The following is a 55,386-nucleotide window of genomic DNA, read 5'->3' on the forward strand; positions in this document are numbered from 1 at the left end:
CCGGGCGCCGCGAGGCCCGGACGCCCGCCGGACGGCCCGGCTCGCCGGCTGAGCCCGCCCCGCCAGGGCGCCCGCCGCCGGCCCATCCGCCCCGCCCCGGGCGCCTCGGTCGGCCCGGACGCCGCCGGGCCGGGACGCCGCTAGGCCCGGGCGCCGCCAGGCCCGGACGCCCGCCGGACGGCCCGGCTCGCCGGCTGAACCCGCCCCCCGCCACCCGACCCACCCGCCCCGCCCGGGGCACCGCCGATCGCCCGGGCGCCTCGGTCGGCCCGGGCGCCGCCGGGCTCGGGCGCCCGCTGGTCGGCTCGGCTCGCCGGCTGAGCCCGCCCCGCCAGGGGGCCCGCCGGCCGGCCCGTCCGCCCCGCCCCGGGCGCCGCCTGGCCCGGGCGCCTCGGGCGCCTCGGGCGGCCCGGACGCCGCCGGGCCCGGGCGCCCGCCGGTCGGCTCGGCTCGCCGGCTGACCACACCCCGCCAGGGCGCCCGCCACCCGACCCACCCGCCCCGCCCAGGGCACCGCCGATCGCCCGGGCGCCTCGGTCGGCCCGGACGCCGCCGGGCCCGGGCGTCTCCGTCGGCCCGGGCGCCTCGGTCGGCCCGGGCGCCGCCAGGCCCGGACGCCCGCCGGACGGCCCGGCTCGCCGGCTGAGCCCGCTTCGCCAGGGCGCCCGCCGGCCGGCCCATCCGCCCCGCCCAGGGCACCGCCGATCGCCCCGGTCGCCCCGGGCGCCCCGGTCGGCCCGGTCGGCCCGGGCGCCGCCGGGCCGGGACGCCGCTAGGCCCGGGCGCCGCCAGGCCCGGGCGCCGCCGGGCGCGGGCGTTGGCGTGGGCGGCGCCGTCAGCTCAGGGTGTCCGCCCAGGCGGACTCCGCCGCGGCCAGGGCCGCCTCGGTTTCTCCGGCGGGCACGGCCAGTGCCGCGGCCAGGGCCCGCAGGCAGTCCTGGACCACGCCGAGGGCCGCCGCGGAGCCGTAGTGGTTGACCCGGACCATCTCCCCGGCCAGCGCCCCGCCCCCGGCCGCCAGGGGCACGGACGGGTCGGCGGCCAGCGCCTCGGCCGCGACCAGCGAGGCCTTCGGTACGCGCAGGGTGGTGGCCACCGGGGCGGCCTCCGCCACCCGGCCCACGTACGGGGCGAGGCCCAGCGCCTGCGCGCCCGCCCGGGTCGCCGCCGCGGCGGCCGCGTGGCGGGCCAGCACCGACGCCGGCCCCTCGGCGGCGATCCGGTCCAGGCAGGCCTCCAGGGCGAGCATCTCCAGCTGCGCCGGGGCGTGCAGCAGCGTGGTGCGTCCGCCGTCGATCCAGCGCTCCTTCCAGTCCAGCAGGGACAGGTAGGAGCGCCGCGGAGCCGCCGGGTTCGCGGCGAACCGCTCCCACGCGCGCGCGGAGACCGACACCGCCGACACCCCGGCAGGGCCGCCCATCGCCTTCTGCGCGCCGATCACGCACAGGTCCACGCCCCACGCGTCCGGCAGCAGCGGCTCGGCCGCCACCGAGGCCACCGCGTCCAGCATGAACAGGGCGCCGTGCTCCCGTACGACGTCGCCGATGGCGGCGACCGGGTTGGTGTTGCCGGTGGCGGCCTCCGCGTGGACCAGCGAGACGAAGTCGATCTGCGGGTGCGCGGCCAGGGCGCCGGCCACCTGATCGGCCGTCACCGCCGTGTCGAAGGGGACCTGGAGGTCCACCACGGCCGCCCCGCAGTCCCGCAGCCAGTTGCCGAACGTGGTCCCGTAGGGCCCGGTGACCACGTTCAGGGCCGTCGAACCGGGCCGTGCGCCCGAGCGGATGCAGCCCTCCAGCGGGAGCAGGGCCTCGCCCTGGGTGATGACCACGTCCTGGCGGGTGGACAGCAGGCCCGCCACCCCCCGCTCGATCGACGCGAAACGCTCCGCGGTGAGGGGCGGGAGGTCAAGGAAGGGGTGGGTCACGGTGGTGCTCTCTTCGTCCGGGGCTACCCGCAGAGCCTACCGAGCACGCCCGTACAGTGCGGCCATGAGCGATCTGAGCGACGGGAACGGCGCGGCCGGCGCAGGCGGCCCGGCCGGCGGGCGCGGCGTACTGCACGTGAAGGGGCGGGTGCTGGTCGGGCCCGACGAGGTCCGCGACGAGCTCTGGGTGGTCGGGGGCCGGATCTCCTACGCGCGCCCGCCGGGCGCCCGGGACATCACCACGGTGGCGGGCTGGGTGCTGCCCGGCCTGGTCGACGCGCACTGCCACGTGGGGCTGGACGCGCACGGACCGGTCGACGCCGGGACGGCCGAACGGCAGGCCCTCGCCGACCGCGACGCCGGCACCCTGCTGATCCGCGATGCGGGATCCCCCTCCGACACCCGCTGGATCGACGGGCGCGACGACCTGCCGAAGATCATCCGGGCGGGCCGGCACATCGCCCGGACCCGCCGCTACATCCGCAACTACGCCCACGAGATCGAGCCCGCCGAACTGGTCGCCCACGTGGCCCGCGAGGCCGTGCGCGGCGACGGCTGGGTGAAGCTCGTCGGGGACTGGATCGACCGCAGGATCGGCGACCTCGCCCCCTGCTGGCCGCGCACCGAGGTGGAGGCCGCCATCGCCGAGGCGCACCGCCTGGGCGCCCGGGTCACCGCGCACTGCTTCGCGGAGGACTCGCTGCGCGACCTGGTCGAAGCGGGCATCGACTGCATCGAGCACGCCACCGGCCTCACCGAGGACACCATCCCGCTCTTCGCGGAGCGCGGGGTCGCGATCGTCCCGACCCTGGTGAACATCGCGACGTTCCCGAAGATGGCGGCGGGCGGGGAGGCGAAGTTCCCGCGCTGGTCCGCCCACATGCGTCGGCTCCACGAGCGGCGCCACGACACCGTCCGCGCGGCCCGCGACGCGGGCATCGCCGTGTACGTGGGCACCGACGCGGGCGGTTCCCTGCCGCACGGCCTGGTCGCCGCCGAGGTCGCGGAGCTGGTGAAGGCCGGGTTCCCCCCGCTGGAGGCCCTGTCGGCGACGACCTGGGCGGCCCGCGCCTGGCTGGGCCGGCCGGGACTCACCGAGGGGGCCCCGGCCGACCTGGTGGTCTACGGCAGCGACCCGCGGGCGGACGTGCGGACGCTCGCGCAGCCGCTGCGCGTCGTCGTGAACGGTGTGGTGCGGGCCTGAGGCCGCCCGCGTGAGGCCGCCGGGCGGCGGACGGCAGGAGGGCGCCGGCCCGGGTCCGCCGGCCTGGACCCCTTCGGCCTGGCCCGAGTTGACGCCACGGTGACATCGGGGCCCGCCGGTCGTTGTGCATGCCCGTGTCGGGGACGGACGGAGGCAGCAGGGAACTCGCGTTCCTCGTGAGGCGCGGTGATTCGAATATGTGCATGGAAACCACCCTTACGGGTGAACTCACGCCGGGTGGACCCCCGTTCACTCTCAGTGCGTAAAGATTCCCGGGTCCGGACCGTCGGCGCTCGCGATGTCCCCCATCGGCGGGGCGACGGCACCCATCTCCCCGGGGGTTCCACCATCTTGAACAGCAACACCTTCCGCATGCCCGCGGCCGCCCTGCTCGCCACGGGGGCGGTCGCCCTGCTCACGGCTCCGCCCGCCTTCGCCACGGGAGGCGGCGGCGCCGGCAGCGAGGGCAGGGCCGGCGCCGTCGTCCTGCGCACCGGCCTGGACGTGGGCCTGCTCAACAAGACCGTGCACGTCCCGCTGAAGACCACCCTCAACGAGGTCAGCGCACCGGCGACCGCCGAGAAGACGGCGCTGACCGTCACCCTGGACGGGGTCGAGAACGGCACGCCGGTCCACGTCCTGAAAGCCGATGCGGCCACCTCCAAGGCCACCGCGGACCGCAGCCGGGCCCAGGCGGAGGCCAACCTGGTCAAGGCCCGGGTGCACGTGCCCGGTCTGCCCGCGCTCTCCCTGGTGGAGGTGGAGAAGGTCACCTCCAAGGCCGTCTGCGAGGCCGGCAAGAAGCCGGTGGCCACCTCGAACGTCCTGGGGACGGTGACCGCGCTGGGCAAGAAGGTCACCCTGTCGGCGGGCGGTCCCACCCGGCTCGACGTCCCGGGCGTCGGCCAGGTCACCCTGGAGCTGTCCGGTACGCAGACCACGTCCACCACGGCCGCGGCGGCGGCCCTGCGGCTGAAGGTGTCGCTGAATCCGCTCAACCTGAACGTGGCGCAGGTCGAGGGCGAGGTCGTGCTCGCGGAGGCCACCTGCGAAACCCCGTCGGGCCCGGCGCCCAGCGGGCCGGCGAAGCCGGGCGTCGCACCGCAGACGGTGGCCGGGTCGCCCGGCGGGGCCGGTGCGGGCGCCCCCGCGGCCGCCAACCTGGCCGAGACGGGCGGCGGTTCGCTGACCCCCTACGTCACCGGCGGGGCCCTGCTCCTGCTCGGGATCGGCGCGGGCGCCCTGGTCGTGACCCGGCGCAGCAAGGCGTAGCCGCCGCCATCCCCTGCGCACCGGGGCGGGGGCGGCCGGTCAGCGGTCCGCGTGCACCAGGCCCTGGGCAGCGGCCCCGCGGGACATCACGGCCTCGGTGACCTGCCGGTCGATGCGGGCGTACGCGGACCTCCGGGCCTGGGGGAGGGCGCCGTCCGAGGCGGCGCAGGACGCGCAGACGACGCGGAAGGGCGGCCCCGTCTCCGACTGCTGCGTGAGGTATTCGGCCTTCACCACCTCCCAGCGGCCCGGGTGGGCAGCCGCCGGGGCGAAGGTGAAGCGGGGGACGGAGGACTGGTTGCCGCGCAGCTTGTCGGCGGGGACGAAGCTGGCGATCTGGTCGCCCATGCCGAAGACCACCCAGGTGCCGTTGACCTTCTCGTAAGGCTGCGGCACGTGGTTGTGCGTCCCGATGACCAGGTCGATGTCGGGGAGCCCGTCCGCCGAGCGGGAGGCGGTCAGCGCCTGCGCCAGCTCGCGCTGCTGCTGGTCCGGGGCGGTCTGCCACTCGGTTCCCCAGTGGATGCTGAGGACCACCACGTTCGCGCCGCCCGCCCGGGCGGCGCGGGCGTCGGCGATGATCCGGTCCCGGTCGACCAGGTTCACCGCCCACGGCTTGTCCGGGGGGAGCGGGATGCCGTTGGTCCCGTAGGTGTACGAGAGCTGGGCGACCTGCGCGCCGCCCGCCGACATCCGAGCGGGTGCCTGCGCCTCCTGCGCGCTGCGGGCGGACCCGACGTGCGCGAGACCGACCCGGTCCAGGTGGTCGAGGGTGCGGGCGAGGCCGTCGTAGCCGTCGTCGAGGGTGTGGTTGGAGGCGGTGGAGCAGCTGTCGTACCCGGCGTCGCGCAGGGCGTCGGCCAGCTGGTGGGGGGCCTTGAAGGCGGGATAGCCGGTGTAGGGGCCGCCGGGGCGCCCGTACGGTATCTCGTGGTGGCATATCGCCAGGTCGGCGGCGGACACCAGGGGTTTGACCCCCGCGAGTATCTTCCTGAAGTCGTACTCCCCGGCCTTCCCGGCGTCCTGCGCGGCCTGCTGGACGATCGAGGGGTACGGGATGACGTCCCCGGTCGCCACCAGGGTGAACGGCTTCCCGGCGGGCGCGGCCCCGGCCGCGTCCGGCCGGTCGGTCCCCGCCGCCCCCGGCTTCGCGCCCAGCCGCTGCTCCGCGACGGGGACGCCGTGCTCCAGCAGCTTCGGCAGGGCGAGGATCCCCCCGGCCACCAGGGCCACCGAGGCCACTGCGGCGCCTGTCCTGACGGATGGCTTCATTTCCCCGACCCCCGGTACGACGTGCCCGTGTGCGGGGGCCGTCCGCGGGCCCCCGCCGACCCGCCATCGTAGGCGCCCGTCCGGGCGAACCGGCGGGCGCCTACCGGGCGGTGAGGGCGAGGGCGTGGTCCAGGGCCTGCAGGAGGCGGCCCGTGGTGCCGCGGTCGCGCACCGCCAGGCGCAGCCAGGTGGGGTCCAGGCCCGGGAAGGTGTCCCCGCGGCGGACCGCGAAGCCCAGGGCGCGCAGCCGGGTGCGCACCTCGGCGGCGGCCGCGACCTGGATCAGGACGAAGGGGCCCTGCGCGGTCCCCGCCACCCGCACCTCCTCGAACTCCGCGAGCCCGGCCAGCAGGTGCTCCCGGTCCAGCGCGATCCGCCGGGCGGCCAGCTCCGCCTCGGCCAGCGCGGCCGGGGCCACGCAGGCCTCGGCGGCCACCAGCGCCGGGGTCGACACCGGCCACAGCGGCTGGGCCGCCGCCAGCTTCGCGATCACCGCGGGTTCGGCCAGCACGTAGCCGATCCGCAGCCCCGCCAGCCCCCAGGTCTTCGTCAGGCTCCGCAGGACCACCAGCCCCGGCAGGTCGGTGCGGCCGGCCAGCGCCTCCCGTTCGCCCGGTACCGCGTCCATGAAGGCCTCGTCCACCACCAGGATGCGGCCAGGGCGGGCCAGCGCGGCGAGGTCGGCCGCCGGGTGCAGGACGGAGGTCGGGTTGGTCGGGTTGCCGACCACCACCAGGTCCGCCTCCTCGGGCACCGCCGCCGGGTCCAGCCGGAAGCCGTCCTCCGCCCGCAGCACCACCCGGTCCACCCGGTGCCCCGCGTCCCGCAGCGCCGCCTCGGGCTCGGTGAACTGCGGGTGCACCACCACCGGATGCACGGCGCCCAGGGCCCGCGCGATCAGGACGAAGGCCTCCGCGGCCCCGGCGGTCAGCAGCACCCGCCCGACCGGCAGCCCGTGCCGCGCGGCCACCGCCGCCCGGGCGGCGCGCCCGTCGGGGTAGGCGGCCAGGTCCGCCAGGCTGTCCGCGATCCGCTGCCGGAGCCAGGCCGGGGGCGTGTCCGCCCGTACGTTGACCGCGAGGTCGACCAGGCCGGCGCCCGCGTCCACGACCTCCGCGTCCCCGTGGTGGCGCAGATCGTGCGCGGCCACCGTGGCCACCGCGCAGGTCGCCGCGAGCGAGCGCCGCTTGGGCACCAGCAGCTCCCCGCCCCCGGCCAGGGCGGCCGCCTCGGCCACCGAGGCCGTGCCGGCGGCCTCGTGCACGCCCTCGGAGGGGTGCGGCACCGTGATCGCGGCCAGTTCCGCCGCGGGATAGCTGAGCAACGGCACGCCGAAACGTTTCGCCGCTGCCATGATCCCGGCCTCGCCCGCCTTGGCCTCCACCGTCGCCAAGGCGGTCACCGAGTCCGGGGCCAGCCCGGCGCCCTGCAGCGTCTCCTCGACCAGGGCGCAGACCTCCGCCACGGAAACCCCCGCGCGTCCGCCCACCCCGACCACCAGCCGCGTCCCGTACTCACCCACCGGGAGTCCTCCCTCCGTCGTCACCGTCACCGGCCGGTCGTCAACACTGTGCATGCCGCCACCCGCGCGCGGACGTGCACGCGGGCCGCGGAGTCGGTATCCAGGGGCACATGGCCGTGATCGTGGCGCTGGGCGCGTTCCTGATGACCCTGGCGGGCGGATGGACGGCGCAGCGCGTCACCGACCGCCGCCACCTCGTGCTGGGCCTGGCCGGCGGGCTGATGCTCGGCGTCGTCGGCCTCGACCTGCTCCCCGAGGCCCTGCACGCCGCGGGCGACGAGGTGTTCGGGGTCCCGCTGGCCCTGCTGCTGTTCGTGTCCGGGTTCCTCGTCGCGCACGTGGCGGAACGCATGCTCGCCGTGCGCCAGGCCGCGCACGGGGCCGAGGACGGCGCCCGCGCCCCGCAGGTCGGCCTGGCCGCGGCCGCCGCGATGGTCGGCCACAGCCTCGCCGACGGCGTGGCCCTGGGCGCGGCCTTCCAGGTGGGCGGCGGCATGGGCGTCGCCGTGGCGCTGGCCGTCATCACCCACGACTTCGCCGACGGGTTCAACACGTACACGCTGACCAGCCTGTACGGCAATGCCCGCCGCAAGGCCCTGATGATGCTGTTCGCGGACGCGCTCGCCCCGGTCGTGGGCGCGGCGTCCACTCTGCTGTTCACCCTTCCGGAGGAACCGCTCGGAGCGTATCTGGGCTTCTTCGGCGGGGTCCTGCTCTACCTGGCCGCCGCCGAGATCCTCCCCGAGGCGCACCACGAACACCCGGCCCTGTCCACGCTGATGTGCACGGTGGGCGGGGTGGCCGGGATCTGGCTGGTGGTGGGCATCGCCGACTGATCTCACGGCCGGGCCGCCGCCGTCTCCACGAACCGGCGGGCCACCGACGGCTCCGCCGCCCAGTGCGTGTGCAGATAGCTCGCGTGCACGCCCTGCCGTACGAAGCCCTCCACGCGCCGCTCCGGATGCACGAAGCCCCAGGCCGGCGCGGCCCCGGCGGCCGGCTCGACGACCGTCCGGTGGAACTCGTGCCCGCGCAGCCGGGTGCCGGCCACCGCGAGCGCGCTGTCCGACACCGCCACCGCCTCGCGGTAGCCCAGCGTGAGCCGCTCCGACATCCGCGCCTCGGCGTCCAGGACCCCGCACATCGGCTTCCCGTCCAGCGAGCGGGCCAGGTACAGCAGCCCGGCGCACTCGGCGGCCACCGGGCCGCCGTCCGCGGCGAACGCCGCGACCGCCTTGCGCAGCGGGTCGTTCGCGGACAGCTCGGGCGCGTACACCTCGGGGAACCCGCCGCCGATCACCAGTCCGCGGGTGCCCTCCGGCAGGGCCTCGTCGCGCAGCGGATCGAAGGTGACCACCTGCGCGCCCGCCGCGGCCAGCAGCTCCGCGTGCTCGGCGTACGAGAACGTGAAGGCGGCCCCGCCCGCGACGGCGACGACCGGCCGGGACCGCCCGGCCCGGCCCTGCGCCTCCCGGGGGCCGCCGAGGGCGGCCTGCGCCGACCACGGCGCACAGTCGAGCGGCGGAGCGGTACGGGCCAGCGCCAGCAGGGCCTCCAGGTCGCACCCGGCCCGGACCTGCTCCGCCAGGGCCGCCACGGCGTCCAGGGCGTCGGCCCGCCGCTCGGCGACCGGGACCAGACCCAGGTGCCGTGAGGGCGCGGCGACCTGCGGAGCCCGCCGCAGGACGCCGAGCACCGGCATCCCGGCCTCCTCCAGCGCCTCGCGCAGCATCGCCTCGTGCCGGTCGGAGCCCACCTTGTTCAAGATCACGCCGCCGAGGCGCACCTGCGGGTCGAAGGAGGCGAAGCCGTGCACCAGCGCGGCCACCGAACGCGACTGCGAGGAGGCGTCGACGACCAGCACCACCGGAGCCCGCAGCAACTTCGCGACGTGCGCGGTCGAGGCGAGCTCGCCCCGCCCGGCGGCGCCGTCGTAGAGCCCCATCACCCCCTCGACCACGGCCAGGTCGCAGCCCGCCGCGCCGTGCGCGAAGAGCGGGCCGACCAGCTCCGGACCGCACATGAAGGCGTCCAGGTTGCGGCCCGGGCGGCCGGTGGCCAGCGCGTGGTAGCCCGGGTCGATGTAGTCGGGCCCGGCCTTGTGCGGGGACACGGCGAGGCCGCGCTCCGCGAAGGCCGCCATCAGGCCCGTGGCCACGGTGGTCTTGCCGCTCCCGGAGGACGGGGCGGCGACGACCAGCCGCGGCAGGGTGAGCGAGGTCACCACTCGATGCCCCTCTGGCCCTTCTGGCCGGCGTCCATCGGGTGCTTGACCTTGGTCATCTCGGTGACCAGGTCCGCGAACTCCACCAGTTTGTCGGGAGCGTTGCGCCCGGTGATCACCACGTGCTGGGTGCCGGGGCGCTCGCGCAGCACCTCGACGACCTCGTCCACGTCGATCCAGCCCCAGTGCATCGGGTACGCGAACTCGTCCAGCACGTACAGCCGGTGGGTCTCGGCGGCCAGGTCGCGCTTGACCTGCTCCCAGCCCTCCTTGGCCGCCTGCTCGTTGTCGAGCTGGGCGTCCCGCTGGACCCAGGACCAGCCCTCGCCCATCTTGTGCCAGACGACGCTGCCGCCCTCGCCGGAGGCGCCGAGCACCTTCAGCGCGTTCTCCTCGCCGACCTTCCACTTCGCCGACTTGACGAACTGGAACACCCCGATCGGCCAGCCCTGGTTCCAGGCGCGCAGCGCCAGCCCGAAGGCCGCCGTCGACTTGCCCTTGCCGGGACCGGTGTGGACGAAGACGAGCGGGCGGTTGCGGCGCTGGCGCGTCGTGAGTCCGTCGTCCGGAACGACGGACGGCTGTCCCTGCGGCATTACGCGGCCCTCCTGGGGGTGCTGAGCGGAGCGGGAGATGTCACTGAGGTACGTACGTTCTTCACGAGCCCGGCCAGCGAGTCGGCCCGCAGCCCGTCGAGCGTGACGGCAGGCCCGCCGAGGTCGGCGGCGAGCACCCCGGCCAGCCCCAGCCGGACCGGCCCGGACTCGCAGTCCACCACCACCGAGGTGACCCCCTCCGAGGCCAGCAGCCGGGCACTGCGCGCCGAGAGGGCGCGCGGATCCCCGCCGAGGGTCCCGGCCGAGGTGGCCCGGCCGTCGGTGACCACCACCAGCAGCGGGCGCCGGCTCGGGTCCCGAAGCCGCTCGACGCGCAGCACCTCGCGGGCCTTCAGCAGTCCGGCGGCCAGCGGGGTGCGGCCGCCGGTCGGCAGCTGCTCCAGCCGGGACGCGGCCGCGTCCACGGAGGAGGTGGGCGGCAGCGCCAGCTCGGCGCCGGCCCCCCGGAAGGTGACCAGACCGACCTTGTCGCGGCGCTGGTAGGCGTCCAGCAGCAGGGACAGCACGGCCCCCTTGACGGCGCTCATGCGCTGCCGGGCGGCCATGGAGCCGGAGGCGTCCACGAGGAACAGCACGAGGTTGCCCTCGCGGCCCTCCCGGGTCGCCTGCCGCAGGTCGCCCGAGCGCACGACCAGGCCGCGCCCGCTGCGCCCGCGGACCATCTGGTGCGGGGCGGCCGCGTGCACGGTGGCCGCCAGGTGCAGCTTCGTCAACTGCCCGCGGGGGCGCTGGGCGCCGGTGGTGCGGCCGTGCGCGGTGCGGGCGCGCGAGCGCCGCCCGGCCGCGCCCTCGCCGAGGCCCGGCACGCTCAGCACCTTGGTCCGGAACGGCGCGGCGGCCCGTACGGCGGCCTGCTCGGGCCCGGTGCCCCCCGCGCCCTGCGCGGAGGGCTGCGGCTCGGGAGCCTGCGGAGCCTCCTCCGGTCCGGCCTGCCGCCCGTCCTCGGGGGCGTCGGCGCCGTCCCGCTGCGGGGGAGTCCCACCGGGGCCGCCGCCGGGCCCGCCCTCCGGCGGGCCGCCCTCGGGGCCGCCGTCGCCGGGGCCCTCCGGCTCCGGGTCCGGCCGGGGGTCCGGGTCGGGCTCCGGCTCCTCGTCGGGGAAGCCGTCCAGGATGCGGTCGAGGAGGTCCTCGTCCAGGCCCGGCGCGTCGAAGGGGTTGCGGCGCCGCCGGTGGGGGAGCGCCAGCAGCGCGGCCTGCCGCACGTCCGCCTTGACCACCTCGGTCCGTCCGGCCCAGGCGGCCAGTGCGGTCGCCGTCCGGGCCATCACGATGTCCGCCCGCATCCCGTCGACCTCGAAGCCCGCGCAGGCCGCCGCGATCTGCAGCAGCGCGCCGTCCCCGAGCCGGACCTGCGGCAGCAGCGCCCGCGCCGCCACCACCCGGGCCCGCACGGCGCGTTCCTCCTCGGCCCAGCGGCCCGCGAAGGCGGCCGGGTCGTCCTCGTAGGCGAGCCGGCGGCGCACCACCTCGACCCGCTGGGCGGGCTCGCGGGAGGCGGCGACCTCCACGGTCAGCCCGAACCGGTCCAGGAGCTGCGGGCGCAGCTCGCCCTCCTCCGGGTTCATCGTCCCGACGAGCAGGAAGCGGGCCGCGTGGCGCACCGACACGCCCTCGCGCTCGACGTACGAGGAGCCCATCGCTGCGGCGTCCAGGAGCAGGTCGACCAGGTGGTCGTGGAGCAGGTTGACCTCGTCGACGTACAGGATCCCGCGGTGGGCGTCGGCCAGCAGGCCCGGCTCGAAGGACTTCACGCCCTCCGCCAGGGCCCGTTCGATGTCGAGGGCGCCGACCAGGCGGTCCTCGGAGGCGCCCACCGGCAGCTCCACCATCCGGGCCGGCCGCCCGGTGCCGGGGCCGGCCTCGTGCGGGCCGTCCGGGCAGGCCGGGTCCGGCGCGCCCGGGGCGCAGGAGAAGCGGCAGCCGGGGACGACGTCCACCTGCGGCAGCAGCGCCGACAGCGCACGCACGGCGGTGGACTTCGCGGTCCCCTTCTCGCCGCGCACGAGCACACCGCCGACCGCCGGGCTCACGGCGTTCAGCAGCAGCGCGAGCCGCAGGTCGCCCTGGCCGACGACAGCGGTGAAGGGGAAGGGTGTGCTGCTCATGAACCGATCACTCCTTCGAGGGGCGGGTGCTGGCGCACCCGCCTCCGCGGTTCGACTGTGGAAAAAGTGCCGTGTGCATCCCGCCCGTGCGGGGGTGTTCCCGCGGAAGCCGCGCTCACGCGCCGGCCGCCCCCGCGCTCCCCGCCCGGGCGGGGGCGCGCTCCCGCGGACCGGCCGTCCGACCGGGCCGCGCCTGCCCGGCGCGCCGGGACCGGCCCGGTCACGGGGCGCCCGGCGGCAGGAAGGGCAGACCCGCCGGGGCCCCGCCCTCGATCAGCCGCAGCAGGGCGCCGGTGTCGGCGTGCTCCTCGACCAGGTCGCCCAGCAGGTCCAACTGCTCCTCGCGCAGCACCCCGAAGGAGGTGTCGGGCGCCGGGACGAAGCGCCGTCCGGCCGCCGCGGCCACCTCGCGCAGGAACGCCCGGCGGAAGCCGTCCGACTCCAGGGAGCCGTGCCAGTGCGTGCCCCAGACCGCGCCGACCCGGCATCCGTCCAGGAACGGTTCGCCGTCCAGCACTTCGGCCACGCCGTGGTGGATCTCGTACCCCGCGACCTCCTCGCCCAGGGCCGAACCCACCGGCCGGGCCAGGGTCTTGTCCACCGCGAAGCGGACGCGCACGGGCAGCAGTCCGAGACCGGCCACGGAGCCGGCCTTCGACTCGACCTCGTCCTCGATGTGCCCGCCCAGCAGTTGGAAGCCGCCGCAGATGCCGAGCACCGGGCGTCCTTCGGCCGCCCGCCGCAGCAGCGCGTCCGCGAGACCGCGTTCGCGCAGCCAGGCCAGGGCCTTCACTGTCCCGCGCGTGCCCGGTACGACGACCAGGTCCGCGTCGGCCAGCTCCTCGGCACGGTCCACGAACCGCACCACGACCCCCGGTTCGGCCGCGAGCGCGTCGACGTCGGTGAAGTTCGACATCAGCGGGACCGCGCACACCGCGACCCGCAGCACGTCCTCGCCGACCGGCGGGGCCACCACCGACTCGCGCACGGCCCCGCGCAGCGAGACCCGCAGCCCGTCCTCCTCGTCGATGCCCAGCCCGTGCCGGAAGGGCAGCACCCCGTAGGTGGCCCGGCCCGTCAGGCCGCGCAGCATCTCCATCCCCGGCTCCAGCAGCGAGACGTCACCGCGGAACTTGTTGACCAGGTACCCGGCGATCAGCGACTGGTCCTCGGGCGAGAGCAGCGCCGTCGTCCCGAAGAAGGACGCGAAGACCCCGCCCCGGTCGATGTCCCCGACCACGACCACCGGGAAGCGCGCGGCCCGCGCGATGCCCATGTTCACGATGTCGGTCCGGCGCAGGTTGATCTCGGCCGGACTGCCCGCCCCTTCGCAGATCACGGCGTCATACGTGCCCCGCAGCTGGTCGAGGCAGTCCGTGACGATGCCGAGGAGCTGCTCCTGCCGCCCCCCGTGGTAGCCGCGGGCGCTCATCTCGCCCACCGGCCTGCCCAGCAGCACCACCTGGCTGCTGCGGTCGCTGCCGGGCTTCAGCAGCACCGGGTTCATCAGTGCGGTCGGCTCCACGCGGGCGGCCTGCGCCTGCATGGCCTGGGCGCGCCCGATCTCGGCGCCCTCCCGCGTCACGAACGAGTTCAGCGACATGTTCTGCGCCTTGAACGGCGCCACCTTCACGCCGCTCCGGGCCAGCCAGCGGCAGATGCCCGCCGTGACCACGCTCTTGCCCGCGTCCGACGTGGTCCCGGCGACGAGCAGTCCGCCGCCGCGCTTCGCGCCGCTCATCCGCGCCGCCCCTTCCTCGTGCCCGTACGGGAGACCAGCAGCCGGACCGCCGCGCAGGCCCCCAGTGCCAGCCAGGTCACCTGCCGCGACAGCCGCACCGCGCGTTCGATGTCCGCGACCTCCACCGGCCGCCCCGCCCCGCCGTTGAGCACCGCCCGGTGCTCGACCCGCCCGCCGTAGGCGAGGGTGCCGCCCAGCCGTACGCCGAGCGCACCGGCGAAGGAGGCCTCCACGGGACCGGCGTTCGGGCTGGGGTGCCGTGCGGCGTCCGCCCGCCAGGCCCGTACGGCACCCGCCCGGTCGGGTCCGGCCACGACCGCCGCGAGGGCGGTCAGCCGGGCGCCGGGCCAGCCGGCCAGGTCGTCGAGCCGGGCGGAGGCCCAGCCGTAGCGCAGGTGGCGGGGCGTCTTGTGGCCGACCATCGCGTCCAGGGTGTTCACCGCGCGGAAGGCGAGCAGGCCGGGGACCCCGGCGACGGCTCCCCAGACCAGAGCCCCCACCACGGCGTCGGAGGTGTTCTCCGCGACGGACTCCACGACGGCCCGGGCCATCTGCTGCTCGTCCAGGGCCTGCGGATCGCGTCCGCACAGGTGCGGCAGCCGCTCCCGGGCCACCTCGGCGTCCCCGGCGGCGAGGGCGCCGCCGATGGCGCGGGCCTCCCGCCCGAGCGAGGTGCCCCCCACCACGGCCCAGGTCGCGGCGGCGGTCAGGGCCACGCGGGCCGCCGGGGGCCGGCTGCGCACGGCGCGCGAGCCCAGCAGGCCCACGGCGGCGGCGCCCCCGGCGCATATCAGGGTGTGCAGGGCGCCGCGGGCGCGGTCGTCGCGCCACAGGGCGCGTTCGACGGCGGCGGCGGCTCGTCCGAAGGCGGCCACGGGATGGCCCCGGCGCGGATCCCCGAGGATCCGGTCGCCGATCAGGCCCGCCGTGGCGCCGTACGCGAAGACGCGGTCGGCACGCATGGTGCAGGTATGTCCTCACTCAGGGTCCGCGCCCTGGTTCGACGTGACCGGCGGCGAGAGTTCCTGGCTCCCGGGGACCGCAGCGCGCGCTCCCCGGTGACAGTGGCGGGACCGCGCCGGATTCGCACCGGACTTCCTCTCCATGCCGCCGTAATGGCCCGGGCAGTCCACCACGCGGCGCGAATGCCGTCAACTCGCCGTTGACCTGCGGCGGCGTACGCGAAGGCTCCCTCCGGGAAGATCCCGGAGGGAGCCTTGGCACCCGCCCGCCGCAGCGCGGCCGGTCAGGCGACGATCAGGTAGATCCCGTACCCCACGGCCGCCGCGACGAGCGCGAAGCAGACGTAGGCGCCGCTGCGGGCCAGGGTGGCGGCGCCGCCCTGCTCGGCCTGGGCCTCGTGCTTGGACAGGCCCACCAGGCCCAGGGTGAACAGGGCCACGAGGGCGACGGTGGCGGAGAGGCTGACTCCGAAGACGGAGCCGAGTGCTGCCCAGTCGATCTTCATGCGCGGATACCTCTGTCGTTCTCGGGGTCAGACCGCTGCGGCGGAGGACGCCGGGGTCGCCGGGGCCGCCGTCGCGGCCGGGATGGTGGCCCGCAGGTCCTCGTCGGCCGAGGCGGCGGCGGCTGCGGTCGGCGGGACGGTGACGGCGGCCATGGCCGTGGTGACGACGCCCGCGTCCTCGGTGGCGGCCGGCGGGACGTCGTTCACGTTGTGGTGGTCGACGACCTGGCGGCGGGAGACGACCCAGATGGCGAAGCAGGACGCGACCAGGAAGACCGCGACGGCGGCGACGCCGACGTCGCCGGTGCGCATGACCAGTTCGGCACCGGCGGCGACGAGGGCGGCGGCCGGCAGGGTCAGGCCCCAGGCGATGAACATGCGGCTGGCGGTGGACCAGCGGACCACACCGCCCTTGCGTCCCAGGCCCGAGCCCATCACGGCGCCGGAGCACGCGTGGGTGGTGGAGAGGGAGAAGCCGAGGGTGGAGGAGGCCAGGATGACGCTCGCGGCCGAGGTCTGGGCGGCGAAGCCCTGCTGCGGCTGGAGGTCGGTCAGGCCCGAGCCCATGGTGCGGATGATGCGCCAGCCGCCGAGGTAGGTGCCCATCGCGATGGCCATGCCGGCGGAGACGATGACCCAGACCGGCGGGTTGGCACCGGCCGGCAGGGCGTTCCCGGCGACGAGCGCCAGGGTGATGATGCCCATCGTCTTCTGCGCGTCGTTGGTGCCGTGCGCGAGGGAGACCAGGCCGGCGGAGGCGATCTGGCCGGCGCGGTAGCCCTTGGCCGAGGTCTTCTCGCCGACCTGGCGGCCCAGCCGGTACGTGACCTTGGTGGCGAGCATGGCGGCCACACCGGCCACGATCGGCGCGGCGATCGCGGGGATCAGGACCTTGGTGACCACCACGCTGCCGTTGACGGCGCCGATGCCGGCGGAAGCGACCGCGGCACCGATCAGGCCGCCCATCAGGGCGTGGGAGGAGCTGGAGGGCAGGCCGACCAGCCAGGTGACGAGGTTCCAGAGGATCGCTCCGACCAGGGCGGCGAAGATCACCTCTGGCTGGATGCCTTCCTCGTTGACGAGGCCCTTGGAGATCGTCTTGGCGACCTCCACGGACATGAACGCGCCGACGAGGTTGAGCACGGCGGACATGGCCACCGCCGTCTTGGGCTTGAGGGCGCCGGTCGAGATGGTGGTGGCCATCGCGTTGGCCGTGTCGTGGAAACCGTTCGTGAAGTCGAACACGAGAGCGGTGATGATCACGATCCCGAGGAGAAGCGTTATGTGCTCCATTTACCCAGGCTTCTGTGTGACGTCAGTGGCTCGGCGACCGTAGGCAACCTGGATGAACGGAAGATGAACTGACACGGGCCGATCGGTGTACTGGGCTCCCGGTCAATCGGGACCTTCGTCCCGATTCTGCCGCAGATCTGGCGATTAATGCACGTCAAAGCCGGGTGAACGGTCCCTTCCGTACGGGGCGCCCGGTCTCCCCGGCCCCGGCCCCGGGCCCGGAAAGAGACGCGGATCACTCCCCGCCCGCACCGGGTGGAACGGCGCCCTCCGGTGGCCCGCCGGAGCCCCCGCCCCGACACTGGAGCCGTGCGTACCGCCACAGCGACGGCAGCGGCCGTCCTCACCGCCCTCGTGGGTGCCGGCGCCGCCGCGGTCGCGGCCGGCCGGTACGCCGCCGACGCCGCCCTGCGGCCCGAACCCGGCAGGCCCCTGCCCGGCAGCCACCGCCTCAGCGTCCACGCCGCCGGGGACGGCCGGGTCACCCTGACCCGCTCGCTCGGCTCCCTGCGGCCCGGGGTCCACGGCCTGGACGCCCCGGGGGTGCACGCCGCCGTCGGACCCGTCCTCACCGACGCCCCGCACGGGCCCGACACCGTCGTGCGCAGCCTGCTCTCCGTCAGCCACGGCAGCCTCGACCCCGGCACCCGCGTCACCCTCACGCCCCAGGTGCACCTCGGCAACCCGCGCACCGCCCTCGGGCTCGACCACGCCGACGTGGACGTGCCCGGGGAGCTCGGTGCCCTGCCCGCCTGGTTCGTGCCCGCGGCCCGGGACACCTGGGTGATCACCGTGCACGGGCTCGGCGCCACCCGCGAGCACCCGATGGTCGTCATGCCCTTCCTGCACCGCCACCGGCTGCCCGTCCTCGACCTGGCCTACCGGGGCGACCTCGGCGCCCCCGCCTCCCCGGACCGCCTCGGTCACCTCGGCGAGTCCGAGTGGCGGGACCTGGACGCCGCCATCCGCTACGCCCTGCGGTACGGCGCCCGGCGCGTGATCCTCCACGGCTGGTCCACCGGCGCCACCATGGCCCTGCACGCCGCCGAGCGCTCGGCGCTCGCCGGCCGGATCGCCGGGCTGGTCCTCGACTCGCCCGTGCTCGACTGGCACGCCACCCTGCGCGGGCTCGCCGCGGCCCGCCGGACCCCGGCCGCCGTCCTGCCGCTCGCCGTGCGCGCCGCCGAGGGCCGGGCCGGGCTGCGCGCCGACCGGCGGCCCCCGGGCGCCGACCCGGCCGGCCTGCGGATGCCCGTCCTGATCGTGCACGGCCCCGACGACACGCTCGCCCCCTGGGAGCCCTCCCGCCGGCTCGCCGCCGCCCGACCCGACCTCGTCACCCTGCACACCGTGCGCGGAGCCGGGCACGGCGCGATGTGGAACGCCGACCCCGACGGGTACGAGGAGGCCCTGCGCCGCTTCCTCACCCCCCTCATGTGAAGACCCGTCACCGGTGAAGGCCCGTCACCGGTGAAGGCGGTGTGCCGGACCGGGGGCGGGCGGGCGGCTTGTCCAGGTCTGTGACCCCTCCGCCGGCAGAAGCCGCCGGTTCCGTTTGGGCTTTCGGCCAGTGACGGGCGAGACTGCTTCCGTGACGTCCCGAAAGCCTGATGAGCAGTTGGCTCGCGACTCCAGACTCCGACTCGTCTCCCCGCGTTCCGTAGCGGCGGCCCGCAAGGCGGTGACCGACCGGCGTACCAGGACGGCCCCGCGGCCTCCGGCCGGCACGCCCGCCACGGCGGACCTCGCGAACCGGGCCCGGGCCTCGCTGGCCGACGCCGTACGCCTGACCCGCTGGGCCGAGCGCAACCTCGGCGCCGGGGACGGGGGCCGCCCCGCACCGGCGGGCGCCCTGCCCGCCGCCGACGTCGAACGGGCCGCGGAGGAACTCCGCCTGACGCACGGCCAGATCCGGGTCGGCTGGGACCGCGCCCGCCTCGCCGGACTCGTCGAGGTGCACGGCGGCCACGCCCGGCCCGGCTGGCGGCTGCGCGCCTGGGACCGCGACGACACCGCGGTCCTGCGCGGCTGGGTCGCCCTCTTCGACGCCTGGTCGCTGGTCCACCCGGCGCCCGCGGACATCGCGCCCGCGGTCGTCGCCGAGGTGGTCGAGGCCATGCCCCAGCTGCTGTCCCTGCTCCAGCTGTCGGCCGGCCCCGTGACCGTCCCCGACCTGCTGGACCTGCTCGGGCAGCGGGTCACCGAACTGCGCGACGAACGCTGCGAGGTGCCCTACGAAGGCCTCCCGCAGCAGGAGGCCCGCCCCACCGCCGAGGCCCCGCAGGCCGCGGCTGCCGCGCAGCCGGCGTCCGGCGCCCCGGCCGGTCCCGCCGCGCCCCCCGTACCCCTGGCCCGGCTGCTGCGCTGGGCACTCGGCGGACTCGCCGCCGTGGACGCCGTCACCCTCGGCCCCGCGCAGGCCGCACTCACCCCGCTCGGCAGCTGGGCCGTGTGGGTCAAGCTCGAGCAGATCTGCGTCGCCGCGCAGAGCCCCGCGGGGAACATCGAGCAGTCCGCCGCCGCCATGCTGCACGGCTGCGCCCGGCTGACTCCCGGCCCGGCCCGCGCCGAGTACCGGGCCTGGCTCGCCGCCCGGCCCGTCGGCCACGCCGTCAGCGAGCTGCTGCACGCCGCCCGGGGCGAGGACGCACTGCTGCGCGGCCTGGCCTTCGAAGCCCTCCGCGTCGTGGGCGCCCCCGCCGAGCCCGAGGTGCGCGCCGCCGTGCGCGAACCCACCCTGCGCCCCTACGCCCTGCTGTGGCTCGCCGAGCACGACGGGGTCGACCCCGACGAGGCCCAGGAGGTCCTCACCGCGGAGGAGTCGACCTGGCTCTGGGTGGACACCGCGGCCGCCATCGCCGACCACGGCGAAGCCGAGCTGCTGGCCCGCCATCTGGACTCCGCCGTCCGCACCACCGTCCCCCGGCTGCTGGACGAGGTACGGGCGGTCGGGCACCCGCGCACCGTGCAGGTCCTGGTCGCGCTGGCCGCCGCCCACCCGGACCCGGCCCTGGCCAAGGCGGTCCGCCGGGCCGCCTTCCAGGTCCACACCGGCGGGGTCTGAACCACCCGCGGGCGCCCCGGCGGCCGGGGCGCCCGCGGCGAGGTCCGGCCCCGGGGCCGGGCGCGCCCCTACTGGCCCTGCGGGGCGTACGTCCCGAAGCTCCAGATGTTGCCCTCGCCGTCCCGGGCCATGTAGTCGCGGGAGCCGTACTCCTGGTCGGCGGGCGCCATCAGGATCTCCACGCCGTGCTCGACGGCCCTGCGGTGGTGGGCGTCCACGTCGTCGACCACCACGTAGACCCCCGCCGGGCCGGCGCCCTCCATGGCCTGGTCGAAGAGCCCGCCCCGGCCCTTGCTGCCGAGCATCACCGCGCCGTCGCCGTACCACAGCTCGGCGTGCATGACCGTGCCGTCTTCCCCTTCGTAGACGGCGGACCGGGTGAAGCCGAACGCCTCCGTCAGCAGCTTGATCGCCGCCGCCGCATCGCGGTAGAGCAGGGTCGGACAGATGGACGGAACGCCTGCCATGGCCATCACTCCTTCTCGTGCCGGTGCCGTGCCTGTGGCCCACGGCACAGCATGGCAGCCGCGGCCGGCCCTCAGCGGAAGGTGTTGCACTGGGCCATGTCGCCCGTCCGGTAGCCCTGGTAGAACCACTGTTGGCGCTGCTCGGCCGATCCGTGCGTCCAGGACTCCGGGGTCACCCGGCCCTGGAACTTCTCCTGGATCCGGTCGTCGCCGACCGCCGCCGCCGCGTCCAGCCCGTCCTTGATGTCCTGGTCGGTCAGGCTGGTGATCAGCGGCCGGCCCGTGGACTCGTCCGGGGTCCGCGTCGCGTTGCGCGCCCACACCCCGGCGTAGCAGTCGGCCTGCAGCTCCACCTTGACCGCGTTGCTGTCCGCGCCCTGCCGGCCGTCCTGGGACCGCTGGAGGGTGCCCGTCAGGTTCTGGATGTGGTGCCCGTACTCGTGGGCGACCACGTACGCCTGCGCGAAGGGGCCGCCGGTCGCGCCGAACTTCGTCCGCAGGTCGTCGAAGAAGCCCAGGTCGAGGTAGACCTGCCGGTCGCCGGGGCAGTAGAAGGGGCCGACCGCCGCGGTGGCCGCGCCGCAGGCGGTGCTCACCCGGCCGGTGAAGAAGACCGTGGACGCCGGGGAGTACCGGCCCCCGCGGCGGGTGAGCTCCTGCCTCCAGAAGTCCTGGGTGCTGTTGACCACCGCGACCAGCCGGCAGTCCTCCCGTGCGTTCGCGTCCTGGCCCGTCCGGCAGGCCTGCTGCACCTGGGTCACCGAGGAAGCCGCCGGGTCGGGCTCCTGGTCCCCGGAGGACAGGCCCAGCTGGTCCGGCCCCACACCGAACAGCAGCCCCAGCACCAGCGCGACGAAGCCGATGATCCCGCCGCCGATCGTGGCCCTCCCGCCCGGGACGCGGCTCCCGCGTACGTCCTTGACCTCGGACGTGTCCAGATTGGCGTTGTCGTCGAACTGCATCCCGCACCGCCCTCGCATCCTCGTGGTCCGCCTTGCGGCGAGTATCGACCCATTCATCCCGGCACGCCCCCCGGCCCGCCCGTGGGCCCGCTGGGCCGTACGGGGGACGCGGAGGGTGCGGCCGGGGCCATCGCACGGGTACCCCGCAGCCCGGCAAGTAGTTGCGCAGCCCCGGTAGAATGTCTGTCATGGCAAATCTCCTCGCGGATTAGCGGCGTAGAAGCTTCGCGTCCTGCCCCCCTTCCGCCGTCCCCACCGCCCTGGAGTATTTCCGTGATCACCGCCACCGGCGTCGAGCTGCGCGCCGGCGCCCGCATCCTCATCGAGTCCGCCTCCTTCCGCGTCGCCAAGGGCGACCGCATCGGCCTCGTCGGCCGCAACGGAGCGGGCAAGACCACCCTCACCAAGTGCCTCGCGGGCGAGGGCCAGCCCGCCGCCGGCTCCATCGCCCGCTCCGGCGAGGTCGGCTACCTCCCGCAGGACCCCCGCACCGGGGACCTCGACGTGCTGGCCCGCGACCGGATCCTGTCCGCCCGCGGGCTCGACGTCCTGCTGAAGAAGATGCGGATGAACGAGGAGCGCATCTCCACCGGCTCCGGCGCCACCCGCGAGAAGGCGCTGCGGCAGTACGAGCGCCAGGAGACCGAGTTCCTGACCAAGGGCGGTTACGCCGCCGAGTCCGAGGCCGCGACCATCTCGGCCGCCCTCGGCCTGCCCGACCGGGTGCTCGGCCAGCCGCTGCACACCCTGTCCGGCGGTCAGCGCCGCCGCGTCGAGCTCGCCCGCATCCTCTTCTCGGACGCCGACACCCTGCTCCTCGACGAGCCGACCAACCACCTGGACGCCGACTCCATCGTGTGGCTGCGCGACTACCTGAAGAACTACCGCGGCGGCTTCATCGTGATCTCCCACGACGTCGACCTGGTCGAGACGGTCGTGAACAAGGTCTTCTACCTGGACGCCAACCGCGCCCAGATCGACGTCTACAACATGGGCTGGAAGCTCTACCAGCAGCAGCGCGAGGCCGACGAGAAGCGCCGCAAGCGCGAGCGCCAGAACGCGGAGAAGAAGGCCGCGGCCCTGAACTCGCAGGCCGACAAGATGCGCGCCAAGGCCACCAAGACCGTCGCCGCCCAGAACATGGCCAAGCGCGCCGACCGGCTGCTCGCCGGCCTGGACGCCGTCCGCGTCTCCGACAAGGTCGCCAAGCTCCGCTTCCCGGACCCGGCGCCCTGTGGCAAGACCCCGCTGACCGCCGAGGGCCTGTCGAAGTCGTACGGATCGCTGGAGATCTTCACCGACGTCGACCTGGCCATCGACAAGGGCTCCCGGGTGGTCATCCTCGGCCTCAACGGCGCCGGCAAGACCACGTTGCTGCGCCTGCTCTCGGGCACCGAGAAGCCGGACACCGGCACGGTCGTCCCCGGCCACGGCCTCAAACTCGGCTATTACGCCCAGGAGCACGAGACCCTGGACCCCGAGCGCACGGTCCTGGAGAACATGCGGTCCTCCGCGCCCGACCTGGACCTGGTCGCCGTACGCAAGACCCTCGGCTCCTTCCTGTTCTCCGGGGACGACGTGGACAAGCCCGCCGGGGTGCTCTCCGGCGGGGAGAAGACCCGACTGGCCCTGGCCACGCTGGTGGTCTCCTCCGCGAACGTGCTGCTGCTCGACGAGCCCACGAACAACCTCGACCCGGCCAGCCGCGAGGAGATCCTCGGCGCGCTGCGCACGTACAAGGGCGCCGTCATCCTCGTCACGCACGACGAGGGCGCGGTGGAGGCCCTGGAGCCGGAGCGGATCATCCTGCTGCCGGACGGCGTGGAGGACCTCTGGGGACCGGACTACCGGGACCTCGTCGCCCTCGCCTGACCGGCCCCCGCACGATGATCCAGTTCCTTATGGATCATTCGGCTCAGACGTGATCCATCATCTGAGTGAGACGGTCTCGTACCGTTGCGCGCTCCACCACGGCCCCGGCCGCGCCCGCGAGGGCGTGCGACCGGGGCCGTGGTGCATCCGGCACCCGGCCGCTGACCTGGTGATTCATCGGAGCGGGGGAGGAGTGTGACGGAGGTCATGCAGCGGAAGAGAAGATTCCGTTCTGCTCGGGTGTCCACGGCTTGAGAAATGCGGTTGCACCGACCTTGCTGAATGGGTGGCCAGGAAGCGTGGGAGGGGTGATCATGAGAAGTCCAGAGCGCACTTCCCACGAGGAGGCACGGGTGGCCGAGACTCTGAAGAAGGGCAGCCGGGTAACCGGCGCCGCGCGCGACAAGCTCGCGGCAGACCTGAAGAAGAAGTACGACTCCGGTGCGAGTATCCGGGCGCTGGCCGAAGAGACCGGCCGGTCCTACGGATTCGTCCACCGGATGCTCAGTGAGTCCGGGGTATCGCTGCGCGGCCGCGGTGGCGCGACGCGCGGCAAGAAGGCGGCTACGGCCTGACCCCGGGCCAACCGTCCCAACCGCTCCACCGTCTTCACCTGTCCCAACGGTTCCTTCGGTGCCCCCCGGTCGGCTTCCCGGCCGGCCGGGTGGTTACTGTGCAGTCACTTAGGCCGGTCCGCGGCCGACCGCACAACCGGAGGCATACAGATGGCTCTGCTCGACAAGGACGGCGTACGGCTCACCGTCGACGACTCGGTCGCCACGGTGACACTGACCAATCCGGCCAAGCGAAACGCTCAATCCCCTGCGCTCTGGCGGGCTTTGGCGGAGGCCGGAAGGTTGTTGCCGGGCTCCGTCCGGGTCGTGGTGCTGCGCGGCGAGGGCGCGTCCTTCTCCGCGGGGCTGGACCGCCAGGCCTTCACCCCCGAAGGCTTCGAGGGCGAGCCGTCCTTCCTCGACCTGGCGCGCGGCGGGGACGAGGAGCTCGACTCCACCATCGCCGAGTACCAGGAGGCTTTCACCTGGTGGCGGCGCCATGACCTCATCACCGTCGCCGCCGTGCAGGGGCACGCGATCGGCGCCGGCTTCCAGCTCGCGCTCGCGTGCGACCTGCGCGTGGTGGCGGACGACGTGCAGTTCGCCATGCGCGAGACCAGCCTCGGTCTCGTCCCGGACCTGACCGGCACCCAGCCCCTGACCTCCCTGGTCGGCTACGCCCGCGCGCTGGAGATCTGCGTGACGGGCCGCTTCGTGCACGCCGAGGAGGCCGAGCGGATCGGCCTCGCCAACCTCGTCGTGCCCGCCGCCGAGCTCGACGCGGCCGTCCAGGACCTCGCCGCCGCCCTGCTGGCGCCGCCGCGCGACGCCGTGGTCGAGACCAAGGCGCTGCTGCGCGGCGCCGCCTCCCGGTCGTACGACGAGCAGCGCGCCGCCGAGCGCGCCGCCCAGGCCCGCCGCCTGCGGGACCTGGCAGGCCTCTCCGACTAGGGCGCCTCTGCCGGGCGGGGCGGGCCCCGACACGATCCGCAAGAGACGACCCGGTCGTCGCAGCCACCGCGCCCCGGCACGAGCCGCCGGGCGGCGCGCCTGCGCCCCGTGAGCCCCGTGAGCCCCGTGAGCCCCTTGAGCCCCGCGTCCGCACCGGACGCGGGGCTTCGGCATGACCGGGCCGAACCGGGGCGGGCGCCCGCGGGTCCGGCCGTCCGGCGTAGTCCCCGGGCGAGGGCCGCGCCGTGCGCTTAGTGTGGTCGGGAGTCCGTACGGCGCGGGGTGCGCCTCCCTCGGCGAGGCTCCCGACTCCTCAAGGCGCCTTCCTTCTCTAAAGGACATGCGATGACCGAATCCGCAGCAGGAGGACCCGGGAAGACCCCCGGCGACCGGGGCCGCACGACCATTGCCGACGGGGTGGTCGAGAAGATCGCCGGGCTGGCCGCCCGCGAGGTCGTCGGCGTGCACGCCATGGGCAGCGGAAGCGGCCTCTCCCGCACCTTCGGTGCCGTCCGCGACCGCGTCCCCGGTGCCCAGCGGGCCTCCGTCACCCGTGGGGTCAAGGCCGAGGTCGGCGAGGTCCAGACGGCGCTCGACCTGGAGATCGTCGTCGACTACGGCGTGTCGATCCGGGAGGTGGCCCGGGTGGTCCGGGAAAACGTGGTCTCGGCCGTGGAACGGATGACCGGCCTGGAAGTCGTCGAGGTCAACATCGCGGTCAGCGACGTCAAGCTGCCCGACGAGGAGGACGAAGAGGAGCCGGAGTCACGGCTCCAGTGACCTCCGTGACGCCTCCCACCCTCCGGCGGCCCGGCCGCCACCCGTCCCCGCCCGCCCCGTCCCCGCCCGCCCTGTCCCCGCCCCACTGTGAGGAGCCCGGATGAGCATGTCGGTCGTCGGCCTGGTGGCCGGCATGGCACTGGGATTCGCCGGGTACTTCGGCGGCTTCGGAGCCTTCCTGCTGGTGGCGGCGCTCGGCGCCGTCGGCTTCGTCCTGGGCCGGTTCCTGGACGGGGACCTGGAACCGGGCGTCCTGTTCCGCCCCCGTGACCGGGGAGACCGAGGGGACAGGGGCATCCGTGACGACCGGCGACGGTGAGACCGCGATGACGTCCCCCCGGCCCGTCCCGCCCAAGGTGCCCGCCGCCGAACGGGGTGCCACCCGCATCACCGACCGGGTGGTCGCCAAGATCGCGGCCCAGGCCGCGCGGGAGGTGGCCGGCGCCGGGCCGGGTGGCCCCCCGCACGCCACCGTGACCGTCCACCACGACATCGCGCGGGTCCGGGTGAGCCTGGAACTCGCCTACCCCGGCGACCTCGCCGCCCAGTGCGCCGCCGTACGCCGCCAGGTCGTCCGGCGCATCGAGGAGGGGGCGGGCATGCAGGTGCCCGAGGTGGACATCGACATCGAACACCTGCACCGCTCGCCCGCGCGGCCCGCCGCGGGGCGGGACCGGCGGCTGCGGTGAGCACCCCCGCCCCCACCGCGCCCCCGCCCCCCGGCCCGGACCCCGGCGGCACGCCCCGCCGGGTGCGCCGGATGCGTTCCGCCCGGCGGATCCCGGCCGCCCTCACCGCGCTCCTGGTGCTCGTCGTGGCCGGGCTGTTCCTCTACGACCTGGCCGCCGTGCGCGCCGGACGCCCCGGCATGCGCTGGCGCCGCGAACTGGCCCGGCAGCTCGACGGCCGGACCCCGGCCGACCTCCCGGTGCAGATCGGCGCCGGCCTCCTCGCCGCGGCCGGCCTGCTGCTCCTGCTCCTGGCGCTCACCCCCGGGCTCCGCACCATCCTGCCGATGCGGCCCCCCGCCCCGGACGCCGGCCTCCTGCGGGCCGGGATCAGCCGCAAGGCCGCCGCGCAGGTGCTGCGGGACCGGGCCATGGAGGTGGCGGGGGTGCGCTCGGCGCGGGTGCGGATGAGCCGTTCGCGCGTCGCGGTGCGGGCGGCCTCGCACTTCCGCGAACTGGACGACGTACGGGCCGACCTGGACGAGGTGCTCGCCGTCGGCATCGCGGAACTGGGCCTCGCGCACCCGCCGCGGACCCGCGTACGGGTCACCCGAACCGCCGAGGGGAAGGGATGAGGCGATGACCGGGAAGCTCGGAACGTGGAACCGGGTCCTGCTGGCCCTGACCGGCCTGGTCCTGCTGACCGCCGGGCTCGCGGTCCTCACCGCCCGGTGGCCGCTGGGCGGCCGGCACGAGCCGCTGCTCGCGGCGCAGACCCGGCGCGCCCACTGGCACGCCGAGGGCTGGTGGTGGTGGGCCGTGGCGGCGGGCCTCGGGCTGTGCGTCCTGCTGGCCCTGTGGTGGCTGCTGTCCCAGCTGCGGCGGCCGAGACTGGCCGCGGTGGACGTCGACACCGGCGACGGTGCCTGTGCCGTGCTGCGCGGCCGGGCCCTGGAGGAGGCGGTGGCCGCCGAGGCCGGAGCCCTGGACGGGGTGGCCGGCAGCCGGGCCGTACTGCGCGGCCGGCGCGGGGCCCCCGCGCTGCGGATCGCGCTGGAGCTGGAACCGCACGCCGTGCCGGCCGATGTCCTGGCCGCACTGGCGGGCCCGGTCCTGGAGCACGCCCGCGGTTCCACGGGCCTCCCCGGCCTTGTGGCGGAGGCCCGCCTGCGCGTGGCGTCCCACCGGGCCCGGCGCGTCACCTGAACCCGGCCCGGCGGGAAGCCCGGGCGCCGGGCCGCAGTCCGGTCCTACCGCAGTCCGGTCCTGCCGTCGCGCGGCCGGCCACCGTGTGGGCCGGCCTTGGGTGGGCCGGCCCTGGGTGGGCCGGCCGTCGGGCGGCCGGTCAGAAGCCGTGCCGGTGGCCCCCGTCGACCGGCAGCATCACACCCGTCAGGTACGAGGCCGCGGGCGAGAGCAGGAAGGCCGCCGCCCGGCCGAACTCCTCCGGAGCGCCGTAGCGCCGCAGCGGGATGCGGGACTCGTTGCCGGCGCGGGCGGCGGCCGCGTCCCCCGACAGCGCGTCCAGCTCGCGGACCCGGTCGGTGTCGATGCGGGCCGGCAGCAGGCCCACCACCCGGATACCGCGCGGGCCGAGGTCCACCGACAGGGACTTCGCGAAGCCCGCCAGCCCGGGCCGCAGGCCGTTGGAGACGGTCAGGCCCGGGATCGGCTCGTGCACCGAGCCCGACAGGACGAAGCCGATGACCCCGCCCTCGCCCAGTTCGGCCGCAGCCGCCCGGGCCAGCCGGACCGCGCCCAGGAAGACCGACTCGAAGGCCGCCGTCCACTGCTCGTCGGTATTGTCCGCGGCCAGCCCCGGCGGCGGGCCGCCGACGCTGATGAGGATGCCGTCCAGGCGGCCGAAGCGTTCGCGGGCGGTGGCGACAAGCCGTGCGGCCGCCTCCGGGTCGGCGTTGTCGGCGGCCACGCCGACCGCACCGGCGCCCAGGGAGGCGGCGGCGTCCGCCGCCCGCTTCCCGTCGCGGCCCGTCACCACGACCCGGGCGCCGTCGGAGGTCAGTTCGCGGGCTGCGGCGAAGCCGAGGCCGCGGGTGGCCCCGGTGACGATGTAGACACGGTCCTTCAGTCCAAGATCCATGCCGACACGCTACGCCGCCGTCGCCGGCTCCCGCTCGGCGGATGCGGCCGCCGCCTCCTCGCGTTCGCGCTTCTCCCGCCGCACCAGCACGATCCAGCCCACCGGGACCGCGGCCGTGAACAGCCACCACTGGACGGCGTACGCCATGTGCGGGCCGATCGAGTCGTGGTCGGGCTCGGCGACCGGTTCGGGACTGCCGTCCGGCGGGACGGGGGAGGTGAGTTCCAGGTAGCCGCCGAGGACGGGCCGGCCCGCGAACCGGGCCTGCTGCCCGCTGTTGATCAGCATGACCTGGCGTTCCGGGAGGCCCTTGCGGTCCTTGATGCCGCTGCCGCCGCTGGTCTCGTCGGCCTTCAGCCGGCCGGTGACCGTGACCTCGCCGGTGGGGGCGGGCGGCACCGGCGGGTACGCGCGCGGGTCGTCCCCGCCCGGCACCCAGCCGCGGTTGACGAGGACCGCCCGGCCGTCGGCCAGGACGAGCGGGGTCACCACGTGGAAGCCGACCTTGTCGTCGACCGAGGTCCGCATCCGCACGACCACCTCGTGCGCGGAGTCGTACGTGCCGGTCGCGGTGACGGCGCGCCAGTAGTCGGAGCGCGGGACCACGTGGCCCGGCGAGGTGAGCCCGGCCATGGGGGCGGGCTCGGCCCGCAGGCTGTTCTCGATCAGCTGGTTCTGCGCGACCCGGTGCTCGTGGCGGTGGAACTGCCAGAACCCCAGCTTGATCATCGCGGGGACGATGGCGAGGGCGACGAGGGTGAGGCACACCCACTGCCGGGTCAGCACAAAGCGGTACACGCCCACGACGGTACCCCCCGCCGGGTCGGCCCCGGCGGCCGGGTGGCCGTCCGGGGCCGGTGGACAGGTGATCGGGTACGGGGCTCCGCGCGGCGGGCCGTGCGCGCCGGCGGGCCGGACCGGTCAGGCGTGGTCCTTGATGCCCACCTTCCCCTCCGCCCGGGCGCAGTGCGCCCCGCAGAACCACTGCCCCTCGACCTCGACGCCCTGCCCGATGATCTGGACCCGGCAGTGCTCGCAGATGGGCGCCATGCGGTGGATGGCGCAGGAGAAGCAGTCGAAGACATGCACGGCGCCCTGCGCGTGCACCTCGAAGGACATGCCGTAATCGTTTCCGCAGACCTCGCAACGTGCCATGCGCCGCATGCTGCGCACCCCGGCCGACCGGAACAAGATCCACCGGGGTGAGTCGCCGCGCCTGCACCCGCCCGGCGCAACGCGGCCGCCCCGGGCAGAGCCGACACGATCCGGAAGAGACGACCTGGTGCCGCGCTCCGGTGCACCGCTCCGGTCACGGCACTAGGCGCCCTGCGGTCCGTCCCCGCGGCCGTCGTGCAGTGCGCCGGGCAGCTCCTCGAACAGCTCCTCCTGCCGTCCGTCCCGGAGTCCGCCCCGTGGCTCGCAGGGCGGTCCGTCGGGCAGCTCCGCCTGCCGTCCGTCCCGGAGCCCGCCCTGCTCCTGTGCTCCGTCCGCGGCCCGCTGCCCGGACCGGCTCCCGGTCAGGTCCCCGGCCGGCGCCACGTCCCGCAGCAACTGCGTGAAGGCCGCCTCGTCGACGACGGGCGTACCGAAGGACTTCGCCTTGACCGTCTTGGAGGTCGCCGAGTCGGGGTCGTTCGTCACCAGGAGGCTGGTGAGCCGCGACACGCTCGTCGCGATGTGCAGGCCCGCCTCCACCGCACGGTCCTCCAACAGCTCCCGGTCGACCGAGGTGTCACCGGAGAAGGCGATCCGCATCCCCTGCTTGAGCGGCGTGCCGTCCTCGAAGCGCCCCGGGTTGGGGTGCGGGCAGGGCGGCCGCTTGCGCGAGGGCCGCCAGCCGCCGCCCCGGTACGAGGCCTGCTGGCCGATCCGCGGGGTGACGGGGGAGTCCGACCACTCGGTCAGCGGCCGGCACTCCAGCAGCGGCAGCCGTACGCCGTCCCGCGCGGCGGCGTGCAGCGACGGGCGGAAGGCCTCCGCCAGCACCCGTGCGTCGTCGAGCGCGTGGTGTGCCCGCTGCTGGACCACGCCGAAGTGCGCGGCGAGCGACTCCAGCTTGTGGTTGGGCAGCGGCAGGTCCAGCTCCTTCGACAGGGCGATGGTGCACAGCCGCTGACGGACCGGCGCGGTCTCGGCGGCCCTCGCGTACTCCCGGGCGATCATCTGCCAGTCGAAGATGGCGTTGTGCGCGACCAGCACCCGGTCGGCGAGCCGGCCGGCGAACTCCCCTGCGATGTCCTTGAAGAGCGGCGCATCCTGGAGCACATCGGTCGTCAGGCCGTGGATCCACACCGGCCCCGGGTCCCGCTGCGGGTTGACGAGGGTGTACCAGTGGTCTTCCACGTTGCCCCGGGCGTCGAGCCGGTAGACGGCGGCGGAGATGATCCGGTCGTCGCGAGCGAGCCCGGTGGTCTCCACGTCGACGACCGCGTACCCCTGTGGGTACGCGGCCGGCCACATCGTCTCTGCGGTCGTACGGTCGTCGAGCATGGTCACAGAGGATATCGGCCCCGACCGACAGCCGTGGCCGCGGTGGCTCACCGGGTACGCGCGGCCGTCGCGGCCGGCGCGGCCGGCGGGAGCAGGGAGTGCACGAGGGCCCGGACGGACAGCAGGAAGAGCCGTTCCGGATCGGCCGGGCGGGCCAGGGCGCGGGCCAGGGGCGGGTCGTGGGGGGCCTCGGCCGGATCCCAGAGCTCGCTCTCGGCGGGAGACTGGGCGGGTGAGCGCTCGCGGTTGCGCTCGACCAGCAGGAAGCCGATGACCTGGAACTGGACGGCGCGCACGGCGTCGGCCGCCCGCGCCCCGCGCAGCCCCGCGGCGTGCACCTCGTGGACGAGGGCCTGTTGGGCGGGGAGGAACATCCGCTCGGTGAGCCCGCGTTCGTGGACCATCGCGATCAGGTGCGGGCGGGCGCGCAGCTCGCGGCGCAGCACGCGCGCCACCGACAGGATCCGCTCCGCGGGGGTCCGGCCGGCCGGCCGGATCGCACCCATCTCCTCGACGGTCCGCTCGACCAGGGCGTCCAGCAGCGACTCGCGGTTCCCGACGTGCCAGTAGATGGACGTGACCGCGGTGCCCAGCTCGGCGGCGAGCTTGCGCATCGTGAGGGCGGCCGGTCCGTGCTGTCTGACCAGGGACGCGGCGGCGTCCAGGACCTCCGTGCGGGTCAGCGTGGATCTGGCCATGGCGGACGACCACCCGTCTGTCGATGCGTCAGTTCGGTGCGTGCAAGGGTCTTTACCCTTCATCGACCGCGGTGTAACTGTGTTACAGAACCGACCGAAGGGTGGTGCGATACATGGCACGCGTACGGTACGGAGCGCGCACCGAGGCCGAGATCGCGGCGTCGCGCGAGAAGAGCTCCCGGCTTCCCGACATCTGGTCCACCGGGGTCGTCGCCGTCTGGGAGAGCGACCCCGACGTGGTGGCGGCAGTCCTGCCGCCCCCGCTGAAGCCCGCCGAACGGCCCCTGGTGCGGGCCAACATCAGCCGGGTGGACCTGCCCGGATACCCGCTCGGGGCCGGCTCGGTGGCCGTGGCCGCCCGGCACGGCGAGGTCGAGGGCTGGTACCCGCTGGTCATGCCGATGACCCACGAGCGCGCACTGACCGGCGGCCGCGAGGTCTTCGGCGAGCCCAAGAAACTGGGCGAGGTCACCGTCGAGCGCGAGGGCCTCGTCGTCCGCGCCGCCCTCGCCCGGCACGGCATCGCCTTCGTCGAGGTGCGCGGAGCCGTGGACCGCGCGCTGCCGCTGCCCGAGCCCGTCACGAAGACCGACTTCTACTTCAAGTTCCTTCCCGCCGTGGACGGTTCCGGCTTCGAGGCCGACCCGGTCCTCGTGCACTGCACCCGCAACGAGAAGGTCCGCCGGCTGGAGCACGTCACCGGGGACGTGGTGCTGCGCGAGTCGATGTTCGACCCGGTCGCCGACCTCCCCGTACGCCGGATCGTGGACATCACCATCGGGGAGAAGACCACCGACCAGAAGGGCCGGGCCGTCGAACGGGTCAGTGCCCAGGCCCTGCTCCCCTACATCCACCAGCGGTACGACGACCCGATGCAGATCCTGGACGGGCCGCCCGAGGGGAGCGCCTGAGATGCGGATCGCACCGGGACAGGTCGCCGTCGTCACCGGGGCCGCCGGCGGCATCGGCCTCGCCATGGCCCGCCGTTTCGCCGCCGAGGGGATGCAGGTCGTCCTCGCCGACGTCGAGGAGGGAGCCCTGCACAAGGCCGCGGGAGAACTGGCGGCGGACGGCGCCCGGGTCCTCGCCCGCACCGTCGACGTCAGCGACCGCGACTCGGTCGCCTCCCTCGCCGACGCCGCGTACGAGGCCTTCGGCGCCGTGCACGTGCTCTGCAACAACGCGGGCGTCGGCTCCGGCGCCGAGGGCCGCATGTGGGAGCACGAGCCGAACGACTGGGCATGGGCCTTCTCCGTCAACGTGTGGGGCGTCTTCCACGGGATCCAGGCCTTCGTCCCGCGCATGATCGAGGCAGGCGGCCCGGGCCACGTCGTCAACACCTCCTCCGCAGACGGCGGCATCGCGCCCCTGCCGACCGCCTCCGTGTACGCCGTCACCAAGGCGGCCGTGGTCACCATGACCGAGTCCCTCTACGCCCACCTCAAGGCGGAGGGCGCCCCCGTCGGCGCCTCCGTCCTCTTCCCCGGACCGCACATGCTGCGCACCGGACTGTGGGAGTCGCACCGCAACCGGCCCGAGCGCTACGCGAAGCAGCGGCCGCGCAGGACCCCGTACCGCACCCTCGACCAGTACGAGGCCGCGATGAGGCAGGCCGGCCGCGAGGTGCACTTCACCCCGGTCGAGGAGGTCGCCGAGCACGTGCTCGACGGCATCCGCGCCGACCGCTTCTGGATGCTCCCGGCGAGCGAGCACAGCGACCGCCAGATCCGCGCCCGGTCGCAGTCGATGCTCGACCGGGCCGACCCCGCCTACCTGGAAAGCTTCATCCTCGACTGAGGAGCCACGCAGTGAGTGACATACCGTACGAAGAGCCGTACCTGATCATCTCCTCCGACTGCCACGCAGGGCTGCCCACCGAGCAGTACCGCCCCTACCTGGACTCCCGCTTCCACCGCGCCTTCGACGAGTTCCTCGGCGGGCGTGACGCCCGCCGTGCGGAGGCGACCCGGCTCGGAATCCGCAACGAGGCCTTCGCCGAGAAGTGGTTCCACGACCACGAAGAGGGCCTCAAGGGCGGCTGGGACATCGCCCGGCGCCTGAAGGAACTCGACGGGGACGGGGTCGCCGCCGAGGTCGTCTTCCCCGACGCGGACGCCGTCGACAGCCAGACCGCCGCTCCCTTCGGGGTGGGCCTGGGCCTCTCCGGCGACCAGGACCCCGAGCTGGGCATGGCGGGCGCACAGGCGCACAACCGCTGGCTGGCGGAGTTCGTCGGCGCCGGGAACGGCAAGGACGCGGCGCGGCACTGCGGGGTGGCCCTGCTGCCCGTCACGGCCGAACCGGACAAGGTCGTCGCCGAGATCCACCGCGCCAAGGAGTCCGGGCTCGGCGCCCTGATGATCCCCTCGATGTGGGTGGACAAGGCGCCGTACCACGACCGCCGCTACGACCCGGTCTGGGCGGCGGCGGCCGAGACGGCCATGCCGGTCCTCACCCATTCGGGAGCCGCGCCCCGCCACGAGTACGGCGACCACCTCGGCATCTACGTCTCCGAGGTCACCTGGTGGCCCGCCCGCCCGCTGTGGTTCCTGCTCTGGTCGGGGGTGTTCGAGCGGCACCCGGGCCTGAAGTTCGGCGTCGCGGAGTCCGGCTGCTGGTGGCTGCCGAACCAGCTGTGGTTCATGGACCGGCTCTACCTCGGCGCGCACGGCGGCAAGAAGCTGTCCCCGTTCGCCGAGCTGAAGCGGCCGCCGAGCGAGTACCTGGACCGGCAGGTCTTCGTCTGCGCCACCAACACCAAGCGCCGCGAACTCGCCCAGCGCTACGAGATCGGTGTGGACAACATCCTGTGGGGCTCGGACTTCCCGCACCCCGAGGGCACCTGGCCCGACACCCGGAACTGGCTGCGCCGGACCTTCCACGACATCCCGGTCGCCGAGACCCGGCGGATGCTCGGTCTGTCGGCGGCGGAGGCCTTCGGCTTCGACACCGGCACGCTGGCCCCGATCGCCCGCCGCATCGGGCCCACGCCGGCCGAACTCGGCCAGTCCGCCGACCAGGCGGCGGTGGAGGCCTCCTGGGCGCGCTCGCGCGAGACGGGCCGGCACTGGCTGACCGGGAACGACTTCCCGGTCCTGGGGGTGTCGCCGTGACCGAGGGCCGCTACACCGTGATCTCGGCGGACTGCCACGCGGGCGCCGACCTGCCGGACTACCGGCCGTACCTGGAGAAGCGCCACCACGAGGAGTTCGACGCCTGGGCCGCCTCGTACGTGAACCCGTACGAGGACCTCCTCGCGGACACGGCGGACCGCAACTGGAACTCGGCGCGGCGGCTGGCGGAGCTGGAGGCCGACGGGATCGTGGCCGAGGTCGTCTTCCCCAACACCATCCCGCCGTTCTTCCCCAAGGCCTCCCTGATGGCCCAGCCCCCGACGGCGGCGGAGTACGCGTTGCGGTGGGCCGGGCTCCAGGCCCACAACCGCTGGCTGGCGGACTTCTGCGCGGACGCGCCCGGCCGCCGGGCGGGGGTGGCCCAGATCCTGCTGAACGACGTGGACGCGGCGGTGGGGGAGATCCGCCGCACCCGGGCGGCGGGCCTGACGGGAGGCATCCTGCTGCCCGGCGTCCCGCCCGGCTCGACCGTCCCGGAGCTGTACTCGGCGGCCTACGACCCCATCTGGGCGGTCTGCGACGAGCTGGACGTGCCGGTCAACCACCACGGCGGCTCGGCGTCCCCGCCGCTCGGCGACGAGCCGGCGGCGCGGGCCGTCTTCATGGTGGAGACGACCTGGTTCTCCCACCGCGCCCTGTGGCACCTCGTCTTCGGCGGGGCCTTCCGCCGCCACCCCGGCCTCAGGCTGGTCCTGACGGAGCAGGGCTCGGGCTGGATCCCCGGGGTGCTGGACATGCTGGACTACTACCACGGCCGCCTGGTCGCCGCCTCGGACACCGCGGAGTCCAAATTCGGCGCGGGCCTCGCGCAGGCCATGGGCAAGGGCCCGAGCGAGGTCTGGCGGGACAACTGCTTCGTGGGCGCCAGCTTCATGCGCCCCCACGAGGTCCCGCTGCGGGAGCGGATCGGCCTCGACAAGATCATGTGGGGCTGCGACTACCCCCACGACGAGGGCACCACCCCGTACTCCCGGGAGGGCCTGCGCATTGCGTACGCGGGCCTGCCGCGGGAGGAGGTCGCGGCGATGGTCGGCGGCAACGCGGCCCGGGTCTACGGCTTCGACCTGAACCTGCTGGACGCGGTGGCGGCGAAGCACGGCCCCCTGGTCACGGAGATCGCCGAACCCCTGACGGCGGTCCCACCCCGGGCCACCAGCCCGGCCTTCGCCCGCGGGGGCTCGGTCCGGGTCTGGTGAGGGGCCCCCGCCGGGCCGGTTCAGGGCCTGCGCAGCCTGAGCCGCTCCGGCGCACGGGACGGGGCCCCCGCCCCTTGTGCGAACCGTCGGTAACCCCGATGGATACCGATCGGTAACAACCCCTAGCGGTGCCCCCGAGGCCGCCTCTATGGTGCGTGGCATGCCGAACCTGCCCGATGTCGTGCTGTGGTCCATACCGGCCTTCGTGCTGCTCACCGTGCTGGAGGTGGTGAGCTACCGGCTCCATCCCGACGAGGACGCAGCCGGCTACGACCGCAAGGACGCCGTCACGAGCGTCACCATGGGGCTCGGCAGCATCGGCTTCGACCTGCTGTGGAAGATCCCGGTCGTCGCGGTCTTCACCGCGGTCTACGAACTCACCCCGCTGCGGGTGCCGTTCCTGTGGTGGACGGCCCTGTTGATGCTGCTCGTCCAGGACTTCCTCTACTACTGGCAGCACCGCAGCCACCACGTCATCCGCATCCTGTGGGCCTGCCACGTGGTCCACCACAGCAGCCGGCGGTTCAACCTCACCACCGCCCTGCGCCAGCCCTGGACGAGCGCCACCACCTGGTGGTTCTACCTGCCCATGGTGGCTCTCGGCGTGCACCCCGCGGCGATCCCGTTCTGCTACGGCATCAACCTCCTCTACCAGTTCTGGGTGCACACCGAGCGCATCGGCAAGCTGCCCCGCGTCTACGAGTACGTCTTCAACACCCCCTCCCACCACCGCGTCCACCACGCCTCGCAAGGCGGTTACCTGGACCGCAACTTCGGCGGGATCCTGATCGTCTGGGACCGGATGTTCGGCTCCTGGGTGGGGGAGACGGAGCGGCCCGTCTACGGGCTCACCAAGAACATCGACACCCACAACCCGCTGCGGGTGGCCACCCACGAGTACGCCGCCATCGCCCGCGACGTCCGGGCCGCGGCGAACTGGCGCGAGCGGGCCGGGCGGGTCTTCGGCGGCCCCGGCTGGCAGCCCCCGGCCCCCGCCGCCTCGGCCGCCGCTCCGGCCCCCGCCACCATGCCGGTCGCCCCCGCCACCGCCACCATGCCGGCCGCCCCCGCCACCGCCGAGGCGCTGCCCCCCGTACGGGAGACCACCCCATGAGCACCGCCACGCCGGAAGGCCGGCCTGCCGTTCCCTCCTGGGCCGCCGTGCCCGCCGCAGCGGCCGGCCGCGACCGGCTCGCCCGGGCCGCCCTGGCGGCCTTCGCCGTGGCCGCCGCCGCCGACCTCGGCGCCCTGCTGGCCGACTGGCACCTCGGCCACGTCCTCGCCAAACCCCTCCTGATGCCGCTGCTGGTCCTCCACGTGATCGCCCGCGGCGCGCCCCGCCTGCTGGTCGCCGCGCTGCTGTTCGGCTGGGGCGGGGACCTGGCCCTGCTCTTCGACGCCGAACCGGCCTTCCTGATCGGCATGGGCTCCTTCGCCGCCGGACACGTCTGCTACCTCGTGCTCTTCGGCCGCGGCGGCGCCCGACCGCTGCTCGCCGCCGGCTACGCCCTCGTCCTCGTCACCACCGTCGCCCTGCTGTGGACGGACCTGCCGGCCGACCTGCGCATCCCCGTCGCCGGGTACAGCCTGCTGCTCACCGCCGTGGCCCTGCGTTCCAGCGCTCTCGGGCTGCGGGCGGGGGCGGGCGGGGCGCTGTTCCTGCTCTCCGACACGCTCATCGCCACCGGCGTCGCCGAGTGGCCCCAGCTGCCGCGCCCGGACTTCTGGGTCATGGCCACCTATCTGGCCGCCCAGTACCTGCTGGCCACGGGAGTGGCGGAGCGCAGACCAGGCGTACCGTAGGACGGCCATCGGCCGAACAGGCCGACCGATCCCCGAGCCGGAGGACTGCACCACCATGCGCGCCACCGTCATCCACGCCCCGCGCGACATCCGCGTGGAGGAGGTGCCCGACGCTGCGATCCAGCGTCCCGAGGACGCCGTCGTCCGCGTCCTGCGCGCCTGCATCTGCGGCAGCGACCTGTGGGCCTACCGCGGCGAGGCCGCGCGCCAGCCCGGCCAGCGCATCGGCCACGAGTTCCTCGGCATCGTCGAGGAGACCGGCTCCGCGGTGTCCGGCCTGCGCTCCGGCGACCTCGTCGTCGCCCCCTTCATGTGGTCCGACGGCACCTGCGCGTACTGCGCGGAGGGCCTGTACACCTCCTGCGACCACGGCGGCTTCTGGGGCTCGGTCGGCCATGACGGCGGCCAGGGCGAGGCCGTCCGCGTCCCGCACGCCGACGGCACCCTGGTGAAACTGCCGGCCGAGGCCGTCTCCGACGATCACCTGCTGACCGGCCTGCTCGCGCTGTCCGACGTCATGGGCACCGGCCACCACGCGGCGCTCGGCGCGGGCGTGCGCGCGGGCTCCACCGTCGCCGTCGTCGGCGACGGCGCGGTCGGCCTGTGCGGGGTCCTCGCCGCCCGGCGCCTGGGCGCCGAGCGGATCATCGCCCTCGGCCGCCACACCGCCCGTACGGACATCGCCCGGCTCTTCGGCGCCACCGAGGTCGTCGCCGAGCGCGGGGAGGCCGCCGAGGCCGCCGTCCGCGAACTCACCGGCGGCCGCGGCGCGCACGCCGTCATCGAGGCCGTCGGCACCGAGCAGTCCATGCGCACCGCCGTGAACATCACCCGGGACGGCGGGGCCGTCGGTTACGTCGGCGTCCCGCACGGCAGCGGCACCGGTCTCGACCTCGGGGTCATGTTCGACCGCAACATCACCCTGCGCGGCGGCGTCGCCCCGGTCCGCGCCTACATCCCGGAGCTGCTGGCGGACGTGCTGAGCGGCGCGATCGACCCCTCGCCCGTCTTCGACCGGGCCGTGTCCCTCGACGAGGTGCCGGACGGCTACCGCGCGATGGACGACCGCAGCGCCCTCAAGGTGCTGATCAAGCCCTGACCGGCGCGGCCTGACGCCGCCCCGGACACGCACGGGGCCGGACGGGGGGTGGCCCGCCCGGCCCTGACGCGTACGCGTGGCGGGTACGCGTGGCGGGCACGCGTGGCGCGGACCCGTGGTGCGTACCGCCTCGCTACTTCTTCACGGCCTTGAGCGCGTCGACCACGCCGTGCCCGTAGTAGCCGGTCTGGCCCCACTTGCTCTCGCAGGTGGTGGCGTCTATCAGCACGCCGGCGGCGTCGTAGACCTGCGCCGGGCAGGCGGTCCTGGCGGCCTGGCCCTTGAGCATGGTCTGCAGCTGCGCCGGGGTGGCCGACGGGTGCGCGCTCTTGAGCAGTGCGGCGACGCCCGCGACGTGCGGGGCGGCCATCGAGGTGCCCTGCTTGTAGCCGTAGCCGCCGCCCGGGAGGGTCGACAGTATGCGGCCGTTGGCGTCCGGGGTGGCCGGGACCTGCCACTTGTCGCCGCCGGGGGCCGCCACGTCCGCCACGCCCAGGCCGTAGCTGGAGTAGTACGACTTGAAGCCCTGGTCGCCGGTGGCGGTCACCGTGACGAGACCCGGGAGCTGGGTGGGCACGTCGAGGCAGACCCGCGGGTCGATGGTGCGCGGCACCGGGGTGGTGTCGTTCGGGCTGGTCTCGTCGGTGATCGAGTCGGCCGACAGGTCGTAGTTCTCGTTGCCGGCCGCCGCCACCTGCAGCACGCCCTTGCGCTCGGCGTACTTGCTCGCCCGGCTGAGGGCCTCCACCAGCGCCTTCTGGTCGTCGTCCGTCTTGCAGGCGAAGTACCAGGGGTCGACGTAGTAGCTGTTGTTGGTCACCTCGATCCCCTTCTCGGCGGCGAACATGAAGCCGCAGACGACCGCCTCGGTGTAGAAGAGGCTGGTCCCGGGCTCGCTCACCTTGATCGCGGAGATCTGCACGCCCGGGGCGACACCGCTGACGCCGACGCCGTTGCGCGGGGCCGCGATGGTGCCCGCCACGTGCGTGCCGTGGTCGCTGCCGTCGGCGTACGGGCGCCAGGCGCCCTCGGAGGTGTCCGCGACGCCGCCGACGCAGTTGGCCGACTGGGACGCGGAGAAGTTGGCCGCCAGATCGGGGTGGGTGTCGTCGACACCCGTGTCGATGACGCCCACCGTGACGTCCCGGCTGCCATCGTTGATCTTGTGAGCCTGGTCGGCCTTGATCGCGCGCAGGTCCCACTGGTTGGTCTCCAGCGGCTCCTGGCCGGGCGCCGCGTCCGCCGCCGCCTTGGCGGCGTCCGCCGCGCTCAGCTGCTGCGTGGTGCCCTCCTCGGTGGTCTGCACGCTCTGCAGGGGGGCCGTACGGGTGGCGCCGACGGACACGAACAGGCTGCGCTGGGCCCGCAGCTGCTTCGCGAAGTCCGGGTTCTGGGAATGGGCGACGACGACCCCGATCTGGTCGTGGGCCTTCACCACCGTTCCGCCGGCCCGCTCGATGGCCTTCTTCGCCTGCTTCACCGTGCCGTACGCGGTCAGGTTCGCCACGTACGACAGCTTGGGCCCGGTGGGGTCGGCCTTGGCGGCCGTCACCGCGTCGGCCGTGCTGCCCACCGGGGCGGCGGAAGCCGCTGCGGAGGGCAGGAAGGAGAGCGAGGCGGTGAGCGCCAGGCCGACCGGAACGGCGAGGGCGCGCCGGCGCCCGTTGACGGAACGTGACCCCAGATGAGCCATGGGTTCTCCACATCATCCTTGAGAAGAACCCGCCCGGACCGCGGTCACGGCGGACGGGTTCATGACATGGGGAACCTAGTGCCGGTGTTCCCTCCTGCGCCATCAGTTCGAGAAAGCAGTTCCTAAAGAATCAGCGGGTGTTGAACCGTCCCGACACGCCGGCCGTGCCGTTGACAGGGGGGGGATCAGCGCCACCGTCCCCTCCCGGAGGTTGTTTTGTCCGCAGTCCCCACCGCACCCGCGTCACAAGGAGAGCCCCCCGTGACCACCGAAGCAGCGTCGCCCCCCGGCAGCGCGGGAACACCTCCGGCCGCCCCCACGGCCGAGGAGTTCGCAGCCGTCCAGCGCAGCGCCGAATTCGCCGAACTGCGCCGCTCCTACCGCTCCTTCGCGTTCCCCCTCACCGTGGCCTTCATCGCCTGGTACCTGCTCTACGTCCTGCTGTCGAGCTACGCCGGCGGCTTCATGGGGACCAAGCTCTTCGGCAACGTCAACGTGGCCCTCGTCCTCGGCCTCGCCCAGTTCGCGACGACCTTCCTGATCGCCTGGCTGTACTCGCGGCACGCGGCCGCCCGGCTCGACCCGAAGGCCGCGGCCATCAAGGCGCGGATGGAGGCCGGCGAATGAGCTCTGCTGCCGCACTGACCACGCTGGCGGCGGGCGCCACCGAGCACCGCCCGCTGATCATCACCCTCTTCGGACTGTTCGTCGTGGCGACGCTGATCATCACGATCTGGGCCGGCCGCCAGACGAAGGACGCCGCCGACTTCTACGCGGGCGGCCGCCAGTTCACCGGTTTCCAGAACGGCCTGGCCATCTCCGGCGACTACATGTCCGCCGCGTCCTTCCTCGGCATCGCCGGCGCCATCGCCCTCTTCGGCTACGACGGCTTCCTCTACTCCATCGGCTTCCTCGTCGCCTGGCTGGTCGCCCTGCTGCTCGTCGCCGAGCCGCTGCGCAACTCCGGCCGCTACACCATGGGCGACGTCCTCGCGTACCGGATGCGCCAACGGCCCGTCCGCACCGCCGCGGGCACCTCCACCATCGTGGTCTCGATCTTCTATCTGCTCGCCCAGATGGCCGGCGCCGGCGTACTGGTCTCCCTGCTGCTGGGGATCACCAGCGACGGCGGCAAGGTGGCCGTGGTCGCGCTGGTCGGCGTCCTGATGATCGTCTACGTGACCATCGGCGGTATGAAGGGCACCACCTGGGTCCAGATGATCAAGGCGGTGCTGCTCATCGCGGGCGCCCTGCTCATCACCTTCATGGTGCTGCTGGAGTTCGACTTCAACGTCTCCGACCTGCTGGGCAAGGCCGCCGAGAACAGCGGGCAGGGCGCCAAGTTCCTGGAGCCCGGGCTGAAGTACGGCAAGGACGGGACGACCAAGCTCGACTTCATCTCCCTCGGCCTGGCCCTCGTCCTCGGCACCGCGGGCCTGCCGCACATCCTGATCCGCTTCTACACCGTCCCCACCGCCAAGGCCGCCCGCAAGTCCGTGAACTGGGCCATCGGCATCATCGGCGCCTTCTACCTGATGACCATCGCCCTCGGCTTCGGCGCCGCCGCCCTGCTCAACCGGGCCGACATCCTCGCCTCCAACAAGGCGGGCAACACCGCGGCCCCGCTGCTCGCCCAGGAGATCGGCGGCGGCCCGGACTCCACCGGCGGCGCCATCCTGCTCGCGGTGATCTCCGCGGTCGCCTTCGCCACCATCCTCGCGGTGGTCGCCGGCCTCACCCTGGCCTCCTCCTCGTCCTTCGCGCACGACCTGTACGTGAACGTCATCCGCAAGGGCAACGCCACCGAGAAGGAGGAGGTGCGCGCGGCCCGCTGGTCCACCGTGGTCATCGGCGCCGTCGCCATCGGCCTCGGAGCCCTGGCCCGCGATCTGAACGTGGCCGGGCTGGTCGCCCTCGCCTTCGCCGTCGCGGCCTCCGCGAACCTGCCGACGATCCTCTACAGCCTCTTCTGGAAGCGCTTCACCACCCGGGGCGCGCTCTGGTCGATCTACGGCGGCCTGATCTCGGCCGTGGGCCTCGTACTGTTCTCGCCGGTCGTCTCCGGCAAGCCCACCTCGATGTTCAAGGACGCCGACTTCTACTGGTTCCCCCTGGAGAACCCCGGCATCATCTCCATCCCGCTCGGCTTCCTGCTCGGCTGGCTGGGAACCGTCCTGTCCAAGGAGAAGGCGGACCCCGCGAAGTTCGCCGAGCTGGAGGTCCGCTCGCTGACCGGCACCGGAGCACACTGACGAAGCCGGCACGACATCATCCGAACACCGTGCGTGGCCGCGTCGTACTTCCCTACGATGCGGCCGCGCCACGTCTCGTTCATTCGGGCACCCCTGCATGCCGCGGGCGTCGCGTAGGCTCGAAAGGGGCGCATCCGCGGATCCGCGGGAGCGGCGACCTCTACAGAACCGGACAGGGGAGGGGGCCACAGTGCTTCTCGACACCTTCGGCCGCGTGGCCACTGACCTGCGCGTCTCACTCACCGACCGGTGCAATCTGCGCTGCACCTACTGCATGCCCGAGGAGGGTCTGCAGTGGCTCGGCAAGTCCGACCTGCTGACGGACGAGGAGATCGTCCGGCTGATCCGCATCGCCGTCACCCGGCTCGGCATCACCGAGGTCCGCTTCACCGGCGGCGAGCCGCTGCTGCGGCCGGGCCTGGTCGGCATCGTCGAGCAGTGCGCGGCCCTGGAGCCCCGCCCCCGGATGTCGCTCACCACCAACGGCATCGGGCTCAAGCGCACGGCGCAGGCCCTCAAGGCCGCGGGCCTGGACCGGGTCAACGTCTCCCTGGACACCCTGCGGCCCGAGGTCTTCAAGACCCTCACCCGCCGCGACCGCCACCAGGACGTCCTCGACGGGATGGCCGCCGCCCGCGAGGCAGGCCTGACCCCCGTCAAGGTCAACGCGGTCCTGATGCCCGGCCTCAACGAGGACGAGGCCCCCGACCTGCTGGCCTGGGCGGTGGAGAACGCGTACGAACTCCGCTTCATCGAGCAGATGCCGCTGGACGCCCAGCACGGCTGGAAGCGCGACGGCATGATCACGGCCGGTGACATCCTCGCCTCGCTGCGCACCCGCTTCACCCTCACCGAGGAAGGCGCCGAGGAGCGCGGCTCCGCCCCGGCCGAGCGCTGGGTGGTGGACGGCGGCCCGGCCAGGGTCGGTGTCATCGCCTCGGTCACCCGCCCGTTCTGCGGCGCCTGCGACCGTACGCGGCTCACGGCCGACGGCCAGATCCGCACCTGCCTGTTCGCCACCGAGGAGTCGGACCTGCGGGCCGCCCTGCGCTCGGGCGCCCCGGACGAGGAGATCGCCCGGCTGTGGAAGGTGGCGATGTGGGGCAAGAAGGCGGGCTCCGGACTGGACGACCCGGCCTTCCTGCAGCCCGACCGCCCGATGTCCGCGATCGGCGGCTGACCGCCGCCGACACCCTGCGAGCCCCGGCCCCGGCCGGGGCTCAGGTGCCTTCCGAGCCCTCCGGCGGGACCCACTCGCCCAGCTTCACGACGTCCTTCAGGAAGCCGCGGACGCCCAGGAACTGCGCAAGGCCCTCCCGGTGCTCCTCGCAGGCCAGCCAGGTCTTGCGCCGCTCCGGCGCGTGCAGCTTCGGGTTGTTCCACGCCAGGACCCAGACGGCCGCGTCGCGGCAGCCCTTGGCGGAGCAGACGGGGACGTCGGTACCGGATGATCCGGGCAGGTCATGGGATCCGGGGGATTCGGGGGAGGTCACGCCTCAACCCTAAAGCCCTGGACCGGAAGGGCGACGCCGAGCAGCCACGGGGGGAGCTGCCCGGCGTCGGTCCGTCGCTCCGACGGGGGATGCGGAGCGCGTAGGCAGTATGTCACGCAGGACCCGGTGCGGTGCACCGGAACTTCATGATTGATCTGAGGTTTTCTTGAGGTTTCCCGCACCCAGGGCCGGACGGACCGGCGCCGGGACGAAGTGGGAGGGCAGCGTGGGAGTCGACTCCCGCCCCGCGTTGGCGATGACCACGGCGACGTACGGCAGTAGCGCCCCCGCCACCAGGGTCACGATCGCCACGTGCCGTTCCACGTTCCACAGCACCACGGTCGCGATGACCGACAGGGTCCGGATCACCATCGAGACGACGTAGCGGCGCTGGCGTCCCCGCACGTCCTCGGCGAGACCCATCCGTGCCCCGGTGATCCGGAAGACCTCGGCCCCGGCTTGCTTCTGCCGCTTCGTCCGCTGCACGCTCCACCACCCGATCGCCCGCCGGGCACTCACCGGCCCGAACCCCCACCACGGTACGCCGCCTCCCGCACGGGCAGGAGAGGGGGTGCCCCACCACGGGTGCGCCCCGCCGGCGTCCCCCGGACGGCCCCGTCCGACATGCACCCTGCGCAGCACGGCCCGAGACTGGCCTGACATGCGCACATTGCGCCGGAGGAGGCGACATGCACTGGTTGTGGGCGATCATCGTCGGTTTGGTGCTCGGGCTCATCGCCCGGGCCATCCTGCCGGGCAAGCAGCACCAGCCCCTGTGGCTGACGGTGATCTTCGGCATCATCGGCAGCGTCCTGGGCAATGCCGTGGCCACCTGGATCGGCGTCGCCGACACCAAGGGCATCGACTGGATCCGGCACCTGTTGCAACTGGCCGGAGCGGTCCTCATCGTCGGTCTCGGCGACATGGTCTACATGGCGCTCAGAGGAAACCGGCGCAGGGCCTGACACCCGACGCCGCGGGGGCCGGTACGGACCTGCCGTCCGTACCGGCCCCCGCGCCGGTGTGCGTCCGTTCCGCGCCGGACGGCGCTCCCCACAGGGCCGACGGATCAGCCCGTGACCTCGACCGCGGCCAGGTTCTTCTTGCCCCGGCGCAGCACCAGCCAGCGGCCGTGCAGCAGTTCCTCCGCGGCGGGCACCGCGTCCTCGGCGGTGACCTTCACGTTGTTCACGTAGGCCCCGCCCTCCTTCACGGTCCGGCGGGCGGCCGACTTGCTGGCGACCAGGCCCGTCTCGGCCAGCAGGTCCACGACCAGGCCGGCCTCCGCGACCCGGGCGTGCGGCAGCTCGGACAGGGCCGCGGCCAGGGTGGCCTCGTCCAGGTCCGCCAACTCGCCCTGCCCGAACAGCGCCTTCGACGCGGCGATCACGGCGGCGCACTGGTCGGCTCCGTGCACCAGCGTCGTCAGCTCCTGCGCCAGCGCCCGCTGGGCAGCGCGCGCCTGCGGCCGCTCGGCGGTCTGCGCCTCCAGCTCCTCCAGCTCCTCGCGGGACGCGAAGGACAGGATGCGCATGTAGGTGGAGATGTCCCGGTCGTCTACGTTCAGCCAGAACTGGTAGAACGCGTACGGGGTGGTCATCTCCGGGTCGAGCCAGACGGCGCCGCTCTCGGACTTGCCGAACTTGGTGCCGTCCGCCTTGACCATCAGCGGCGTGGCCAGCGCGTGCACGTGCGCGTCCGGCTCCAGGCGGTGGATCAGGTCGAGGCCGGCCGTGAGGTTGCCCCACTGGTCGGAGCCGCCCTGCTGCAGCACGCAGCCGTAGCGCCGGTACAGCTCCAGGAAGTCCATGCCCTGGAGCAGCTGGTAGCTGAACTCCGTGTAGCTGATGCCCTGGTCGGACTCCAGCCGGCGGGCGACCGAGTCCTTCGTCAGCATCTTGTTGACGCGGAAGTGCTTGCCGATGTCGCGCAGGAACTCGATGGCGGACAGGCCCGCCGTCCAGTCCAGGTTGTTCACCATGACCGCCGCGTTCTCGCCCTCGAAGGACAGGAACGGCTCGATCTGGGTCCGCAGCCGCGCCACCCAGTTCGCCACGGTCTGCGGGTCGTTCAGCGTGCGCTCCGCGGTCGGCCGCGGGTCGCCGATCTGACCGGTGGCCCCGCCGACGAGCGCCAGCGGCCGGTGGCCGGCCTGCTGGAGCCGGCGCACGGTGAGCACCTGGACCAGGTGCCCCACGTGCAGCGAGGCCGCCGTCGGGTCGAAACCGCAATAGAAGGTGACCGGACCGTCCGCGAACGCCTTGCGCAGCGCTTCTTCGTCGGTGGACTGGGCGAAGAGCCCGCGCCACTTCAGTTCGTCGACGATGTCCGTCACGGTTTCTCGGCTCCTTCTACGGATGGGATGGCGGCATGCGGACCCAGTCTAGGCGGGTCAGACCCCCCTGCTGACCGAGCTCATGTTGAAGTCCGGGATGCGCAGCGGCGGCATCGCGGCCCGGGTGAACCAGTCGCTCCACTCGCGCGGCAGGGTCCTCTCCGTCCGGCCGGCCTCCGAGGCCCGCGACAGCAGGTCCACGGGGGACTCGTTGAACCGGAAGTTGTTCACCTCGCCCACGACCTGCCCGTTCTCCACCAGGTAGACGCCGTCCCGGGTCAGCCCCGTGAGCAGCAGGGTGGCCGGGTCGACCTCGCGGATGTACCACAGGCAGGTCAGCAGCAGCCCCCGCTCGGTGGCGGCCACCATCTCCTCCAGGGACTTCTCCCCGCCCGCGTCCAGGGTCAGGTTCCCGAAGCCGGGGGAGAGCGGCAGCCCGGTCAGTGCGGCGCTGTGCCGGGTCGTGGTCAGCCGCTTCAGCTCACCGTCGCGGATCCACTCCGTCACCGGCACCGGCAGGCCGTTGTCGAAGACGGAGGCGTCGTCGCCGGAGCTGTGGGCGATCACGAACGGGGCGGACTCCAGCCCCGGCGCGTTCGGGTCGCTGCGCAGGGTCAGCGGGAGCTCGGAGAGCTTCTCGCCGACGCGGGTGCCGCCGCCGGGCCGGGAGAAGACCGTACGGCCCTCCACGGCATCCCGGGCCGCCGCCGACCACATCTGGTAGATCAGCAGGTCGGCCACGGCCGTCGGGGGCAGCAGCGTCTCGTACCGGCCGGCGGGCAGGTCGATCCTGCGCTCGGCCCAGCCCAGGCGCACCGCGAGCTCCGCGTCCAGGGCGGTCGGGTCGACGTCCTTGAAGTCCCGGGTCGAGCGGCCGGCCCAGGCCGAGCGCTGCCGGTCCGGGGACTTGGCGTTGAGCTCCAGGGTGCCGGTGGGCTGGTCGTGGCGCAGCCGCAGACCCGTCGAGGTGCCCACGTACGTGGACACCAGCTCGTGGTGGGCGAAGCCGTACAGCTCCCGGCCGCCCGCGCGGGCCCGGGCGAAGGCCTCGCCGAGCGCCGGGGCGAAGTCCGCGAACACCGCAGAGGAGGTCTCCGCCGGGGCGTCGGTGAAGTCGGGCGAGACCGGGGTGCCCACCACCAGCGGCTGGGCGTCCTCCGCCGCGCCGGCCCCGCGGGCGGCCGCCTCGGCGGCCCTCACCAGCGGCTCCAGCTCCTGCGCGGTGACGGCGGAGCGCGAGACGACCCCCGAGGCCGTGCCCTCCCTGCCGTCGACCGTGGCGATGACCGTCAGGGTCCGGCCCCGGGTCACGCCGTTCGTGGTGAGCGCGTTGCCCGCCCAGCGCAGATTGGCGCTCGACTCCTCGTCGGCGATGACGACGCAGCCGTCGGCGGTGGACAGTTCGAGCGCCCGCTCGACGATCTCGTGGGGTCGCGTACGGCTCATCGGCCGGCCTCCTGCGTGGTGTTCAGGATGTTCACGTCGCGGAAGAGGGCGGACGGGCAGCCGTGCGAGACCGCCGCGACCTGGCCCGGCTGCGCCTTGCCGCAGTTGAAGGCGCCGCCCAGGACGTAGGTCTGCGGACCGCCGAGCTTCTCCATCGAGCCCCAGAAGTCGGTGGTGGTGGCCTGGTAGGCCACGTCGCGCAGCTGCCCCGCCAGCCGGCCGTTCTCGATGCGGAAGAACCGCTGGCCGGTGAACTGGAAGTTGTACCTCTGCATGTCGATCGACCAGGAGCGGTCGCCGACCACGTAGATCCCGCGCTCGACCCCGCCGATCAGGTCCTCCGTGGAGAGCCCGCCCGGGTCCGGCTGGAGCGAGACGTTCGCCATCCGCTGCACCGGGACGTGCCCGGGGGAGTCGGCGTACGCGCACCCGTTGGAGCGGCCGAGGCCGGTCAGCTTCGCGATCCGCCGGTCGAGCTGGTACCCGACCAGAGTGCCGTCCTTGACGAGGTCCCAGCTCTGCGCCTCGACGCCCTCGTCGTCGAAGCCGACGGTCGCCAGCCCGTGCTCGGCGGTCCGGTCGCCCGTCACGTTCATGATCGGCGAGCCGTACCTGAGCTTGCCCAGCTGGTCGAAGGTGGCGAAGGAGGTGCCTGCGTACGCCGCCTCGTAGCCGAGCGCCCGGTCGAGTTCGGTGGCGTGGCCGATGGACTCGTGGATGGTGAGCCACAGGTTGGAGGGGTCCACGACCAGGTCGTAGCGCCCGGACCGGACGCTCGGCGCCCGCATCTTCTCGGCGAGCAGGTCGGGGATCTGCGCCAGCTCCGCGTCCCAGTCCCAGCCGGTGCCGGTCAGGTACTCCCAACCGCGTCCGGCGGGCGGGGCGATGGTGCGCATGGAGTCGAACTCGCCGGTGGCGGCGTCCACGGCGACCGCGGTGAGCTGCGGGTGGATCCGCACCCGCTGCTGTGTGGTCGAGGTGCCCGCGGTATCGGCGTAGAACTTGTTCTCGTGCACGGCGAGCAGCGAGGCGTCCACGTGCGCGACGCCCTCGGCCGCCAGCAGCCGCGCGCTCCAGTCGGCGAGCAGCGCCGCCTTCTGCGCGTCCGGCACCTCGAAGGGGTCCACCTCGTAGGCGGAGATCCAGGTCCGGTCCGCGTGCACCGGCTCGTCGGCCAGCTCCACCCGCTCGTCGGACCCGGCGGCCTTGATCACCTGCGCCGAGAGCTTGGCCATGGCCACGGCCTGGGAGGCCACCTTGGCGGCGCCGTCCATGGTGAGGTCCACACCGGAGGCGAAGCCCCAGCTGCCCCCGTGCACCACCCGGACCGCGTATCCGAGGTCGGTGGTGTCGGACCCGCCCGCGGGCTTGGCGTCCCGCAGCCGCCAGGAGGCGCTGCGGATGCGCTCCAGCCGGAAGTCGGCATGGTCGGCGCCCAGCGCGCGCGCCCGGGCGAGCGCCGCGTCGGCGAGCGCCCGCAGGGGCAGCGCGGTGAAGGCCGCGTCGATGGAATGGGGCACGGAAGTCCTCCCGGGGTCGGGGCCGGTCGCCCCGATCATGTCGCGCTCGAGGCCCTTGTGCCTACATCTTTCTGTAGGGACTCGACAGAGCCCGTCGCAAGGCCCTGTGGGAGCCCGATTCTCCGCAGGGGCAGTGCGACCTATAGGTTTTTGGTATTCAGACCGCTGAGCGAAAGGGTGATCCGTTGAGCCGCTCGGTTCTCGTCACCGGAGGAAACCGGGGCATCGGCCTCGCCATCGCCCGTGCCTTCGCGCAGGCCGGAGACAACGTCGCGATCACGTACCGGTCCGGCGAGCCCCCGGAGGCCCTGACCTCCCTGGGGGTCCTGGCCGTGCGCTGCGACATCACCGACTCCGAGCAGGTGGAGCAGGCCTACAAGGAGATCGAGGAGAAGCACGGCGCGGTCGAGGTGCTGGTGGCCAACGCCGGCATCACCAAGGACACGCTGCTGATGCGGATGTCCGAGGAGGACTTCGCCTCGGTCGTCGACACCAACCTCACCGGCACCTTCCGCGTGGTCAAGCGCGCGAACCGCGGCATGCTCCGTGCCAAGAAGGGCCGCGTCGTCCTAATCTCCTCGGTCGTCGGCCTCCTCGGTTCGGCGGGGCAGGCCAACTACGCCGCCTCGAAGGCGGCCCTGGTCGGCTTCGCCCGCTCGCTCGCCCGGGAGCTGGGCTCCCGCAACATCACCTTCAACGTCGTCGCCCCCGGCTTCGTGGACACCGACATGACGAAGGTGCTCACCGAGGAGCAGCGCGCGGGCATCGTGGCCCAGGTGCCGCTCGCCCGCTACGCGCAGCCCGAGGAGATCGCGGCCGCCGTCAGCTTCCTGGCGTCCGACGACGCCGCGTACATCACCGGAGCCGTCATTCCCGTCGACGGCGGATTGGGCATGGGTCACTGATCACCATGAGTGGAATTCTCGAGGGCAAGCGCGTCCTCATCACGGGTGTGCTGATGGAGTCCTCCATCGCCTTCCATGCCGCCAAGCTGGCCCAGGAGCAGGGCGCCGAGGTCATCCTCACCGCGTGGCCGCGCCCCTCGCTGACCGAGCGCATCGCCAAGAAGCTGCCCGAGCCGGTCAAGGTGATCGAGCTCGACGTCACCAACGAGGAGCACCTGGCCCGACTGGAGGGCCTGGTCCGCGAGGAGCTCGGCGGCCTCGACGGCGTCCTGCACTCGATCGGCTTCGCGCCGCAGGACGCCCTCGGCGGCAACTTCCTCAACACGCCGTTCGAGTCGGTGGCCACCGCCATGCACGTCTCGGCGTTCTCGCTGAAGTCGCTGGCCATGGCCTGCAAGCCGCTGTTCCCGGCGGAGGGCGCGGCCATCGTCGGCCTCACCTTCGATGCGCAGTTCGCCTGGCCGCAGTACGACTGGATGGGCCCGGCCAAGGCGGCCCTGGAGGCCACCAGCCGCTACCTCGCCCGTGACCTGGGCAAGGACAACATCCGCTGCAACCTGGTCTCGGCCGGGCCGATCGGTTCCATGGCCGCGAAGTCCATCCCCGGCTTCGGCGAGCTCGCGGAGGTCTGGAACTCCCGCTCCATGCTGGACTGGGACATGAGCGACCCGGAGCCGACCGGCCGGGCCATCGTGGCCCTGCTGTCCGACTGGTTCCCCAAGACCACCGGCGAGATCGTCCACGTGGACGGCGGTCTGCACGCGATGGGTGCCTGACGGCCCCGGCATCCGTACGGCGGCGGCCGCGCCCCCCCCTCCCCGGGGGGCGCGGCCGCCGCCTTCGGCGTGTCAGGGCCCCGGGCGGCCGGCGGTTCGCTCGCATGTGCGCCGGCGGGCGGGGAGTTCCCGAGTCGAAAACCAGGACAGATGCCTGCAAACTGTCCACGTCGGGATCTTCCCGGCTCCTGCGGGGAGGAGGTAGGAGTGCGCGCGAGACCGAGCCGGACAGCATCGCTGCTGGTCACGTCGGTGGTCCTGACCGGACTCCTGATCCCGGGGGCCGCCGCCCAGTCCGCGGGGGACGAGCCCGCGCACGGCCCCGAAGCCGCCGTGGCGGTCGTCGACCTCGCGGAGATCCCCGCCGAACCACCCGTACGGCCCGCGCCGGCCGCCGGGCAGGAGCTCTTCGGCGCGGACTGCGACACCGAGATCACCGGGTCCCAGGTGATCGCGTCCTGCCACAACAGCTATCCCGAGACCGACCTGGTCACGCTGCACGTGGAATGCGACCGCTGGTGGGACGTGGACGCCGACGCCGCCCCCGTGGCCGTCGACCCGGCCGGCCGGGTCGCCCTGACCGGCCGCTGCTGGAAGGAAGTCCGCTCCGCCTGGGTCAGCCACCGGCGCCCGTGAGCTCCTGCGCGTCCCGGCCCAGGCAGACGAACGGATAGCCGGCCGCCTCCGAGGCCGCCGCGTCACCGTCCCCGCGCCGGATCGCCTCGATCAGCCGGGAGTGGTCCAGGTGGGCGGCCGGGTCCAGCTCGGCGCCGACGTCGGCGCGCAGCCAGTCGGCCACCAGGTCCCCGAGGTCCGCGTACAGCTCGATCAGCACCTCGTTGTGCGAGGCCGTCACCACGGCCATGTGCAGGCTCACGTCGGCCGCCACGAACACCTCCGCGTCCCCGCCCGCCCAGGCCTTCTCGCGCCGCGCCAGCAGCGCGTCCAGCTGGACCAGGTCCCGGTCGGTGCGCCGCTGAGCCGCCAGCCGGGCCGCCGAGGACTCCAGGGTCGAGCGCAGCTCCGCAATGTGCCGCGGCTGCGCCCCGGCGAAACGGCGGTGCATCACCCCGGCCAGCTCGCTGGTGGCGAGCACGTAGGTACCCGAGCCCTGCCGGATGTCCAGGAGCCCGTTGTGCGCGAGGGCCCGGACCGCCTCGCGGACGGTGTTGCGGGCGACCCCGAGCAGCTCCACCAGCTCCGGCTCGGTGGGGATGCGCGAGCCGACCGGCCACTCGCCGGAGGTGATCTGGTTCCGCAGCTGGGCGATCACCTGGTCGACGAGGGCGGAGCGCCGTGGCGAGGTCAGCGGCATGGGTTCCTCTCGAGGGCAACTGGACAACCAATCATCCCATGATTCTATGATGGTTGGATGTCCGACGAAGAAATCCTGACCATGAGCCGCCCGCAGGCCGGTCGCACCCGCGCCGACCAGCCCCTCTCCCCGCCCGACCACGTCGCCCCCACGTGGCTCGGCCCGGTGCTGCTCGTCGGGATCGTGCTGGCCGCCCTCAACCTGCGGCCCGCCATCACCAGCCTCGGCGCCCTCTTCGAGGAGACCCGCACGGGTCTCGGCATGAGCGGCACCGTCGCCGGACTGATCACCTCCGTCCCCGCGCTGTGCTTCGCCGTCTTCGGCATCACCGCCCCGCGGCTCTCCCGCCGCTTCGGCCCCGCCGCCGTCGTCTGCGCGGGCATGGCCGCCGTCGCCACCGGCCTGCTGGTCCGGCCCTTCGCCTCGAACGCCGCCGGCTTCCTCGCGGCCAGCGCCCTCTCCCTGGCCGGCATAGCCGTGACCAACGTGCTGCTCCCGGTCATCGTCAAGCGGTACTTCCCCGACCGCGTGGGCACCATGACCGGCCTCTACTCGATGGCCCTCGCCGCGGGCACCTCGCTCGCCGCCGCGGCCACCGTCCCCCTGACCGCAGCCCTCGGCGGCAGCTGGCGCACCGGCCTGCTCGTCTGGGCCCTCCTCGCCGCAGCCGCCGTCCTGCCCTGGGTCCCCATCGCCCGGGCCTCCCGCCGCGCCGAACGCGCCGCCGCGGCGGCGCAGCCGGACGCACCGGGCTCCGTACGCGGCCCCGCACACGCCGACGCCGGGCCCCGGATCGTCCGCAGCCGCACCGCCTGGGCCCTGGCCTGCTACTTCGGGCTCCAGGCCACCGGCGCGTACATCACCATGGGCTGGCTCCCGCAGATCTTCCGCGATGCCGGGGTCTCCGCGTCCACCTCCGGCGTCCTGCTCGCCGTCACCATGGTCATGGGTGTCCCGCTCGCCTTCGTGATCCCCGGCCTCGCGGGCCGGATGAAGAACCAGGGCCTCATCGCCGTCACCCTCGGCCTCTTCGGCCTCGCGGGCTACACCGGCCTCTACCTGGCCCCCGCCGGCGGCGCCTGGGCGTGGGCCCTCCTGCTCGGCGTCTCCAACTGCGCCTTCCCCCTGGTCATCACCATGATCGGACTGCGCGCCAAGTCCCCGGCCGGGGTCGTCAAGCTGTCCGCCTTCGCCCAGAGCACCGGCTACCTCATCTCCATCCCCGGCCCGCTGCTCATCGGCACCCTCTACCAGCACAGCGGCGGCTGGGACCTGCCGCTCGCCCTGATGGCGGGGCTGCTCGTCCCGCAGATCGCGCTGGGCGTCCTCGCGGGCCGGGACCGCACCATCGAGGACGAATGCGGCATGCGAAACTGAACGGCATGTCGCCCGTACTCGAACCGAACCCCCAGAACGGCCGCAAGAAGCTCGGCCTCGTCCTCGGCGCGATGCTCGCCGTGACCGTGATCATCGCCGTCATCGCCACGCTCGCCTCCCCCTGAAGGCGGCGGAGCGGCAGGCGGCGGGGTGGGGTTAACCCCACCCACCCCTAGGGGGCAGGGCTCAGGGTGAAGTGGGGTGCGCCCCGGATGGGAACGGCTCCTTCGGATCCATAGATTCGAAGACAACGAGCACGAACCCGCCCGCACACCCACGGAGGCGGCCATGTCGGCCCCCACGCACACCCGGCCCCTCCCTCCCCGCAGCCGCGCAGGCAGCGGCGCCGACCCCCGGCTGCACTGGTGGGCCCTGGTCCTGCCCGCCCTCGGCTTCGGGCTCATGCTGCTCCTGCTCGCGGGCTCCGCCGAGGCGCACGCCGCCCCCGGAGAAGCCGCCGGCCTCCTGCACGTCACCCAGCAGTTCCTGCGCGCCGTCGGCTGATCCCGCACCCGCCGGGGCACGCCGGGCCCCCCGGCAGGGGCCCTCCAACACCTGAGCCCCATGGCCCGTTCCATGCGAAGCTGGGAGCCATGAGCGCCGACACACCCCGCAGGATCGTCCTCCTCCGGCACGCCAAGGCCGACTGGCCCGAAGTGCCCGATCACGACCGCCCCCTGGCGGAACGCGGCCGCAAGGACGCACCGGCCGCCGGCCTGAAGCTCGCCGACACCGGCATCGCCTTCGACCTGGCCCTCTGCTCCACCGCCGCCCGCACCCGCGAGACCTGGAAGCTCGCCGTCCAGGAAATGCCGCACCGGCCCAGGACCTCGTACGAGGAACGGGTGTACGACGCCTCGCTCGGCGAGCTCATCGCCCTGCTGAACGAGACCTCCGAGGACGTCGCGGACCTCCTCGTCATCGGCCACAACCCCGGCATGCACGCCCTCGCCGACGCCCTCTGCGGCCGCGCCGAAGGCGACACCCTGGCGCGGATGACCCGTACCGGGTTCCCCACCGCGGCCCTCGCCGTCATCTCCTTCACCGGCTCGTGGAAGTCCCTGGAGCACGGCGTCGGCACGCTGCTGGACTACTGGACCCCCAAGGACCACTGACCGCGCGGATCCCGGCCCGCAGCCCGCAGCCCGCCGCCCGCGGACAGCGCACGGCTCACGACGCACGACGCACGGACACGCGCGGGCCCCGGCAGTCCTTCCGGCCGCCGGGGCCCGCCCCGTCCCGTATCCGGCCCGCTTACACCAGGTCGGCGGCCTCCACCTCTTCCCGCGTGATCCCGAGCAGGTACAGCACCGCGTCCAGGAACGGCACGTTCACCGCGGTGTCCGCGGCCTTGCGCACCACCGGCTTCGCATTGAAGGCCACGCCCAGCCCGGCCGCGTTCAGCATGTCCAGGTCGTTGGCGCCGTCGCCGACGGCCACGGTCTGGGCCAGCGGTACGCCGGCCTCCGCGGCGAAGCGCCGCAGCAGCCGGGCCTTGCCCGCCCGGTCCACGATCTCGCCGGTGACCCGGCCGGTCAGCTTCCCGTCGATGATCTCCAGGGTGTTGGCCGAGGCGAAGTCCAGCCCCAACCGTTCCCGCAGGTCGTCGGTGACCTGCGTGAACCCGCCGGAGACCACACCCACCTGGTAGCCCAGCCGCTTCAGGGTGCGGATCAGGGTCCGGGCGCCGGGGGTCAGCTGCACCTGCGAGCGGACCTTGTCCACCACGGAGGCGTCCAGCCCCGCCAGCAGTGCCACCCGGGCGTGCAGGGACTGCTCGAAGTCCAGCT

At 74.0% G+C, this 55,386-nt stretch carries 55 protein-coding genes, 1 pseudogene and 1 riboswitch (1 of these 57 only partly in view); of the genes and pseudogenes, 31 read left to right on the plus strand and 25 right to left on the minus strand.

From position 1 onward, the window contains the following. Window positions 1-835 precede the first annotated feature (835 nt). The gene (locus ACLJTM_RS26220; RefSeq protein ID WP_411106172.1) at window positions 836-1,927 is read right to left on the minus strand and encodes an aminotransferase class V-fold PLP-dependent enzyme; all 1,092 of its coding nucleotides are present in this window, start codon (window positions 1,925-1,927) and stop codon (window positions 836-838) included. 64 nt (window positions 1,928-1,991) lie between these two features. Here ACLJTM_RS26220 and ACLJTM_RS26225 point away from each other — a divergent pair, with 64 nt between their 5' ends. Both ACLJTM_RS26225 and ACLJTM_RS26230 read left to right on the plus strand, forming a co-directional pair. Continuing rightward, entirely contained in the window at window positions 1,992-3,131 is a 1,140-nt protein-coding gene (locus tag ACLJTM_RS26225) for an amidohydrolase family protein (RefSeq protein WP_411106173.1), read from the plus strand. Window positions 3,132-3,482: 351 nt separating this feature from the next. Continuing rightward, window positions 3,483-4,403 carry an SCO1860 family LAETG-anchored protein gene (locus tag ACLJTM_RS26230; RefSeq protein ID WP_411106174.1) on the plus strand — a complete coding sequence of 307 codons (921 nt, stop codon included), beginning with the start codon at window positions 3,483-3,485 and terminating at the stop codon, window positions 4,401-4,403. Window positions 4,404-4,442: 39 nt separating this feature from the next. Here ACLJTM_RS26230 and ACLJTM_RS26235 read toward each other — a convergent pair whose 3' ends face one another. Both ACLJTM_RS26235 and cobC read right to left on the minus strand, forming a co-directional pair. Then, window positions 4,443-5,675: a CapA family protein gene (locus ACLJTM_RS26235; RefSeq protein ID WP_411106175.1), complete on the minus strand. Its 1,233-nt coding sequence runs from the start codon at window positions 5,673-5,675 to the stop codon at window positions 4,443-4,445. A 100-nt stretch (window positions 5,676-5,775) separates the two neighbouring features. After that, window positions 5,776-7,251 carry an Rv2231c family pyridoxal phosphate-dependent protein CobC gene (cobC, locus tag ACLJTM_RS26240; protein ID WP_411106176.1) on the minus strand — a complete coding sequence of 492 codons (1,476 nt, stop codon included), beginning with the start codon at window positions 7,249-7,251 and terminating at the stop codon, window positions 5,776-5,778. A 56-nt stretch (window positions 7,252-7,307) separates the two neighbouring features. On the opposite strand from cobC, the gene ACLJTM_RS26245 reads away from it, so the two are divergent. Then, window positions 7,308-8,033, plus strand: a complete 726-nt coding sequence (locus tag ACLJTM_RS26245; protein WP_411106177.1) for a ZIP family metal transporter — start codon at window positions 7,308-7,310, stop codon at window positions 8,031-8,033. Window positions 8,034-8,035: 2 nt separating this feature from the next. Here the strand turns inward: ACLJTM_RS26245 and ACLJTM_RS26250 are convergent, their stop codons facing one another. The 7 genes from ACLJTM_RS26250 to ACLJTM_RS26280 form a co-directional block, all read right to left on the minus strand. After that, complete coding sequence (locus tag ACLJTM_RS26250) at window positions 8,036-9,424, minus strand: cobyrinate a,c-diamide synthase (RefSeq protein ID WP_411106178.1); 1,389 nt, start codon at window positions 9,422-9,424, stop codon at window positions 8,036-8,038. Then, window positions 9,418-10,017: a cob(I)yrinic acid a,c-diamide adenosyltransferase gene (gene cobO, locus ACLJTM_RS26255; protein ID WP_411106179.1), complete on the minus strand. Its 600-nt coding sequence runs from the start codon at window positions 10,015-10,017 to the stop codon at window positions 9,418-9,420. Before cobO ends, ACLJTM_RS26250 begins: the two co-directional genes overlap by 7 nt. Then, a complete protein-coding gene (locus ACLJTM_RS26260) occupies window positions 10,017-12,143 on the minus strand; it encodes a putative cobaltochelatase (protein ID WP_411106180.1) in 2,127 nt (708 codons plus the stop codon). The genes cobO and ACLJTM_RS26260 overlap by 1 nt, the downstream gene beginning before the upstream one ends. 220 nt (window positions 12,144-12,363) lie before the next feature. Continuing rightward, the gene (locus ACLJTM_RS26265; protein WP_411106181.1) at window positions 12,364-13,884 is read right to left on the minus strand and encodes a cobyric acid synthase; all 1,521 of its coding nucleotides are present in this window, start codon (window positions 13,882-13,884) and stop codon (window positions 12,364-12,366) included. Beyond that, window positions 13,881-14,846 (minus strand): cobalamin biosynthesis protein, encoded by a 966-nt coding sequence (locus tag ACLJTM_RS26270; protein WP_411106182.1) that lies wholly within the window; start codon window positions 14,844-14,846, stop codon window positions 13,881-13,883. Before ACLJTM_RS26270 ends, ACLJTM_RS26265 begins: the two co-directional genes overlap by 4 nt. 57 nt (window positions 14,847-14,903) lie before the next feature. After that, window positions 14,904-14,986, minus strand: a riboswitch (cobalamin riboswitch). 144 nt (window positions 14,987-15,130) lie between these two features. Next, window positions 15,131-15,352 (minus strand): hypothetical protein, encoded by a 222-nt coding sequence (locus ACLJTM_RS26275; protein ID WP_411106183.1) that lies wholly within the window; start codon window positions 15,350-15,352, stop codon window positions 15,131-15,133. Between the two features lie 27 nt (window positions 15,353-15,379). Further along, window positions 15,380-16,645, minus strand: a complete 1,266-nt coding sequence (locus tag ACLJTM_RS26280; RefSeq protein ID WP_411106184.1) for an anion permease — start codon at window positions 16,643-16,645, stop codon at window positions 15,380-15,382. A 309-nt stretch (window positions 16,646-16,954) separates the two neighbouring features. Between ACLJTM_RS26280 and ACLJTM_RS26285 the strand changes: the two genes are divergently transcribed. After that, a complete protein-coding gene (locus ACLJTM_RS26285) occupies window positions 16,955-18,085 on the plus strand; it encodes an alpha/beta hydrolase (RefSeq protein WP_411106185.1) in 1,131 nt (376 codons plus the stop codon). 151 nt (window positions 18,086-18,236) lie between these two features. Continuing rightward, window positions 18,237-19,709, plus strand: a complete 1,473-nt coding sequence (locus ACLJTM_RS26290) for a hypothetical protein (RefSeq protein ID WP_411106186.1) — start codon at window positions 18,237-18,239, stop codon at window positions 19,707-19,709. A gap of 68 nt (window positions 19,710-19,777) precedes the next feature. Here ACLJTM_RS26290 and ACLJTM_RS26295 read toward each other — a convergent pair whose 3' ends face one another. Continuing rightward, on the minus strand, window positions 19,778-20,176 hold the full coding sequence (locus tag ACLJTM_RS26295; protein ID WP_411106187.1) for a VOC family protein: 399 nt from the start codon (window positions 20,174-20,176) through the stop codon (window positions 19,778-19,780). A 71-nt stretch (window positions 20,177-20,247) separates the two neighbouring features. Continuing rightward, the gene (locus ACLJTM_RS26300; RefSeq protein WP_411106188.1) at window positions 20,248-21,138 is read right to left on the minus strand and encodes a neutral zinc metallopeptidase; all 891 of its coding nucleotides are present in this window, start codon (window positions 21,136-21,138) and stop codon (window positions 20,248-20,250) included. Between the two features lie 273 nt (window positions 21,139-21,411). Between ACLJTM_RS26300 and ACLJTM_RS26305 the strand changes: the two genes are divergently transcribed. From ACLJTM_RS26305 to amaP, 8 genes are all read left to right on the plus strand, one after another. After that, on the plus strand, window positions 21,412-23,010 hold the full coding sequence (locus ACLJTM_RS26305; RefSeq protein ID WP_411106189.1) for an ABC-F family ATP-binding cassette domain-containing protein: 1,599 nt from the start codon (window positions 21,412-21,414) through the stop codon (window positions 23,008-23,010). Between the two features lie 353 nt (window positions 23,011-23,363). Then, window positions 23,364-23,585: a helix-turn-helix domain-containing protein gene (locus ACLJTM_RS26310; protein ID WP_030010789.1), complete on the plus strand. Its 222-nt coding sequence runs from the start codon at window positions 23,364-23,366 to the stop codon at window positions 23,583-23,585. Window positions 23,586-23,735: 150 nt separating this feature from the next. After that, window positions 23,736-24,515, plus strand: a complete 780-nt coding sequence (locus tag ACLJTM_RS26315) for an enoyl-CoA hydratase/isomerase family protein (RefSeq protein ID WP_411106190.1) — start codon at window positions 23,736-23,738, stop codon at window positions 24,513-24,515. Window positions 24,516-24,860: 345 nt separating this feature from the next. Further along, on the plus strand, window positions 24,861-25,295 hold the full coding sequence (locus ACLJTM_RS26320) for an Asp23/Gls24 family envelope stress response protein (protein WP_411106191.1): 435 nt from the start codon (window positions 24,861-24,863) through the stop codon (window positions 25,293-25,295). 100 nt (window positions 25,296-25,395) lie between these two features. After that, on the plus strand, window positions 25,396-25,614 hold the full coding sequence (locus ACLJTM_RS26325) for a hypothetical protein (protein ID WP_411106192.1): 219 nt from the start codon (window positions 25,396-25,398) through the stop codon (window positions 25,612-25,614). 7 nt (window positions 25,615-25,621) lie between these two features. Then, window positions 25,622-25,984, plus strand: a complete 363-nt coding sequence (locus tag ACLJTM_RS26330; RefSeq protein ID WP_411106269.1) for an Asp23/Gls24 family envelope stress response protein — start codon at window positions 25,622-25,624, stop codon at window positions 25,982-25,984. Beyond that, on the plus strand, window positions 25,981-26,598 hold the full coding sequence (locus ACLJTM_RS26335; protein ID WP_411106193.1) for a DUF6286 domain-containing protein: 618 nt from the start codon (window positions 25,981-25,983) through the stop codon (window positions 26,596-26,598). The genes ACLJTM_RS26330 and ACLJTM_RS26335 overlap by 4 nt, the downstream gene beginning before the upstream one ends. 4 nt (window positions 26,599-26,602) lie before the next feature. Then, complete coding sequence (gene amaP, locus ACLJTM_RS26340) at window positions 26,603-27,169, plus strand: alkaline shock response membrane anchor protein AmaP (protein WP_411106194.1); 567 nt, start codon at window positions 26,603-26,605, stop codon at window positions 27,167-27,169. Between the two features lie 139 nt (window positions 27,170-27,308). On the opposite strand, the gene ACLJTM_RS26345 is transcribed toward amaP, so the two are convergent. The 5 genes and pseudogenes from ACLJTM_RS26345 to ACLJTM_RS26365 all read right to left on the minus strand — a co-directional run bounded on the left by ACLJTM_RS26345 (window position 27,309) and on the right by ACLJTM_RS26365 (window position 31,252). Next, window positions 27,309-28,064 (minus strand): SDR family oxidoreductase, encoded by a 756-nt coding sequence (locus ACLJTM_RS26345; protein WP_411106195.1) that lies wholly within the window; start codon window positions 28,062-28,064, stop codon window positions 27,309-27,311. Window positions 28,065-28,073: 9 nt separating this feature from the next. Continuing rightward, window positions 28,074-28,862, minus strand: coding sequence for an SURF1 family protein (locus tag ACLJTM_RS26350; protein ID WP_411106196.1), 789 nt, complete (start codon window positions 28,860-28,862; stop codon window positions 28,074-28,076). Window positions 28,863-28,985: 123 nt separating this feature from the next. Continuing rightward, window positions 28,986-29,219: a hypothetical protein gene (locus ACLJTM_RS26355; RefSeq protein ID WP_328925016.1), complete on the minus strand. Its 234-nt coding sequence runs from the start codon at window positions 29,217-29,219 to the stop codon at window positions 28,986-28,988. Between the two features lie 372 nt (window positions 29,220-29,591). After that, window positions 29,592-30,560, minus strand: a pseudogene (locus ACLJTM_RS26360) (DEDDh family exonuclease); the annotation flags it as partial. A gap of 41 nt (window positions 30,561-30,601) precedes the next feature. After that, a complete protein-coding gene (locus ACLJTM_RS26365; RefSeq protein ID WP_411106197.1) occupies window positions 30,602-31,252 on the minus strand; it encodes a TetR/AcrR family transcriptional regulator in 651 nt (216 codons plus the stop codon). Between the two features lie 113 nt (window positions 31,253-31,365). Here ACLJTM_RS26365 and ACLJTM_RS26370 point away from each other — a divergent pair, with 113 nt between their 5' ends. The 7 genes from ACLJTM_RS26370 (at window position 31,366) to ACLJTM_RS26400 (ending at window position 38,484) form a co-directional block, all read left to right on the plus strand. Beyond that, on the plus strand, window positions 31,366-32,163 hold the full coding sequence (locus tag ACLJTM_RS26370) for an acetoacetate decarboxylase family protein (protein ID WP_411106198.1): 798 nt from the start codon (window positions 31,366-31,368) through the stop codon (window positions 32,161-32,163). A 1-nt stretch (window position 32,164) separates the two neighbouring features. Beyond that, complete coding sequence (locus ACLJTM_RS26375; RefSeq protein WP_411106199.1) at window positions 32,165-33,049, plus strand: SDR family NAD(P)-dependent oxidoreductase; 885 nt, start codon at window positions 32,165-32,167, stop codon at window positions 33,047-33,049. Window positions 33,050-33,060: 11 nt separating this feature from the next. Then, window positions 33,061-34,365: an amidohydrolase family protein gene (locus ACLJTM_RS26380; protein WP_411106200.1), complete on the plus strand. Its 1,305-nt coding sequence runs from the start codon at window positions 33,061-33,063 to the stop codon at window positions 34,363-34,365. After that, a complete protein-coding gene (locus tag ACLJTM_RS26385) occupies window positions 34,362-35,582 on the plus strand; it encodes an amidohydrolase family protein (protein WP_411106201.1) in 1,221 nt (406 codons plus the stop codon). Before ACLJTM_RS26380 ends, ACLJTM_RS26385 begins: the two co-directional genes overlap by 4 nt. A 160-nt stretch (window positions 35,583-35,742) precedes the next feature. Further along, entirely contained in the window at window positions 35,743-36,696 is a 954-nt protein-coding gene (locus tag ACLJTM_RS26390) for a sterol desaturase family protein (RefSeq protein WP_411106202.1), read from the plus strand. Next, window positions 36,693-37,385: a lysoplasmalogenase gene (locus ACLJTM_RS26395; RefSeq protein ID WP_411106203.1), complete on the plus strand. Its 693-nt coding sequence runs from the start codon at window positions 36,693-36,695 to the stop codon at window positions 37,383-37,385. Before ACLJTM_RS26390 ends, ACLJTM_RS26395 begins: the two co-directional genes overlap by 4 nt. Window positions 37,386-37,440: 55 nt before the next feature. Continuing rightward, window positions 37,441-38,484 carry a zinc-dependent alcohol dehydrogenase family protein gene (locus ACLJTM_RS26400; RefSeq protein WP_411106204.1) on the plus strand — a complete coding sequence of 348 codons (1,044 nt, stop codon included), beginning with the start codon at window positions 37,441-37,443 and terminating at the stop codon, window positions 38,482-38,484. A gap of 133 nt (window positions 38,485-38,617) precedes the next feature. On the opposite strand, the gene ACLJTM_RS26405 is transcribed toward ACLJTM_RS26400, so the two are convergent. Continuing rightward, a complete protein-coding gene (locus ACLJTM_RS26405; protein ID WP_411106205.1) occupies window positions 38,618-40,177 on the minus strand; it encodes a S8 family serine peptidase in 1,560 nt (519 codons plus the stop codon). 261 nt (window positions 40,178-40,438) lie between these two features. Between ACLJTM_RS26405 and ACLJTM_RS26410 the strand changes: the two genes are divergently transcribed. The 3 genes from ACLJTM_RS26410 to moaA all read left to right on the plus strand — a co-directional run bounded on the left by ACLJTM_RS26410 (window position 40,439) and on the right by moaA (window position 43,609). Further along, on the plus strand, window positions 40,439-40,804 hold the full coding sequence (locus ACLJTM_RS26410; protein WP_411106206.1) for a DUF485 domain-containing protein: 366 nt from the start codon (window positions 40,439-40,441) through the stop codon (window positions 40,802-40,804). Further along, complete coding sequence (locus ACLJTM_RS26415) at window positions 40,801-42,429, plus strand: cation acetate symporter (RefSeq protein ID WP_411106207.1); 1,629 nt, start codon at window positions 40,801-40,803, stop codon at window positions 42,427-42,429. The genes ACLJTM_RS26410 and ACLJTM_RS26415 overlap by 4 nt, the downstream gene beginning before the upstream one ends. 190 nt (window positions 42,430-42,619) lie before the next feature. Continuing rightward, the gene (gene moaA, locus ACLJTM_RS26420; RefSeq protein ID WP_411106208.1) at window positions 42,620-43,609 is read left to right on the plus strand and encodes a GTP 3',8-cyclase MoaA; all 990 of its coding nucleotides are present in this window, start codon (window positions 42,620-42,622) and stop codon (window positions 43,607-43,609) included. A gap of 40 nt (window positions 43,610-43,649) precedes the next feature. On the opposite strand, the gene ACLJTM_RS26425 is transcribed toward moaA, so the two are convergent. Then, window positions 43,650-43,922: a hypothetical protein gene (locus ACLJTM_RS26425; RefSeq protein ID WP_411106209.1), complete on the minus strand. Its 273-nt coding sequence runs from the start codon at window positions 43,920-43,922 to the stop codon at window positions 43,650-43,652. A 144-nt stretch (window positions 43,923-44,066) separates the two neighbouring features. After that, window positions 44,067-44,408 (minus strand): DUF3099 domain-containing protein, encoded by a 342-nt coding sequence (locus ACLJTM_RS26430; RefSeq protein ID WP_411106210.1) that lies wholly within the window; start codon window positions 44,406-44,408, stop codon window positions 44,067-44,069. A 203-nt stretch (window positions 44,409-44,611) separates the two neighbouring features. Here ACLJTM_RS26430 and ACLJTM_RS26435 point away from each other — a divergent pair, with 203 nt between their 5' ends. Next, window positions 44,612-44,887, plus strand: coding sequence for a GlsB/YeaQ/YmgE family stress response membrane protein (locus tag ACLJTM_RS26435; RefSeq protein WP_411106211.1), 276 nt, complete (start codon window positions 44,612-44,614; stop codon window positions 44,885-44,887). Window positions 44,888-44,991: 104 nt separating this feature from the next. On the opposite strand, the gene tyrS is transcribed toward ACLJTM_RS26435, so the two are convergent. The 3 genes from tyrS to ACLJTM_RS26450 are packed head-to-tail and all read right to left on the minus strand — an operon-like array spanning window position 44,992 to window position 49,223. Then, complete coding sequence (gene tyrS / locus ACLJTM_RS26440) at window positions 44,992-46,257, minus strand: tyrosine--tRNA ligase (protein ID WP_411106212.1); 1,266 nt, start codon at window positions 46,255-46,257, stop codon at window positions 44,992-44,994. 57 nt (window positions 46,258-46,314) lie between these two features. Beyond that, a complete protein-coding gene (locus tag ACLJTM_RS26445; RefSeq protein ID WP_411106213.1) occupies window positions 46,315-47,703 on the minus strand; it encodes a metallopeptidase TldD-related protein in 1,389 nt (462 codons plus the stop codon). Further along, window positions 47,700-49,223 carry a TldD/PmbA family protein gene (locus ACLJTM_RS26450; RefSeq protein WP_411106214.1) on the minus strand — a complete coding sequence of 508 codons (1,524 nt, stop codon included), beginning with the start codon at window positions 49,221-49,223 and terminating at the stop codon, window positions 47,700-47,702. The genes ACLJTM_RS26445 and ACLJTM_RS26450 overlap by 4 nt, the downstream gene beginning before the upstream one ends. A gap of 185 nt (window positions 49,224-49,408) precedes the next feature. Here ACLJTM_RS26450 and fabG point away from each other — a divergent pair, with 185 nt between their 5' ends. The 3 genes from fabG (at window position 49,409) to ACLJTM_RS26465 (ending at window position 51,540) form a co-directional block, all read left to right on the plus strand. Then, a complete protein-coding gene (gene fabG / locus ACLJTM_RS26455; RefSeq protein ID WP_411106215.1) occupies window positions 49,409-50,128 on the plus strand; it encodes a 3-oxoacyl-[acyl-carrier-protein] reductase in 720 nt (239 codons plus the stop codon). A 5-nt stretch (window positions 50,129-50,133) separates the two neighbouring features. Further along, window positions 50,134-50,904, plus strand: a complete 771-nt coding sequence (fabI, locus tag ACLJTM_RS26460) for an enoyl-ACP reductase FabI (RefSeq protein WP_411106216.1) — start codon at window positions 50,134-50,136, stop codon at window positions 50,902-50,904. 207 nt (window positions 50,905-51,111) lie between these two features. After that, window positions 51,112-51,540 (plus strand): hypothetical protein, encoded by a 429-nt coding sequence (locus ACLJTM_RS26465; RefSeq protein ID WP_411106217.1) that lies wholly within the window; start codon window positions 51,112-51,114, stop codon window positions 51,538-51,540. On the opposite strand, the gene ACLJTM_RS26470 is transcribed toward ACLJTM_RS26465, so the two are convergent. After that, a complete protein-coding gene (locus tag ACLJTM_RS26470; protein WP_411106218.1) occupies window positions 51,521-52,219 on the minus strand; it encodes a FadR/GntR family transcriptional regulator in 699 nt (232 codons plus the stop codon). The genes ACLJTM_RS26465 and ACLJTM_RS26470 overlap by 20 nt on opposite strands. A 57-nt stretch (window positions 52,220-52,276) precedes the next feature. On the opposite strand from ACLJTM_RS26470, the gene ACLJTM_RS26475 reads away from it, so the two are divergent. From ACLJTM_RS26475 to ACLJTM_RS26490, 4 genes are all read left to right on the plus strand, one after another. Beyond that, window positions 52,277-53,596 (plus strand): CynX/NimT family MFS transporter, encoded by a 1,320-nt coding sequence (locus ACLJTM_RS26475; RefSeq protein ID WP_411106219.1) that lies wholly within the window; start codon window positions 52,277-52,279, stop codon window positions 53,594-53,596. A 5-nt stretch (window positions 53,597-53,601) separates the two neighbouring features. After that, window positions 53,602-53,721: an SGM_5486 family transporter-associated protein gene (locus tag ACLJTM_RS26480; protein ID WP_411106220.1), complete on the plus strand. Its 120-nt coding sequence runs from the start codon at window positions 53,602-53,604 to the stop codon at window positions 53,719-53,721. A 163-nt stretch (window positions 53,722-53,884) separates the two neighbouring features. Beyond that, window positions 53,885-54,100: a hypothetical protein gene (locus ACLJTM_RS26485; protein ID WP_411106221.1), complete on the plus strand. Its 216-nt coding sequence runs from the start codon at window positions 53,885-53,887 to the stop codon at window positions 54,098-54,100. Between the two features lie 89 nt (window positions 54,101-54,189). After that, the gene (locus ACLJTM_RS26490) at window positions 54,190-54,711 is read left to right on the plus strand and encodes a SixA phosphatase family protein (RefSeq protein WP_411106222.1); all 522 of its coding nucleotides are present in this window, start codon (window positions 54,190-54,192) and stop codon (window positions 54,709-54,711) included. Window positions 54,712-54,850: 139 nt separating this feature from the next. On the opposite strand, the gene serB is transcribed toward ACLJTM_RS26490, so the two are convergent. After that, window positions 54,851-55,386 carry the final stretch of a phosphoserine phosphatase SerB gene (gene serB / locus ACLJTM_RS26495; protein ID WP_411106223.1) on the minus strand. It continues 664 nt past the right edge of the window, so only the last 536 of its 1,200 coding nucleotides appear in the window; its start codon lies beyond the right edge, outside the window; its stop codon occupies window positions 54,851-54,853.

It is taken from the genome of Streptomyces sp. cmx-4-9 (assembly GCF_046548835.1).
GTDB lineage: Bacteria > Actinomycetota > Actinomycetes > Streptomycetales > Streptomycetaceae > Streptomyces.

Bases quoted from the DNA above. Each gene is read 5' to 3' on its own strand.
- ACLJTM_RS26245 (WP_411106177.1), top strand. From the start codon at position 7,308: ATGGCCGTGATCGTGGCGCTGGGCGCGTTCCTGATGACCCTGGCGGGC.
- ACLJTM_RS26490 (WP_411106222.1), top strand. From the start codon at position 54,190: ATGAGCGCCGACACACCCCGCAGGATCGTCCTCCTCCGGCACGCCAAG.
- ACLJTM_RS26470 (WP_411106218.1), bottom strand. From the start codon at position 52,219: ATGCCGCTGACCTCGCCACGGCGCTCCGCCCTCGTCGACCAGGTGATC.
- ACLJTM_RS26445 (WP_411106213.1), bottom strand. From the start codon at position 47,703: ATGAGCCGTACGCGACCCCACGAGATCGTCGAGCGGGCGCTCGAACTG.
- ACLJTM_RS26270 (WP_411106182.1), bottom strand. From the start codon at position 14,846: ATGCGTGCCGACCGCGTCTTCGCGTACGGCGCCACGGCGGGCCTGATC.
- ACLJTM_RS26325 (WP_411106192.1), top strand. From the start codon at position 25,396: ATGAGCATGTCGGTCGTCGGCCTGGTGGCCGGCATGGCACTGGGATTC.
- fabI (WP_411106216.1), top strand. From the start codon at position 50,134: ATGAGTGGAATTCTCGAGGGCAAGCGCGTCCTCATCACGGGTGTGCTG.
- ACLJTM_RS26375 (WP_411106199.1), top strand. From the start codon at position 32,165: ATGCGGATCGCACCGGGACAGGTCGCCGTCGTCACCGGGGCCGCCGGC.
- ACLJTM_RS26345 (WP_411106195.1), bottom strand. From the start codon at position 28,064: ATGGATCTTGGACTGAAGGACCGTGTCTACATCGTCACCGGGGCCACC.
- ACLJTM_RS26280 (WP_411106184.1), bottom strand. From the start codon at position 16,645: ATGGAGCACATAACGCTTCTCCTCGGGATCGTGATCATCACCGCTCTC.
- ACLJTM_RS26320 (WP_411106191.1), top strand. From the start codon at position 24,861: ATGACCGAATCCGCAGCAGGAGGACCCGGGAAGACCCCCGGCGACCGG.
- ACLJTM_RS26265 (WP_411106181.1), bottom strand. From the start codon at position 13,884: ATGAGCGGCGCGAAGCGCGGCGGCGGACTGCTCGTCGCCGGGACCACG.
- ACLJTM_RS26330 (WP_411106269.1), top strand. From the start codon at position 25,622: ATGACGTCCCCCCGGCCCGTCCCGCCCAAGGTGCCCGCCGCCGAACGG.
- ACLJTM_RS26390 (WP_411106202.1), top strand. From the start codon at position 35,743: ATGCCGAACCTGCCCGATGTCGTGCTGTGGTCCATACCGGCCTTCGTG.
- cobO (WP_411106179.1), bottom strand. From the start codon at position 10,017: ATGCCGCAGGGACAGCCGTCCGTCGTTCCGGACGACGGACTCACGACG.
- ACLJTM_RS26300 (WP_411106188.1), bottom strand. From the start codon at position 21,138: ATGCAGTTCGACGACAACGCCAATCTGGACACGTCCGAGGTCAAGGAC.
- ACLJTM_RS26260 (WP_411106180.1), bottom strand. From the start codon at position 12,143: ATGAGCAGCACACCCTTCCCCTTCACCGCTGTCGTCGGCCAGGGCGAC.
- amaP (WP_411106194.1), top strand. From the start codon at position 26,603: ATGACCGGGAAGCTCGGAACGTGGAACCGGGTCCTGCTGGCCCTGACC.
- ACLJTM_RS26415 (WP_411106207.1), top strand. From the start codon at position 40,801: ATGAGCTCTGCTGCCGCACTGACCACGCTGGCGGCGGGCGCCACCGAG.
- ACLJTM_RS26295 (WP_411106187.1), bottom strand. From the start codon at position 20,176: ATGGCAGGCGTTCCGTCCATCTGTCCGACCCTGCTCTACCGCGATGCG.
- ACLJTM_RS26475 (WP_411106219.1), top strand. From the start codon at position 52,277: ATGTCCGACGAAGAAATCCTGACCATGAGCCGCCCGCAGGCCGGTCGC.
- ACLJTM_RS26370 (WP_411106198.1), top strand. From the start codon at position 31,366: ATGGCACGCGTACGGTACGGAGCGCGCACCGAGGCCGAGATCGCGGCG.
- ACLJTM_RS26480 (WP_411106220.1), top strand. From the start codon at position 53,602: ATGTCGCCCGTACTCGAACCGAACCCCCAGAACGGCCGCAAGAAGCTC.
- ACLJTM_RS26405 (WP_411106205.1), bottom strand. From the start codon at position 40,177: ATGGCTCATCTGGGGTCACGTTCCGTCAACGGGCGCCGGCGCGCCCTC.
- ACLJTM_RS26275 (WP_411106183.1), bottom strand. From the start codon at position 15,352: ATGAAGATCGACTGGGCAGCACTCGGCTCCGTCTTCGGAGTCAGCCTC.
- ACLJTM_RS26435 (WP_411106211.1), top strand. From the start codon at position 44,612: ATGCACTGGTTGTGGGCGATCATCGTCGGTTTGGTGCTCGGGCTCATC.
- ACLJTM_RS26365 (WP_411106197.1), bottom strand. From the start codon at position 31,252: ATGGCCAGATCCACGCTGACCCGCACGGAGGTCCTGGACGCCGCCGCG.
- ACLJTM_RS26355 (WP_328925016.1), bottom strand. From the start codon at position 29,219: ATGGCACGTTGCGAGGTCTGCGGAAACGATTACGGCATGTCCTTCGAG.
- ACLJTM_RS26315 (WP_411106190.1), top strand. From the start codon at position 23,736: ATGGCTCTGCTCGACAAGGACGGCGTACGGCTCACCGTCGACGACTCG.
- ACLJTM_RS26235 (WP_411106175.1), bottom strand. From the start codon at position 5,675: ATGAAGCCATCCGTCAGGACAGGCGCCGCAGTGGCCTCGGTGGCCCTG.
- ACLJTM_RS26400 (WP_411106204.1), top strand. From the start codon at position 37,441: ATGCGCGCCACCGTCATCCACGCCCCGCGCGACATCCGCGTGGAGGAG.
- ACLJTM_RS26225 (WP_411106173.1), top strand. From the start codon at position 1,992: ATGAGCGATCTGAGCGACGGGAACGGCGCGGCCGGCGCAGGCGGCCCG.
- cobC (WP_411106176.1), bottom strand. From the start codon at position 7,251: ATGCACAGTGTTGACGACCGGCCGGTGACGGTGACGACGGAGGGAGGA.
- ACLJTM_RS26485 (WP_411106221.1), top strand. From the start codon at position 53,885: ATGTCGGCCCCCACGCACACCCGGCCCCTCCCTCCCCGCAGCCGCGCA.
- ACLJTM_RS26395 (WP_411106203.1), top strand. From the start codon at position 36,693: ATGAGCACCGCCACGCCGGAAGGCCGGCCTGCCGTTCCCTCCTGGGCC.